The 56,797-nt window shown below is 65.2% G+C and carries 51 protein-coding genes and 2 pseudogenes (2 of these 53 running past the window's edge); 32 read left to right on the top strand and 21 right to left on the bottom strand.

Annotated elements, in window-relative coordinates; all coding sequences use genetic code 11:
- Together GEV37_RS09295 and GEV37_RS09290 are read left to right on the top strand one after the other, a co-directional pair.
- Window positions 1–2,223: the 3' portion of an FdhF/YdeP family oxidoreductase gene (locus GEV37_RS09295; protein ID WP_227389957.1), read on the top strand. The gene continues 102 nt to the left of window position 1, outside the view; 2,223 of the gene's 2,325 nt are visible here — the last part of the coding sequence; its start codon lies off the left edge, out of view; it ends in the stop codon at window positions 2,221–2,223.
- A complete protein-coding gene (locus tag GEV37_RS09290) occupies window positions 2,216–2,506 on the top strand; it encodes a MarR family transcriptional regulator (RefSeq protein ID WP_227389956.1) in 291 nt (96 codons plus the stop codon). Before GEV37_RS09295 ends, GEV37_RS09290 begins: the two co-directional genes overlap by 8 nt.
- Window positions 2,507–2,600: 94 nt before the next feature.
- Here GEV37_RS09290 and dxs read toward each other — a convergent pair whose 3' ends face one another.
- The 3 genes from dxs to GEV37_RS09275 are packed head-to-tail and all read right to left on the bottom strand — an operon-like array spanning window position 2,601 to window position 5,769.
- A complete protein-coding gene (gene dxs / locus GEV37_RS09285; protein ID WP_227389955.1) occupies window positions 2,601–4,532 on the bottom strand; it encodes a 1-deoxy-D-xylulose-5-phosphate synthase in 1,932 nt (643 codons plus the stop codon).
- Window positions 4,533–4,591: 59 nt separating this feature from the next.
- Window positions 4,592–5,482, bottom strand: coding sequence for a farnesyl diphosphate synthase (locus GEV37_RS09280; RefSeq protein ID WP_227389954.1), 891 nt, complete (start codon window positions 5,480–5,482; stop codon window positions 4,592–4,594).
- The gene (locus GEV37_RS09275; RefSeq protein WP_227389953.1) at window positions 5,476–5,769 is read right to left on the bottom strand and encodes an exodeoxyribonuclease VII small subunit; all 294 of its coding nucleotides are present in this window, start codon (window positions 5,767–5,769) and stop codon (window positions 5,476–5,478) included. The genes GEV37_RS09280 and GEV37_RS09275 overlap by 7 nt, the downstream gene beginning before the upstream one ends.
- A gap of 247 nt (window positions 5,770–6,016) precedes the next feature.
- Here GEV37_RS09275 and serA point away from each other — a divergent pair, with 247 nt between their 5' ends.
- Window positions 6,017–7,255: a phosphoglycerate dehydrogenase gene (gene serA / locus GEV37_RS09270; RefSeq protein WP_227389952.1), complete on the top strand. Its 1,239-nt coding sequence runs from the start codon at window positions 6,017–6,019 to the stop codon at window positions 7,253–7,255.
- Between the two features lie 74 nt (window positions 7,256–7,329).
- Here serA and GEV37_RS09265 read toward each other — a convergent pair.
- Window positions 7,330–8,015 (bottom strand): annotated as a pseudogene (locus GEV37_RS09265) (pirin family protein).
- Window positions 8,016–8,236: 221 nt separating this feature from the next.
- Here GEV37_RS09265 and trhO point away from each other — a divergent pair.
- From trhO to hglS, 6 genes are all read left to right on the top strand, one after another.
- On the top strand, window positions 8,237–9,184 hold the full coding sequence (gene trhO / locus GEV37_RS09260) for an oxygen-dependent tRNA uridine(34) hydroxylase TrhO (protein ID WP_227389951.1): 948 nt from the start codon (window positions 8,237–8,239) through the stop codon (window positions 9,182–9,184).
- Window positions 9,185–9,333: 149 nt separating this feature from the next.
- The gene (locus tag GEV37_RS09255; protein ID WP_227389950.1) at window positions 9,334–10,152 is read left to right on the top strand and encodes an IclR family transcriptional regulator domain-containing protein; all 819 of its coding nucleotides are present in this window, start codon (window positions 9,334–9,336) and stop codon (window positions 10,150–10,152) included.
- A 25-nt stretch (window positions 10,153–10,177) separates the two neighbouring features.
- Window positions 10,178–10,609 (top strand): YqaA family protein, encoded by a 432-nt coding sequence (locus tag GEV37_RS09250; RefSeq protein WP_227389949.1) that lies wholly within the window; start codon window positions 10,178–10,180, stop codon window positions 10,607–10,609.
- Window positions 10,610–10,780: 171 nt separating this feature from the next.
- Window positions 10,781–13,168, top strand: coding sequence for a mechanosensitive channel protein (ybiO, locus tag GEV37_RS09245; RefSeq protein ID WP_227389948.1), 2,388 nt, complete (start codon window positions 10,781–10,783; stop codon window positions 13,166–13,168).
- A gap of 145 nt (window positions 13,169–13,313) precedes the next feature.
- Complete coding sequence (locus GEV37_RS09240; protein WP_227389947.1) at window positions 13,314–14,129, top strand: flagellin N-terminal helical domain-containing protein; 816 nt, start codon at window positions 13,314–13,316, stop codon at window positions 14,127–14,129.
- A 183-nt stretch (window positions 14,130–14,312) separates the two neighbouring features.
- Entirely contained in the window at window positions 14,313–15,665 is a 1,353-nt protein-coding gene (hglS, locus tag GEV37_RS09235) for a 2-oxoadipate dioxygenase/decarboxylase HglS (RefSeq protein ID WP_227389946.1), read from the top strand.
- An 81-nt stretch (window positions 15,666–15,746) separates the two neighbouring features.
- On the opposite strand, the gene GEV37_RS09230 is transcribed toward hglS, so the two are convergent.
- Complete coding sequence (locus GEV37_RS09230; RefSeq protein ID WP_227389945.1) at window positions 15,747–16,658, bottom strand: LysR substrate-binding domain-containing protein; 912 nt, start codon at window positions 16,656–16,658, stop codon at window positions 15,747–15,749.
- Between the two features lie 139 nt (window positions 16,659–16,797).
- Entirely contained in the window at window positions 16,798–18,351 is a 1,554-nt protein-coding gene (locus tag GEV37_RS09225; protein ID WP_227389944.1) for a BCCT family transporter, read from the bottom strand.
- Between the two features lie 318 nt (window positions 18,352–18,669).
- Here GEV37_RS09225 and GEV37_RS09220 point away from each other — a divergent pair, with 318 nt between their 5' ends.
- Genes GEV37_RS09220 through GEV37_RS09210 form a run of 3 tightly spaced genes read left to right on the top strand, consistent with a single transcriptional unit; the run spans window position 18,670 to window position 21,264 of the window.
- Window positions 18,670–19,707, top strand: a complete 1,038-nt coding sequence (locus GEV37_RS09220) for an ABC transporter substrate-binding protein (protein ID WP_227389943.1) — start codon at window positions 18,670–18,672, stop codon at window positions 19,705–19,707.
- Complete coding sequence (locus GEV37_RS09215) at window positions 19,707–20,489, top strand: ABC transporter ATP-binding protein (protein WP_227389942.1); 783 nt, start codon at window positions 19,707–19,709, stop codon at window positions 20,487–20,489. The genes GEV37_RS09220 and GEV37_RS09215 overlap by 1 nt, the downstream gene beginning before the upstream one ends.
- A 10-nt stretch (window positions 20,490–20,499) precedes the next feature.
- Window positions 20,500–21,264, top strand: coding sequence for an ABC transporter permease (locus tag GEV37_RS09210; RefSeq protein ID WP_227389941.1), 765 nt, complete (start codon window positions 20,500–20,502; stop codon window positions 21,262–21,264).
- Window positions 21,265–21,273: 9 nt separating this feature from the next.
- Here GEV37_RS09210 and GEV37_RS09205 read toward each other — a convergent pair whose 3' ends face one another.
- Entirely contained in the window at window positions 21,274–21,960 is a 687-nt protein-coding gene (locus GEV37_RS09205; protein ID WP_227390133.1) for a DUF481 domain-containing protein, read from the bottom strand.
- A 196-nt stretch (window positions 21,961–22,156) separates the two neighbouring features.
- On the opposite strand from GEV37_RS09205, the gene GEV37_RS09200 reads away from it, so the two are divergent.
- From GEV37_RS09200 to urtE, 10 genes are all read left to right on the top strand, one after another.
- On the top strand, window positions 22,157–23,839 hold the full coding sequence (locus GEV37_RS09200; protein ID WP_227389940.1) for an ATP-binding protein: 1,683 nt from the start codon (window positions 22,157–22,159) through the stop codon (window positions 23,837–23,839).
- Window positions 23,840–23,857: 18 nt separating this feature from the next.
- The gene (locus GEV37_RS09195) at window positions 23,858–24,577 is read left to right on the top strand and encodes a response regulator (protein ID WP_227389939.1); all 720 of its coding nucleotides are present in this window, start codon (window positions 23,858–23,860) and stop codon (window positions 24,575–24,577) included.
- Between the two features lie 143 nt (window positions 24,578–24,720).
- Window positions 24,721–25,716 carry a Bug family tripartite tricarboxylate transporter substrate binding protein gene (locus GEV37_RS09190; RefSeq protein WP_227389938.1) on the top strand — a complete coding sequence of 332 codons (996 nt, stop codon included), beginning with the start codon at window positions 24,721–24,723 and terminating at the stop codon, window positions 25,714–25,716.
- Between the two features lie 86 nt (window positions 25,717–25,802).
- On the top strand, window positions 25,803–26,285 hold the full coding sequence (locus GEV37_RS09185) for a tripartite tricarboxylate transporter TctB family protein (protein ID WP_227389937.1): 483 nt from the start codon (window positions 25,803–25,805) through the stop codon (window positions 26,283–26,285).
- 47 nt (window positions 26,286–26,332) lie between these two features.
- Entirely contained in the window at window positions 26,333–27,817 is a 1,485-nt protein-coding gene (locus GEV37_RS09180) for a tripartite tricarboxylate transporter permease (RefSeq protein WP_227389936.1), read from the top strand.
- 389 nt (window positions 27,818–28,206) lie between these two features.
- Window positions 28,207–29,487 (top strand): urea ABC transporter substrate-binding protein, encoded by a 1,281-nt coding sequence (gene urtA / locus GEV37_RS09175; RefSeq protein WP_227390132.1) that lies wholly within the window; start codon window positions 28,207–28,209, stop codon window positions 29,485–29,487.
- A gap of 75 nt (window positions 29,488–29,562) precedes the next feature.
- Window positions 29,563–31,170: an urea ABC transporter permease subunit UrtB gene (urtB, locus tag GEV37_RS09170; protein WP_227389935.1), complete on the top strand. Its 1,608-nt coding sequence runs from the start codon at window positions 29,563–29,565 to the stop codon at window positions 31,168–31,170.
- Window positions 31,171–31,173: 3 nt separating this feature from the next.
- Complete coding sequence (gene urtC, locus GEV37_RS09165) at window positions 31,174–32,310, top strand: urea ABC transporter permease subunit UrtC (protein WP_227389934.1); 1,137 nt, start codon at window positions 31,174–31,176, stop codon at window positions 32,308–32,310.
- The gene (gene urtD, locus GEV37_RS09160; protein WP_227389933.1) at window positions 32,307–33,140 is read left to right on the top strand and encodes an urea ABC transporter ATP-binding protein UrtD; all 834 of its coding nucleotides are present in this window, start codon (window positions 32,307–32,309) and stop codon (window positions 33,138–33,140) included. The genes urtC and urtD overlap by 4 nt, the downstream gene beginning before the upstream one ends.
- The gene (gene urtE, locus GEV37_RS09155) at window positions 33,140–33,847 is read left to right on the top strand and encodes an urea ABC transporter ATP-binding subunit UrtE (protein ID WP_227389932.1); all 708 of its coding nucleotides are present in this window, start codon (window positions 33,140–33,142) and stop codon (window positions 33,845–33,847) included. The genes urtD and urtE overlap by 1 nt, the downstream gene beginning before the upstream one ends.
- A 44-nt stretch (window positions 33,848–33,891) precedes the next feature.
- Here the strand turns inward: urtE and GEV37_RS16950 are convergent, their stop codons facing one another.
- The 8 genes from GEV37_RS16950 to GEV37_RS17090 form a co-directional block, all read right to left on the bottom strand.
- The gene (locus tag GEV37_RS16950) at window positions 33,892–34,470 is read right to left on the bottom strand and encodes a sugar O-acetyltransferase (protein WP_275951402.1); all 579 of its coding nucleotides are present in this window, start codon (window positions 34,468–34,470) and stop codon (window positions 33,892–33,894) included.
- Between the two features lie 38 nt (window positions 34,471–34,508).
- Entirely contained in the window at window positions 34,509–35,414 is a 906-nt protein-coding gene (locus tag GEV37_RS09140; RefSeq protein WP_227389931.1) for a metal ABC transporter permease, read from the bottom strand.
- Entirely contained in the window at window positions 35,411–36,496 is a 1,086-nt protein-coding gene (locus GEV37_RS09135) for a metal ABC transporter permease (protein ID WP_227389930.1), read from the bottom strand. The genes GEV37_RS09140 and GEV37_RS09135 overlap by 4 nt, the downstream gene beginning before the upstream one ends.
- Window positions 36,497–36,500: 4 nt before the next feature.
- Entirely contained in the window at window positions 36,501–37,283 is a 783-nt protein-coding gene (locus tag GEV37_RS09130; RefSeq protein ID WP_227389929.1) for a metal ABC transporter ATP-binding protein, read from the bottom strand.
- An 18-nt stretch (window positions 37,284–37,301) separates the two neighbouring features.
- Window positions 37,302–38,270 (bottom strand): metal ABC transporter solute-binding protein, Zn/Mn family, encoded by a 969-nt coding sequence (locus tag GEV37_RS09125; RefSeq protein WP_227389928.1) that lies wholly within the window; start codon window positions 38,268–38,270, stop codon window positions 37,302–37,304.
- A gap of 201 nt (window positions 38,271–38,471) precedes the next feature.
- Window positions 38,472–39,839: a PepSY-associated TM helix domain-containing protein gene (locus tag GEV37_RS09120; RefSeq protein ID WP_227389927.1), complete on the bottom strand. Its 1,368-nt coding sequence runs from the start codon at window positions 39,837–39,839 to the stop codon at window positions 38,472–38,474.
- 68 nt (window positions 39,840–39,907) lie between these two features.
- Window positions 39,908–42,049, bottom strand: a complete 2,142-nt coding sequence (locus GEV37_RS09115; RefSeq protein ID WP_227389926.1) for a TonB-dependent copper receptor — start codon at window positions 42,047–42,049, stop codon at window positions 39,908–39,910.
- 76 nt (window positions 42,050–42,125) lie between these two features.
- On the bottom strand, window positions 42,126–42,473 hold the full coding sequence (locus GEV37_RS17090; protein WP_227390131.1) for a hypothetical protein: 348 nt from the start codon (window positions 42,471–42,473) through the stop codon (window positions 42,126–42,128).
- On the opposite strand from GEV37_RS17090, the gene GEV37_RS09105 reads away from it, so the two are divergent.
- The 8 genes from GEV37_RS09105 (at window position 42,399) to ureG (ending at window position 48,200) form a co-directional block, all read left to right on the top strand.
- A complete protein-coding gene (locus GEV37_RS09105; RefSeq protein WP_227390143.1) occupies window positions 42,399–42,563 on the top strand; it encodes a hypothetical protein in 165 nt (54 codons plus the stop codon). The two genes, GEV37_RS17090 and GEV37_RS09105, sit on opposite strands and share 75 nt — an antisense overlap.
- Window positions 42,564–42,898: 335 nt before the next feature.
- The gene (locus GEV37_RS09100; protein WP_227389925.1) at window positions 42,899–43,783 is read left to right on the top strand and encodes an urease accessory protein UreD; all 885 of its coding nucleotides are present in this window, start codon (window positions 42,899–42,901) and stop codon (window positions 43,781–43,783) included.
- A 30-nt stretch (window positions 43,784–43,813) separates the two neighbouring features.
- On the top strand, window positions 43,814–44,116 hold the full coding sequence (ureA, locus tag GEV37_RS09095) for an urease subunit gamma (RefSeq protein WP_227389924.1): 303 nt from the start codon (window positions 43,814–43,816) through the stop codon (window positions 44,114–44,116).
- A 19-nt stretch (window positions 44,117–44,135) separates the two neighbouring features.
- Complete coding sequence (locus GEV37_RS09090; RefSeq protein WP_227389923.1) at window positions 44,136–44,465, top strand: urease subunit beta; 330 nt, start codon at window positions 44,136–44,138, stop codon at window positions 44,463–44,465.
- Window positions 44,462–46,174: an urease subunit alpha gene (ureC, locus tag GEV37_RS09085; protein ID WP_227389922.1), complete on the top strand. Its 1,713-nt coding sequence runs from the start codon at window positions 44,462–44,464 to the stop codon at window positions 46,172–46,174. Before GEV37_RS09090 ends, ureC begins: the two co-directional genes overlap by 4 nt.
- Before the next feature lie 151 nt (window positions 46,175–46,325).
- Complete coding sequence (ureE, locus tag GEV37_RS09080) at window positions 46,326–46,871, top strand: urease accessory protein UreE (RefSeq protein ID WP_227389921.1); 546 nt, start codon at window positions 46,326–46,328, stop codon at window positions 46,869–46,871.
- Complete coding sequence (locus GEV37_RS09075; RefSeq protein WP_227389920.1) at window positions 46,861–47,544, top strand: urease accessory protein UreF; 684 nt, start codon at window positions 46,861–46,863, stop codon at window positions 47,542–47,544. The genes ureE and GEV37_RS09075 overlap by 11 nt, the downstream gene beginning before the upstream one ends.
- Window positions 47,545–47,567: 23 nt before the next feature.
- Window positions 47,568–48,200 carry an urease accessory protein UreG gene (gene ureG, locus GEV37_RS09070; RefSeq protein ID WP_227389919.1) on the top strand — a complete coding sequence of 211 codons (633 nt, stop codon included), beginning with the start codon at window positions 47,568–47,570 and terminating at the stop codon, window positions 48,198–48,200.
- A gap of 243 nt (window positions 48,201–48,443) precedes the next feature.
- Here the strand turns inward: ureG and GEV37_RS09065 are convergent, their stop codons facing one another.
- Genes GEV37_RS09065 through GEV37_RS09045 form a run of 5 tightly spaced genes read right to left on the bottom strand, consistent with a single transcriptional unit; the run spans window position 48,444 to window position 54,442 of the window.
- Window positions 48,444–48,689, bottom strand: coding sequence for a formate dehydrogenase subunit delta (locus GEV37_RS09065; RefSeq protein ID WP_227389918.1), 246 nt, complete (start codon window positions 48,687–48,689; stop codon window positions 48,444–48,446).
- On the bottom strand, window positions 48,662–49,516 hold the full coding sequence (gene fdhD / locus GEV37_RS09060; protein WP_227389917.1) for a formate dehydrogenase accessory sulfurtransferase FdhD: 855 nt from the start codon (window positions 49,514–49,516) through the stop codon (window positions 48,662–48,664). Before fdhD ends, GEV37_RS09065 begins: the two co-directional genes overlap by 28 nt.
- Window positions 49,513–52,413, bottom strand: coding sequence for a formate dehydrogenase subunit alpha (gene fdhF / locus GEV37_RS09055; protein WP_227389916.1), 2,901 nt, complete (start codon window positions 52,411–52,413; stop codon window positions 49,513–49,515). The genes fdhD and fdhF overlap by 4 nt, the downstream gene beginning before the upstream one ends.
- Entirely contained in the window at window positions 52,410–53,951 is a 1,542-nt protein-coding gene (locus GEV37_RS09050; RefSeq protein WP_227389915.1) for a formate dehydrogenase beta subunit, read from the bottom strand. The genes fdhF and GEV37_RS09050 overlap by 4 nt, the downstream gene beginning before the upstream one ends.
- Complete coding sequence (locus tag GEV37_RS09045) at window positions 53,948–54,442, bottom strand: formate dehydrogenase subunit gamma (protein WP_227389914.1); 495 nt, start codon at window positions 54,440–54,442, stop codon at window positions 53,948–53,950. The genes GEV37_RS09050 and GEV37_RS09045 overlap by 4 nt, the downstream gene beginning before the upstream one ends.
- Before the next feature lie 139 nt (window positions 54,443–54,581).
- Here GEV37_RS09045 and GEV37_RS09040 point away from each other — a divergent pair, with 139 nt between their 5' ends.
- Window positions 54,582–55,643, top strand: coding sequence for a substrate-binding domain-containing protein (locus tag GEV37_RS09040; RefSeq protein WP_227389913.1), 1,062 nt, complete (start codon window positions 54,582–54,584; stop codon window positions 55,641–55,643).
- Between the two features lie 39 nt (window positions 55,644–55,682).
- Window positions 55,683–55,778 (top strand): annotated as a pseudogene (locus tag GEV37_RS09035) (hypothetical protein); the annotation flags it as partial.
- 51 nt (window positions 55,779–55,829) lie between these two features.
- On the opposite strand, the gene GEV37_RS09030 reads toward GEV37_RS09035, so the two are convergent.
- A protein-coding gene (locus tag GEV37_RS09030; protein WP_227389912.1) for a TRAP transporter large permease crosses the window boundary here: on the bottom strand, window positions 55,830–56,797 show its 3' portion. 295 nt of this gene lie beyond the right edge of the window; the window shows 968 of its 1,263 coding nt (coding positions 296–1,263); its start codon lies beyond the right edge, outside the window; the stop codon is at window positions 55,830–55,832.

Genomic DNA, 56,797 nt, shown 5'->3' with positions numbered 1-56,797 from the left:
AAGGCAGTGAGCCAGCATCTTCTCCACAGCCGGTCGCCGGCGGCCAATGCCCGGGCGCTGTTGAAGCTCAACCAGCCCGACGGCTTCGACTGCCCCGGCTGCGCCTGGGGCGACCCGGAGCACGGCTCCTCCTTCGAGTTCTGCGAGAACGGCGTGAAAGCAGTGACCTGGGAGGCGACCGCCAAGCGGGTCAAGCGCGACTTCTTCGCCCGCCACAGCGTCACCGAGCTCAAGACCTGGGACGACTACCGCCTGGAGGACCAGGGGCGGCTGATCGAGCCGATGGTCTACAACGCAGAGACCGACCACTTCGAACCCATCGGCTGGGAGGCGGCGCTGGATCTCGTCGCCGCCGAGCTCAAGGCGCTACCCACCCCGGATGACGCGATCTTCTACACCTCCGGCAAGGCGTGCAACGAATCCGCCTACGTCTTCCAGCTTCTGGCGCGGCTCTATGGCACCAACAATCTGCCGGACTGCTCCAACATGTGCCACGAGGCGAGCGGCGTGGCGCTGGGCGAGGCGCTGGGCACCGGCAAGGGCAGCGTGCGCCTGGAGGATTTCGAGCACGCCGAGGCGATCTTCGTGTTCGGCCAGAACCCGGGCACCAACCACCCGCGCATGCTGGGTACCCTGCGCGAGGCCGCCGAGCGAGGCGCGACCATCGCCAGCTTCAATCCGCTGCGCGAGCGCGGCCTCGAGAAGTTCGCCGACCCGCAGAAGCCGCTGGAGATGCTGCATAACGGCAGCCACCGTATCAGCTCGCACTACTTCTGCCCCAAGCTCGGCGGCGACATGGCGGCGGTGCGTGGCATCGCCAAGGCGCTGTTCGAGCGCGAGGCAACTGGCGAGACGGTGCTCGACCACGCTTTCCTTAGCGAGCACACTGCGCACTTCGAGGCCTACAAGGCGCGGGTGGAGGCGACGCCCTGGGCCGCGCTCGAGGCCCAGTCCGGACTCCTGCGGCGCGAGATGGAAGAAGCCGCCGAGCTCTACGCCCGCTCGAACGCGACGATCATCTGCTGGGCAATGGGCATCACCCAGCACGTGCACTCGGTGGCCACGGTGCGCGAGATCGTCAACCTCTTGATGCTGCGCGGCAACCTCGGGCGCCCCGGCACCGGTACCTCGCCGGTGCGCGGACACTCCAACGTCCAGGGGGATCGCACCATGGGCATCTTCGAGAAGCCGTCCGATGAGCTTCTCGACGCCCTGGAGGCGCGCTACAAGACGCCCATGCCTCGCGAACATGGGGTCGACTCCGTCGCTGCGGTGGTAGCGATGCGCGACCGCCCGGGCAAGGTGTTCGTCGGTCTTGCCGGCAACTTCACCCGGGCGATCTCCGACAGCCAGGTGGCCGAGGCGGCGATGGCCAGCTGCCGGCTCACCGCCTTCATCGGTACCAAGCTCAACCGCAGCCATCTGGTGACCGGCCGCAAGGCGCTGATCCTGCCCTGCCTTGGGCGTAGCGAGATCGACAAGACCGGCGGCAAGACCCAGCTGATCACCGTCGAGGACTCGATGAGCATGGTCCACGGCTCCGCCGGTATCAATCGCCCGGCAAGCCCCGGCCTGCCCTCGGAAGTGGAGATACTGACCCGGCTCGGCGAGCGCTTGGTCGGCAGCGAGGCGGTGGAGTGGGCGGCAATGCGTGCCGACTACGACGTGATCCGTGACCACGTGGCCGAGGTGATCCCGGGCTTCGACGACTTCAACGCCCGGGTGCGCGTGCCACGCGGCTTCTGGCTGGGCAACCCCACCGCCGAGCGCCACTTTCCCACTGCAAGCGGCAAGGCCGAGTTTTCCGATGCGCCGCTGCCCGAGCGCATCATGCACCAGCAGATGGCCGAACGCGAAGGCTGGCTGACGCTTCAGACCCTGCGCTCCCACGACCAGTACAACACCACCGTCTACGGCTACAACGACCGCTACCGGGGCATCGAGAACGGCCGCCAGGTGGTGTTTCTGAACCCGACGGACATCGAGCGCCTGGGCGTCTCGGTGGGGCAGTGGGTAGATCTGGTGGGGGAATCGGAGGATGGTATCATCCGCCGGGTCGAGGGCTTCAAGGTAGTGGCCTATGACACCCCGGCCGGCTGCGCGGCGGCCTACTACCCGGAAACCAACCCGCTGGTGCCGCTCTCGCACAAGGGTGAGGGTAGCCACACGCCAGCGTATAAATCCATCGCCATTCGCCTCGAACCCAACGCCCGCATTGCCTGATACCGCGACGCTCGAACGCGCGCTGAAGAATCTTCAGCGCGCCCATCCCTCGCTCGATGCACTGCAAGCGCTGGTGCTGCTCGCCCTCGATGACCAGGGGAAAGACGGGCTCTCCAGCGCGCTTCTTTCGCGGCGGCTCGGTATCGAGCACGCGCTGATCCGCCGCGCGCTGGCCGAGCTCGAAGTCCAAGGATGGGTGCACCTCACCGCCGGCGGCGGGGCGTCGCCGGCGCTGCGCGTCACGCTTGCGCGCTCACTGCCAGGCGCCGCGCCGTACACCTGAACGAGACAGGCAATGCGATGCGTGCTCGATACGCAAACGGGCAGGCCCAGGGGCCTGCCCGTTTGCGTGCAGCGAGGCGTGACTGGCGAAGCGCCTAGCGCTGCAGCCGCGCCAAGCGCTTTTCGATTGCCGCCTGAATGCCCTCGACGTCCAGCCCGCAGTCGTGAAGGAGCTCCTCCGGGGTGCCGTGCTCGACGAAGCTGTCGGGCAGGCCGAGATTCAGCACGCTCGCCGCCACGTTCTCGGCGTGGAGCAGTTCATTGACCGCGCTGCCGGCGCCGCCGGCCACCACGTTCTCTTCTAGCGTCACCAGCAGGTCGTGCTCGGCGGCGGCGGTGAGCACCGCGTCGCGGTCCAGCGGCTTGATGGTGCGCATGTTGAGGTGGGTGGCGTCGAGCGCCTCGGCGACCTCGGCAGCGGGGACATTCATGCTGCCGAATGCCAGCAGCGCGATCCTGGGGCCGTCGCCCTCGGCGCGGCGGCGCGTCTCGGCGCGGCCGATGGTCAGGGGCTCCAAGTGCTCGGGAACGGCCACACCCGGGCCGGTGCCGCGCGGGTAGCGCACCGCCGCCGGGCCCTCGTACTGGTAGGCGGCACTCAACATGGCGCGGCACTCGGCTTCGTCCGCCGGGGCCAGGATCACCAGGTTGGGCACGCAGCGCAGAAACGAGATATCCATGCTGCCGTGGTGGGTCGGGCCATCCTCGCCGACCAGGCCCGCACGGTCGATGGCGAAGGTGACATCCAGCCCCTGCACCGCCACGTCGTGAATCAACTGGTCATAGCCGCGCTGCAGGAAGGTAGAGTAGATCGCCACCACCGGCTTGATGCCCTCGCAGGCCATGCCGGCAGCGAGCGTGACCGCGTGCTGCTCGGCGATCGCCACATCGAAGTAGCGCTCCGGGTACTCCTTCGAGAAGCGGATCAAGTCCGAGCCTTCGCGCATCGCCGGCGTGATGCCCATCAGTCGCGCATCGGCGGCGGCCATGTCGCACAGCCAGTGGCCGAACACGTTGCAGTACTTCTGCTTGGGGGCGGCGGGCGCGGCGGCGGGCTTTTTCGCCTCGGCCTGGGCAGCGCGGGGTTTTTCCAGTTTGGTGATGGCGTGGTAGCCGATCTGGTCGGCTTCTGCCGGCAGAAAGCCCTTGCCCTTGACGGTCTTGATATGCAGGAACTGCGGGCCGCTCTGGCCGCGCAGCATGCTCAGGGTGTCGGTCAGCGCGTCCAGGTCGTGGCCGTCGATGGGGCCGACGTAGTTGAAGCCGAGCTCCTCGAACAACGTGGCGGGGCTGACGAAGCCCTTCATGTGCTCTTCGGTGCGCTTGGCGAGCTTGAGCGCGCCGGGCAGATGCGAAAGCACCTTCTTGCCCTCTTCGCGCATCTTGAGATACGGCTTGCTTGCCAGCATCCGTGCGAGATACGTGGCCAGGCCCCCGACGTTCTCGGAGATCGACATCTCGTTGTCGTTGAGCACTACCAGCAGGTTGGCATCGACGTGGCCGGCGTGGGTCAATGCCTCGAAGGCCATGCCGGCGGTCAGGGCGCCGTCGCCGATGATCGCGCAGACGCGGCGGTCGTCGTTTTGCGCGCGAGCGGCCAGCGCCATGCCAAGGGCGGCCGAGATTGAGGTACTCGAGTGGCCCACGCCGAAGGTGTCGAACTCGGATTCGGCGCGGCGCGGAAAGGCGGCCAGGCCGCCGTGCTGGCGGATGCCAGTCATCGCCTCGCGCCGCCCGGTGAGGATCTTGTGCGGGTAGGCCTGGTGGCCCACGTCCCATACCAGCCGGTCCTTCGGGGTATGGTAGACGTGATGCAGCGCCACGCTGAGCTCGACTACGCCGAGCCCAGCGCCGAAGTGTCCGCCGGAAACCCCCACGCTATAGAGCAGGTAGGCGCGCAGCTCGTCGGCAAGCGTGGCGAGTTGGGCGTCGTTCATGGCCCGCAGCGCGGCGGGGTGATCAAAGGAGTCGAGCAGCGGCGTTGCCGGGCGCTCGCGGGGTATCTCGTCGAACAGCTTCATGGGCATGTTTTCACGGTCTTCTTTGCGGGCTCTTGCATCGCGGCGAGCGTATGCAGGGCCATTGTTCAGTGGTCGCGCTCGATCATGTAGCGGGCCAGATCGATCAGCGGCGCGGCGCCTTCGCCCAGCGGCGCCAGGGCGGCGATGGCCTCATCGGTCAGCTCGCGCGCCTTGGCGCGAGCGCCCTCCAGGCCCAAAAGGCTCGAATAGGTGGGCTTGGCTCTGGCGGCATCGGCGCCGGAGGTCTTGCCGAGCGTGGCGGTATCGCCGGTCACGTCCAGCACGTCGTCGTGAATCTGGAAGGCTAGACCAACCGCGCGGGCGTAGCGAGCAAGTGCCGTCAGGCGCGAATCGTCTTCCTCGACGGCGACGAGCCCGCCCATCCGTACCGCCGCCTCGATCAGCGCGCCGGTCTTGTGGGCATGCATGTGGGCGAGCGCCGCGACGTCGGGAAGCCCGCCCACGGCAGCCAGATCCAACGCCTGGCCCGCCACCATGCCCTGGCGCCCGGAGGCGACGGCCAGCGTCGTGACCAGTGCCGCCAGGCGCGGATGGCTGGCCTTCGCCAGCACCTCGAAGGCCAGCGCCTGCAGGGCGTCGCCGGCGAGAATCGCGGTGGCCTCGTCATACGCCTTGTGGACGGTCGGCTGGCCGCGGCGCAGATCGTCGTCGTCCATGGCGGGCAGGTCGTCGTGGATCAGGGAGTAGGCGTGGATCAGCTCGATGGCCGCCGCCGGGGCGTCGAGGTCATCGTCCGATGCGCCCAGCGCCCGGCCCGAAAGGTAGACCAGCAGCGGCCGCAGGCGCTTGCCGCCGACCAGCAGCCCGTGGTGCATCGCCTGCTCCAGGCGCGCGTCGACGGCGGGGGCAGAAAACAGCGCCTCGAGAGACGCATCGACCCGGGCGTTGCTGGCCTGGCGGTGTTCGCTCAGGCGGGTGAGGGTCTGGCTTACCATGGCGGCGTCTGCTCCTGGTCGTCGTCGGGGGCGTCGCCCGAGGCGCTTGGCGGTTGATCGAACGGCGCCACGCGCAGCTGGCCGTCCGCATCTTCGGTCAGAGCGCGCACCTTGAGCTCTGCGCGGTCCAGGCGTGCCTGGGCGTCGCGGGTGAGTTTCACGCCCTGCTCGAAGGCGCCGAGCGCTTCCTCCAGCGAAAGCTCGCCGGATTCGAGCCGTTCCACCAGGGTTTCAAGCGCTGAAACCGTGGTGGCGAAATCCTGTTCGGGGGGAGTGCTGTCGCTCATTGACCCTAGCCTGCCTGTTGGCGCCCGTTCGAGGCGGCGTACCTGCCCGCCCACCGTAAACGCACAGTATACACCGAGGCCGGGGGGTGGCGTCTGCCCTCCGCCGCGCCGTGCGGTCAACGTGCGACACGTTCATTTTGAAAACGCACCGTTTTCATCCAGGCCCAGGCGCCCACTGTGCTACCATGGCGGCCTTTCGTGAACCGATAAACGGCGCCCGTCGCCGAGCATAGGGGTTGATTCAGCCATGGCCAAAACGTCCCTGGAAAAGAGCAAGATCAAGATCCTGCTTCTCGAGGGCGTCCACCAGAGCGCGGTGGACAATTTTCGCAACGCCGGATACGAAAACATCGAGCACCTGCCGACGTCCCTGGACGAAGAGGCGCTGATCGAGAAGATCCGCGATGTTCACTTCATCGGCATCCGCTCGCGCACCCAGCTCAACGAGCGGGTGTTCGCGGCGGCGGAAAAGCTCGTGGCCGTGGGCTGTTTCTGCATCGGCACCAACCAGGTGGACCTGAACGCCGCGCTCAAGCGGGGCGTGGTGGTGTTCAACGCTCCTTACTCCAACACCCGTTCGGTGGCGGAGCTGGTACTGGCCGAGGCCATCATGCTGCTGCGCGGCATTCCCGAGAAGAACGCTCGCGCCCACCAGGGCGGCTGGCTGAAATCCGCGGCGAACTCCCACGAGGCGCGCGGCAAGACCCTCGGTATCGTCGGCTACGGCAGCATCGGTGCACAGCTCTCGGTGCTCGCCGAGTCGCTCGGCTTCAACGTCATCTATTTCGATATCATCACCAAGCTCGGCATGGGCAACGCAAGCCAGGTCGGCAGCCTCGAGGAGCTTCTCGGTCGCTCCGACGTGGTCAGCCTGCACGTGCCGGATCTGCCCTCCACGCGCTGGATGATCGGCCAGAAGGAGATCGCGGCGATGAAGCCCGGCGCGGTGCTCATCAACGCCTCGCGCGGCAGCGTCGTCGAGATCGAGCCGCTGGCCGACGCGATCAAGTCCGGCTATCTCAATGGCGCGGCGGTGGACGTCTTCCCGGTGGAGCCCAAGGGCAACAACGAGGAGTTCGAGAGCCCGCTGCGCGGTCTCGAGAACGTGATCCTCACCCCGCACATCGGCGGCTCCACCCTCGAGGCCCAGGAGAACATCGGCATCGAGGTAGCGGAGAAACTCACCACCTACTCCGACAACGGCACCACCATCACCTCGGTCAACTTCCCCGAAGTGGCGCTGCCTGCCCACCCGGACAAGCATCGCTTGCTGCATATCCACGACAACGTGCCCGGCGTGATGTCCCAGATCAACCGCGTGCTGTCGGAAAACGGCATCAACATCTCCGGCCAGTACCTGCAGACCAACGAAAGCGTCGGCTACGTGGTGATCGACGTCGACAAGGCCTACGGCCCGCAGGCGCTCGAGGCGCTCAGGGAAGTCGAGCACACCCTGAAGATTCGCGTGCTCTACTCGGCACACTAAGCGCACCGACCCTGCGCGAACACGCAAGCGGCCTCCCTCGGGAGGCCGCTTTTTCATGCCTGGAGCCGGACGCTTCAGGCCAGATCGAACAGCAGCACATGAGCGCCTTCGGCCTGGCCGATCTCGCGCGGCTCGTCGGGGCCGAGGGCGGCGGCGTCTCCGGTCTCCAGGCGCTCGCCGTTGAGCTCGAGCGTCCCCTCCACCACGTGAAGCCAGACGTGACGCCGGGCGGGCAGCGCAGGCACCTCGCCGTCGAACAGGCCGCTGTAGAGATCGACGTCCTGATGGATGCCGACGGACCCCTCGCGCGCGTCGCGGGAGACGACCAGCCGCCACTGGCCCTGGCGCGACGCCGGCGTGAACGCCTTCTGCGCGTAGCTCGGCGCAAGCCCGAGCGCGTCCGGCTCGATCCAGATCTGAAGAAAATGCAGCCGTTGCTGCTCGAGGCGTTGTATTCGCTGTGGCGCACGCCGGTGCCGGCGCTCATGCGCTGGACATCGCCCGGGCGCATGATCTCAACGTTGCCGAGACTATCTTTGTGGGCCATTTCGCCTTTCAGCACGTAGGAGACGATCTCCATGTCGCGGTGGGCATGGGTGCCAAAGCCGTGGCCCGGGGCGACGCGGTCCTCGTTGATCACTCGCAGCGCGCGAAAGCCCATGTGGGCCGGGTCCATGTAGTGGGCAAACGAAAAGGTGTGGTGAGAGCTCAGCCAGCCGTGGTCGGCATGGCCGCGTTCCTGCGAGCGACGAATTTTCATGAATACTCTCCAGATGAAACATGTCGTTCACTATACGACCGGCCGTGGCCGCGCCGAAGTGAAGCTTTTGGCGCCCTGCGGTCGATAAAATCGACGATTGAGCCCATCGCGCCATGATCTGCGTCAAGTCGACATCGTTCACGCCGGGCGGGCGCTTTGGTAGAATGGGCGCGTTTTCAACCGGGTCCGCCCTTTGCGAGGGCGACTACCAGGAGTATGTCATGACTGTCTCTTCCCCGACGGCCCCCATCGTGGTGGCTGCGCTGTACAAGTTCGTCACCCTGAACGATTTCGAGGCACTGCGCGAGCCGCTCAGACAGACCATGGTCGACCACGGCGTGAAAGGCACGCTGCTGCTGGCCCGCGAGGGCATCAACGGTACCGTGGCCGGTTCCCGCGAAGGCATCGATGCCTTGCTGAGCTGGCTGAGTGCCGATGCGCGCCTGACGAATATCGATCACAAGGAGTCGTACTGCGACGAGATGCCCTTCTACCGCACCAAGGTGAAGCTCAAGCGCGAGATCGTCACCATGGGGATCGAGGGCGTCGACCCCAACGCGTCCGTGGGCACCTACGTCGAGCCCGAACAGTGGAACGACGTGATCAGTGATCCGGAAGTGCTGGTCATCGACACCCGCAACGACTACGAGGTGGAGATCGGCACCTTCGAAGGCGCCATCGACCCGAAGACCGCCACCTTCCGCGAGTTTCCCGACTACGTGCGCAAGCACTACGACCCGGCCAAGCACAAGAAGGTGGCCATGTTCTGCACCGGCGGCATACGCTGCGAAAAGGCCTCGAGCTTCATGCTGAACGAGGGCTTCGAGGAGGTGTATCACCTCAAGGGCGGCGTGCTGAACTATCTCGAGAAGGTGCCGGAAGAGAAATCGCTGTGGCGCGGCGAGTGCTTCGTGTTCGACAACCGCGTCACCGTGCGCCACGACCTGAGCGAAGGCGCTTTCGAGCAGTGCCACGCCTGCCGCCGGCCGATTTCCGAAGAAGACATGCGAAGCGCAGCCTATGAGCCCGGCATCAGCTGCCCGCACTGCATCGACTCGCTGCCGGAGAAGACCCGCGCTGCGGCCCGCGAGCGCCAGCGCCAGATCGAGCTTGCCCGCGCGCGCGGCGAGCCCCACCCGCTGGGCTACGATCAGCGTCAACGCGTCTGATTCGACCGCGTCACCCTCGATAGCGCCTGCATGGTGCTATCGTCGTTTTTACCCGCTTGCGTGGGATTTATTTCCGCAAACGCGACATTCGGCGGCGCCTCGCGTTATCCTGCCGGTTTTGCGTCGAAAGCGAGTGAGGAGAAGGTACGGTGAGCGAGGCCAAGCGCAGGTCAGTAGGACGCCCGGCGGGAACCGCGAAGGCAAGCGGTGGGCACAGCCAGTCGCTGGTGCGCGGCTTGACGCTGCTTGAGCATCTGGCGGCGAGCCCGCTGGGGCTGGCGCTTTCCGAGCTCGCCGAGATGGCCGAGCTTGCGCCTTCCACCACTCACCGCCTGCTGCAGGCGCTGCAGGGCCAGGGCTTCGTCACCCAGGAGAGCGAGCAGGGCCTATGGCGCATCGACGTCAAGACGTTTCGTATCGGCAACAGCTTTCTCGAGGCGCGCGACGTGGTCGCCACCAGCCGGCCGTTTCTGCGTCGGCTCACCTTGGATACCGGTGAAACCGCCAACCTTGGCATTCGCGATGGCGCAACGGCGGTGTTTCTTGCCCAGCATGAATCGACCCAGATGATGCGCATGATCACCAAGCTCGGCTCGCGGGCGCCGCTGCACGCCTCGGGCGTGGGCAAGGCGCTGCTCGCCGGCATGAGCGACGACGAGCGCGCCGAGCTCTTGAAAGGCGATACGCTGTCGCGGGTCACGCCCAACACCTTCTTCGATCCAGAGGCGATCGAGGCGGAAGTGCGCGTCATTCGTCGCCAGGGGTTTGCCTGCGATCGTGAGGAGCACGCCATCGGCCTGCACTGCGTGGCGGCGTGCATCTTCGACGAGCGGCGCATGCCGATCGCGGCGATCTCGGTTTCCGGCCCCATGGCGCGCATTCCCGAAGAGCGCCTGCTCAGCCTGGGAGCGCTCGTTCGAGAGGCGGCCAACAACATCACCGCCAAGCTCGGTGGTCGGCTGCCCTGAGCCGTCGATCCGCTAGCCTCGACTCGTGTTCAGCCTGTTCTGGATTGCGCTGCTCAGCGCAACGCTCTTGCCCGGCGGCTCCGAAGTGTGGCTCGCCCGCCAGTGGTGCCAGGGCCACACGGTACTCGCCCTCTGGTGCGTGGCCACGCTCGGCAACACCTTGGGCAGTCTCGTCAACGTGGCGCTCGGGCGCTACGCGCGCCGCTTTCGCCACCGGCGCTGGTTTCCCGCCTCACCTGCCCAGCTCGATCGCGCCGGGCGCTTCTACGCGCGCTTCGGCGCCTACAGCCTGTTGCTCAGCTGGGTACCGATCATCGGCGATCCGCTCACCGTGGTGGCTGGGCTCTTGCGGCTCTCCTGGTGGCGCGCCATCGGTTTGATCGTGCTGGCAAAGGGTGCGCGCTATGCCCTGGTACTGGCCTTCGCCGCCCAATGGCTTGCGCCTTACTGCGTTTGATCCGGCGCTGCACGGTAACGATCAAAGGGGCGCCGTGTTACCCTGCGCCCTTGCGAAACCGGTCGTTGCGCGCTGCCGGTTATGCAGGATTCGCGACTCAACGCTATGATTTGTATAACGCGGTTTTGCCGTTAGTTCGACTACCCCCACCACCTAAAGGGAGATTCAGGTGTGACGCCATCACGTTCACTACCCTGGCTCGGCGTTTGGCTGCTTGCGCTGTTCGCCATGATCAGCCCGGCGCTGGCTCAAACCACGATCAGCGCCGACAGCGGCGAAACCACCGAGACCGCCGACGCTCCGCCTTCCTACGAAGCGCTGGCCGAGATTCTCGAAAACGACCAGACCCGCCAGGAGCTCATCGAGCGGCTGCGCAGCGAGGCCTCCACGCTTCCTGCGGGGCTTGAAAGCCAGCTGTCGCCGGAGGCGGCCGCCGAGGGCGGCAACCTGGCCCCGGAAGACGTATCGACGCCGCGCCAACTGGCGGAACTGACCAGTCGCGTGGTGGGGGACGTGGGTACGCAGCTCGAGCAGGCGGTGGGAATCGTAGGTGCGTTGTTCAGCGGCCAGGGCGGGGGCAACTTCGATACCGCTGCCTTCATGAGTGCGGCGATCAACCTCGGCATCGTGATCCTGGCCACCTTCGCCGTTTTCTTCGTGCTGCGCCGCCTGGCGAAGAGCCTGTTCATGAAACTCAGCACGTGGTCGCGAGCCGGTGAGCAGGTGACGTCCATCTTCCGGCTGGTGATCTGCGTGTTCTTGGCCGCAGTCGTGGACGTGGTGCTGATCGGCGCTGCCTACGTGGTGGGCAATCTGATCGCCACCTTCGCCGTGGGGGAAACTGGCGAGCTCTCGACTCGGGCATCGCTGTTCCTCAACGCCTTCTTGATCATCGAGCTGCTCAAGGCGGCCATGCGCATGCTCTTCTCATCGAGCTACGAGGGGCTTCGCCTGCTGCCGATCTCGAGCCACGAGGCCAATTACTGGAACCGCTGGATCGCCCGGCTGATCGGTATGGTCGGCTACGGGCTGATGGTGGTGGTACCGCTGGTCAACTTCTACGTGTCGCCCACCCTGGGCCAGGCCGTGGGCACGTTCATCATGGTGCTGGCGTTCGTCTACGCCGTGGGCGTGGTGCTGAAGAACCGCGTGCGCCTGCGGGACAACCTCTACGGCATGGGCAGTCGCACCACCATGACGGCGAGTCGCCTCTCGCTGCATCTGTTTGCCCGCACCTGGCACCTGTTCGCGCTGCTCTACTTCTTGATCGTGTTCGTACTGGTGCTGATTCGTCCAGGCGAGGCGCTGCCTTTCGTGCTGTTCGCCACCCTCAAGACCCTGGCGGCAGTGGTGATCGGCATCTTGCTGTCCACCTTCCTGACCCAGACCATCGGCCGGCGCATTCATCTGTCCGACGATCTGCGTCGCAAGCTTCCGATGCTCGAGCACCGGCTCAACAGCTACGTGCCCAACGCTCTGCGCGTTCTACGTACCATCATCCTGGTAGCGGTCATCATGGTGGTGCTGGACGCCTGGGGCGCGTTCAACCTGGCTACCTGGTACGCCTCCGAGCGCGGGGGGCTGATCGTGGGTCGCCTGATCAGCATCGCGGTGATTCTCATCGTGTCTTTGGGCATCTGGCTTGCCCTGGCGAGTCTGATCGAGCACAAGCTCAACCCTGAAACTGGCGGCGGCGAACCCTCCCCCCGGGCCAAGACCCTGTTGAGCCTGTTCCGCAACGCCCTGGCGATCGCCATGGTGACGATCACCGGCATGATCCTGCTGTCCGAGATCGGCATCAACATCGGCCCATTGATCGCCGGTGCCGGTGTGCTGGGTCTGGCGATCGGTTTCGGTGCCCAGAAGCTCGTCCAGGACGTGATCACCGGCGTGTTCATCCAGATCGAGAACGCCATGAACACCGGCGACGTGGTCACCGTGGGCGGCATCACCGGCACCGCCGAGCGCCTGAGCATTCGTTCGGTGGCGATTCGTGATCTCTCCGGCACCTACCACATCGTGCCGTTCTCGAGCGTGGATACCGTCTCGAACTACATGCGCGAGTACGGCAATCACGTGGGCGAGTACGGTATCGCCTACCGCGAGAGCATCGACGATGCCATCGACCAGCTGAAGCTCGCCTTCGAGGACCTCAAGGCCAGCGAAGAGCACGGCTTCAAGCTCCTGGCGGACATGACCGTGGCCGGCGTCACGGCGCTTGCCGACAGCTCGGTCAATATTCGCGTGGTGATCAAGACCACCCCGGGCGATCAGTGGGGCGTGGGCCGGGCCTTCAACCGCTTGGTCAAGATGCGCTTCGATCAGGCTGGTATCGAGATTCCGTTCCCGCACTCCACGATCTATTTCGGCCAGGACAAGTCCGGCTCCGCGCCGCCCGCAAACCTGCGCGTCATGCAGCAGGACTTCACCATCGACGGCAGCCCCGCAGGCCAGCCGAAGAAGGGGGATAGCGAGGTGGACGACCGCTTCGATCCGCGTCGCAAGCTGAGCGGGCCGGAAGTGGAAGGCCACAACCTGCCCGATGACGAGGACGTTTGACCCTCGATCGTCATCCAGCGGGGCCGCCTTCGGGCGGCCCCGCTGCGTTCGGGCGAGGAAAAGCTAATGTTGCGGCCTGGCCTGCCGATAAGCCTTTCATAAGCACTTTCCATCGACCCGATTTCAAGAGACGCGCACGACGGGCATGTTCACCCTGGCGACCAATATCTCCTCGCTTGTGGCGCAGAAGCACCTGCGCGCCAGCCAGCAGGCCATCCAGACCTCCATGCAGCGGCTTTCCTCGGGGCTGCGGATCAACAGCGCCAAGGACGACCCGGCAGGACAGGCGATCGCCAACCGCATGGGCGCGCAGATTCGCGGCATGCACCAGGCCATTCGTAACACCAACGACGGGATCTCGATGGTGCAGACCGCCGAAGGCACCCTCGACCAGATCAACGACAACCTGCAGCGCATCCGCGAGCTCACCGTGCAGGCGGGCAACGGCACCTACAACGCCCAGGACCTGCGCTCGATCCAGGACGAGATCGACCAGCGCCTGGAGGAGATCGACCGTCTCGCCGGGCAGAGCAATTTCAACGGCGTGGGGTTGATGGAGGAGAAAACCCTCAGCATCCAGGTCGGCGCCAACAGCGGCGACACCATCGGCGTGCGCCTTGCCGCCATGAACGTTGACGCGCTGGGGCTGACCGGCTTCAACGTGCTCGACGGTGAGGCGACCGTAAAACCCACCGATCTGCTCGACGGGGCCATCGGCACTCTCGACCGCCAGCGAAGCTATCTTGGCGCGGTGCAGAACCGCTTCGAGAGCGTGATCAGCGGGCTGGAAAACGGTATCGTCAATCTTTCCGCCGCCCAGTCGCGCATCCAGGACACCGACTACGCCCGGGAAGTCTCCAACCTGATTCGCGCTCAGATCCTCCAGCAGGCGGGCATGGCGATCCTCGCCCAGGCCAACCAGCAGCCGAATCTCATCCTGCGGCTTCTCGACGGCCTTTAGCGCGCCGCCCTCGATTCATTCCAGGCCAGCCTTTTCACGCGTCGTCCGGCGGTCCAAAGGGCTTGACCGTGTGCTTGCATTCCTTATCGGAATGCGTTGAGCGTTTTTTTTCGTTTGTGCTGCCCGCATCCGATTGGTTTGATAGCGTCATTCACCCGAACAACGAAGCACCGTGAGGATGCCATGACGACCTATCTTTCGACCGACGACGTACGCGACCGCTTCTCCAAGGCCATGTCGGCCATGTATCAGGAGGAGGTGCCGCAGTACACCACGCTTCTGGACCTGGTGGCCGAGGTCAACCGGGAGACGCTGGCCGCGCAGCCCGAGCTTGCCCGGCGCCTGGAGGCCCAGAGCGAGCTTTCGCGGCTGAGCGTCGAGCGCCACGGCGCGATTCGCGTCGGTACCGCCGAGGAGCTCGCCATGCTGCGCCGGCTGTTCGCGGTCATGGGCATGTACCCGGTGGGCTACTACGATCTCTCGGAAGCGGGCGTGCCGGTGCACTCCACGGCGTTTCGACCCATCGACGATGACGCGCTGGCCAGAAATCCCTTCCGTGTCTTTACCTCACTCTTGCGTCTCGAGCTGATCGAGGATGCGGCGCTGCGCGACCGCGCCGCCGAGATCCTCGCCCGACGCGACATCTTCACCCAAGGTGCGCGGGAGCTGATCGAGTGCCACGAGTCCCAGGGTGGGCTCGACGCCGAACAGGCAAACGCTTTCGTCAAGGAGGCGCTGGAGACCTTCCGCTGGCACCGCGAGGCCACCGTCGATCATGCCACCTACCAGGCGCTGCACGACGAACACCGATTGATCGCCGACGTGGTCTGCTTTCGCGGTCCGCACATCAACCACCTGACCCCGCGCACTCTGGACATCGACGAGGTACAGCGGCGCATGCCGGCGGTGGGAATCAACCCGAAAGCCGTGATCGAAGGACCGCCGCGCCGCGAATGCCCCATCCTGCTGCGCCAGACCAGCTTCAAGGCGCTGGAGGAGACCATCCGCTTCGCCGGCGAGCACGAAGGCACTCACACCGCACGCTTCGGCGAGATCGAGCAGCGCGGCGTGGCGCTGACGCCCAAGGGCCGGGCGCTCTACGACCGGCTGCTGACGAAGGCGCGCCAGCAAAGCGACGGCAAGGAGAACGATGCCCACCAGCAGGTGATGGCAAAGGTCTTCAGCGACTTTCCGGACGACGACGCGGGCCTTCGCCGCGAAGCGCTGGCCTTCTTCCACTACCACCTGACCGAACAGGGGCGTGGCTACCGAGGCGAGGAGCGTGATCTGGAGAGGCTGATCGAGCAGGGCGTGGTCGAGGCGCACCCGATCACTTACGAGGATTTCCTGCCCGTCAGCGCCGCCGGTATCTTCCAGTCGAACCTCGGCGGCGAGGCGAGCGGCGCCTACGCCGGCAACGCCAACCGCGAGACCTTCGAGGCCGCGCTCGGCGCCCCGGTCACCGATGAGCTCGCACTCTATGCCGAGCGTGAGCAGGCCTCCCGGCGCCAGGTGCTGGAAAGCCTCGACAACTGATCGACCCGGTCCCGCCCGACTCGGGGCGGGACTCCCCCGCGTGACTCTCCCTTCTCCCCGCTTCTTGTGGCGTTGCACGGCTTACTCGGCGAGCTCGCTCCGGGTGATCTCGGCGCAGACGACGATGTGGTCGACGAAGCGGCGCACGTTGGCAAGCTCCCCCAGATGCTCCGGGTAGACCAGGTAGTAGGCGCTGGCGCTTTGAAAGCGATAGGGCCAGGCGATCGCCAACTGTCCGGCGGCGAGCTCCTCGTCCACGGTGAAGCGCGGCACCAGCGCCACGCCGCCGCCGGCCATGGCCGTGCGTACCAGCATGGGGAACGTCTCGAAGCGGGTGCCGTGATAGCTGCGGTCGGTGGCGATGCCCTGGTCGGCAAACCAGTGATGCCAGGCATCCGGGCGGGTCGACAGATGCAAGAGCGCAAGCTCGGCAAGCTGTGAAGCGCTCTGCACCGGATGATGGGCCAACAGCGACGGCGCGGCGACGGCCACCATGCGCTCGTCGAACAGCTTGTGGCAGGCCAGGTCCGGCCAGCTGCCGTGACCGTAGAAGAACGCGATGTCGATGTCCTGCTGCTCGAGGTCGAAATCCTCCACCCGGTCGTGGAACTCGAGGCTGATGCCCGGGTGTGCGGCCAGGAAGGCGGGCAGCTTGCTGGCCAGCCAACGGCTGCCGAAGCTCGGCAGGGTAGCCACCTTGAGCACCTCGCTGTTGCCGCTGTAGGTCATGATCGCCTGGGTCGACATGTCGAGCTGGGTGAGCACCTTGCGCACGTCGCTCAGGAAGATCGCGCCTTCCGGCGTCAACAGCAGGCTGCGCCGCACTCGGCGAAACAGCTTGTGCTGCAGCGAGGACTCGAGCTGGGCGACCTGCTTGCTGACCGCGCTCTGGGTCAGGTTCAGCTCATCCGCGGCGCGGGTGAAGCTCATGTGGCGCGCAGCCGCTTCGAAGCACTGCATTGCGGTGGTAGACGGAAGATTGCGAGAAAACACGCGTGGGGCTCCTGATGACCGATCCACCCTCCCGGCGGCGGGACCGGGAGGATAGCTCAAAGCCGCCGTGCCTGCGATCTCGACACCCCCCCGGGCCAGTGCCCTGACCATCGAGGGGGGCGGCGCGTGCGCGCCGCGCTCAGTCGATGATTCCCTGCTCGCGGGCCATCGCGTAGGCCGCCTGCGGGCCGTTCCACAGCGACGGCAGCAGAAACAGCGAGACCGGTACGGCGGTGATCACGATGAACTGCTGGAGCGCGGCGATCTGGCCTTCGCGCATGGCCAGCAGCACCGCCGCCATGACGGCCATGATGATGCCCCAGAAGGCGCGCATGAACGCGCTCGGCTTGTCGTGGCCAGCGCCGACCATGGCGATGGAGTAGCTCATGGAGTCCCCGGTGGTGGCCACGAAGATGGTGGTCAGCAACAGGATCGCCAGGGCCATCCAGTTGCCGCCGGGCAGCGCCTGGGCGACCGACAGGGTGGCGATGTCGAACTGGAAGTTGGTCAGCGCCTCGGTCAGTTCGACGGCGCCGGTCAGCTGGTAGTAGATCCCCGAGCCGCCGAGCAGGGTGAACCATACCGTGGTGGCGATGGGCGCCATGACGGCGACGGCCAGGATCATCTCGCGGATGGTGCGCCCGCGCGAGATGCGCGCCACGAAGATCGCCATCAAGGGGGCGAAGGCGATGAACCAGGCGTAGAAGAACACGATCCACCACTGCATCCACTCTGCCGGGGCGGTCTCGGCGGTCAGGGTGACCATCTTGAAGAAATCGCCCAGGTAGGTACCCATGCCACTGAAGTAGCTGTTGAACAGAAACAGCGTCGGGCCGAACAGAAAGATGATGCCGCCGATGGCCAGCGCCAGTATCACGTTGACGCGGCTCAGAAACTGCATGCCTTTCTGGACACCGCTCACCGACGAGAGCACGTACACTGCGCCCAGCACGACCAGTACGGCGAGCTTGGTGAAGAAGTTGTTGGGCAGGCCGAACAGGTCGTGCAGGCCGAAGCTCACCTGGGTGGCCAGAAAGTCCACCGGGCCGACGGTGCCCGCCACCACGGCGATCACGCAGCAGGCGTCGATCAACCCGCCGAGCGGGCCGCGCAAGAGCCGCTCACCGAAGACCGGGTAGAGCAGCGTGCGCGGCTGCAGCGGCTGGCCCTTCACGTAGTGGGCGTGGGCCATCACCACGGCGGTGAGCGAGCCCAGTATCGCCCAGCCGACGAACCCCCAGTGGGTGAACGACTGCGCCAGCGCTCCGGGCACCGCGGCGGGAACGCCAGGGTCGGTATCGAAGGCCGGCGGTACGTTGACGAAGTGGTAGATCGGCTCGCCAGCGGCGAAGAACACCCCGCCGCCAGCCAGCAGCGTGCACAGGATGATCGAGATCCACTTGAACGTGCTCAATTCTGGTGCATCGAGATTGCCGATCTTGGCCTTGCCGGCAGGCGTCAGGGCGAGCCCGATGGCGATGAAGAAGGTCACCAGCATCAAGAACTGGAAGTAGGTACCGAAGTTCAGCGCACTCCAGGCGAAGCCCTGGCTGATGGCGTTGGCGAGGAAGTCCAGATCGAAGATCGAAAGCGCGAGGAAGAGGAGAATAAAGCCGATGCTTAGGATGAGTACGATGGGATCGCCTAGCGCATGACGCGGTCGGCTTTCGGCATCTAAGGCCGGTTGTTTCATCAAGAAGAACACCTTTGGTGGGACGAGAGGAAGCAGCGTGATTGCGTATAGCGTAGGCAATAAGTAGATAAAAAAAAGCGCCATTGGGGAAATGGCGCGAGGACAGGAAACAGCCGTCAGTATAGCGGCGCCATAGACCAAAGTCTAATACGTTTTACATTGGTGCGAAAAGATTGCCTTCTGCACCAAAAGCGAGCATACGCAACGCGACAAGAAGCAAGGCGCGTAGCGCAAGTCGCTGATAAAGAATGACATACTGGTTTCTGGCCGCGTTGATGCAGTAGGTGGGCAACGCTTATTGTATACAAGGTGCTCCTCATGTCCCTGTTCTCTGCTTCCTGGCGCGTGGCGCTTCTCACCTCGCTTGGTCTGGCATTCGCTTCCGCGCAGGCCCTGGGCGACACGCCAATCCGCTTTCAGCTCGACTGGCGCTTCGAGGGCCCCGCCGCGCCGTTCTTGATGGCCAAGGAGAAGGGCTACTTCGCCGACGAGGGGCTGGATGTCCAGATCGACTCCGGCAGCGGCTCCGCCGGGGCGATCAACCGGGTTGCTTCCGGCGCCTACGAGATGGGCTTTGGTGACCTGAACGCGGTGGTGGAGTTTCTGGCCGAGAACCCGGACGGCCCCGGCGTCAGCGGCGTCTACGTGCTTTACGACGGGACGCCGGCGGCGGTGCTCGCCCGCAAGGATCGCGGCATCGAGACCCCGGCGGATCTCGTCGGCAAGCGCATCGCCGCGCCCGCCTTCGATACCGGCTACCGCGCCTGGGCAGCCTTCGCCGCCGCCAACGGCCTCGAGGCCGATGCGGTGGCGTGGCAGAACGTCGACCCGACCCTGCGCGAGACGCTGCTGGCGCGCGGCGACGTGGATGCCATCACCGGCTTCTCCTTCACCAGTCTGCTCAACCTCGAGGAGCGTGGCCTGGGCGAGGAGGCGTTGACCATCATGGCGTTCCCGGATTTCGGCGTACCGCTCTACGGCAACGCCATCATCGCAAGCGACGCCTTCGCCGAGGCGCACCCGGAAGCCGTGGAGGGCTTCTTGCGTGCCTTCGACCGCGCCCTGGCGGATACCTTCGCCGACCCGGAGGCGGCGGTGGCCTTCGTGGCCCAGCGTGACGGCTTGATCGACACGGAGATGGAGACGCGCCGCCTGAAACTCGCCCTCGAAAGCGTGGTGAACACGCCCTACACCCGCGAGCACGGTGTCGGCGGGGTGGACGAGGCGCGCCTCGAGCAGGCGATTGCCCTGGTGGCGGACGTCTTCGAGCTGCCCACGGTGCCGTCGGCCGAGCAGGTGTTCACCGCGCGGTTTCTGCCGCCGGTGGAGGAGCGCCTGTTGCCGGTGACGCCGTGATGGCCTCGGCCTTTGTCGATTTCGAGGCGGTCGCGCTCTCCTACGATGGCCAGGACAACGCCATCGAAGGTATCGACCTGTCGATCGCGGAAGGGGAGTTCGTGGCCTTCGTGGGGCCGTCGGGCTGCGGCAAGTCCACCTTCATGAAGCTCTGCACCGGGCTTCACGCGCCCACCACGGGTCGGGTGCGGGTGGATGGTGAGCCGGTGAATGGCCCGTTGAAGATCACCGGCATGGCGTTTCAGAACGCCAACCTGCTGCCCTGGCGCACCGTGCTCGACAACGTCCTCTTGCCGCTGGAGATCGTCGAGCCCTACCGGCGCCAGTTTCGCCGCCGCCGCGAGGAGTTCGCGGGCTGGGCGCGAGCGCTCTTGAACACCGTCGGGCTTGCCGACTACGCGGACAAGTACCCCTGGCAGCTCTCCGGCGGCATGCAGCAGCGCGCCTCGATCTGTCGGGCGCTGATTCACCGCCCAAGGCTTCTGATGCTCGACGAGCCCTTCGGAGCGCTTGATGCCTTCACCCGGGAGGAGCTCTGGTGCGTGCTGCGCGATCTGTGGCAGGCGCAGCGCTTCACCGTGGTGCTGGTGACCCACGACCTGCGCGAGGCGGCGTTTCTCGCCGATACCGTCTACGTGATGAGCGCCCGCCCCGGGCGGGTGATCGAGAAGCGCGAGATCGCGCTGCCGCGCCCGCGCTCGATCGAGTCCACCTACGAAAAAACCTTCATCGATCTGGTGCATGCGTTACGCAGCCGGATCGGCGACGTGCGCGAAAGCTAAAAGGTTTGCCATGAAACCACCGAGTAAAACCCTCGAGCGCCTCGCGCCCTGGATCGCTGTGGCGGCGCTGGTGATGATCTGGGAGGCGACGGTGCGGCTGTTCGACGTGCCAAGCTTCATCTTTCCCAGCGCTCTGGAGACGCTCCAGGCGCTCATCACCTACGCCGGGCCCATCGGGCGTCACTCCTGGCAGACCTTCTGGACCACGCTGATCGGCTTTGGCCTCGGGGTGGCGGTGGGGCTGGTGCTGGGCTTGATCATCGGCTCGTCGCGCTTTCTCTACAACGCCTGCTACCCGCTGCTGGTCGGCTTCAACGCCATTCCCAAGGTCGCCTTCGTGCCGATCCTGGTGGTGTGGTTCGGCATCGGTTCGGTGCCGGCGATACTGACGGCGTTTCTGATCTGCTTTTTCCCCATCGTGGTCAACGTGGCCACGGGACTTGCCACTCTCGAGCCGGAAATGGAGGATGTGCTGCGCGTGCTCGGCGCGCGGCGCCTGGACGTGCTGTTGAAGGTGGGCCTGCCGCGCTCGCTGCCCTACTTCTTCGCCTCGCTCAAGATCGCGATCACGCTGGCCTTCGTGGGCACCGTGGTGTCGGAAACCGTGGCATCGAACCAGGGCATCGGCTACCTGATGATGAGCGCGGGCTCGCAGATGCGCATGGGGCTGGTGTTCGCCGGACTGATCGTGATCAGCGCCATGGCCATGGTGATGTACGAGTGCTTCTCGTGGCTCGAGAAGCGCATGACCGGCTGGGCGCATCGCGGGCGGTAGGCGGGCAGGCTACCAGCGGTAGAGCAGCGAAGCGCTGGTGGTGGTATCGGTGCGCTCGCTGGCGTCGTCCGGCGGCTGGGAGTTCTGCTTGATCTCGTGGGACAAGCGTAGCGAGATGCGCGAGCTGATCCGGGCGGTCAGCGCCGTCAGCGAGCGGGAGGTGGTGTTATCGCTGGTGTACTCGAGCGACATCTCCTGTTCGAAGTCGGCGACGTCCGAGATGCTGTAGCGATAGGCCAGCGCGCTGTAGGCCACGGCCAGCTGCTCGTTGTCGTCGTCGCGCAGCCGGTCGTTGCGATAGCCCGGCCCCGCCTCCAGCGACAGCGCCTGGAGGTCGCTGTCGATCAACTGGCGGCCATAGCCGCCGATCACCGAGAGCTGCTGGTCGTAGCCGGCGAAACGATCCTTCTCCCAGCGCGCGAAACCGAACAGGTAATGAGGGCCGCTGAAGTCGAAGCGCTCACGACCGGCAATCAGATACTGCTCGGCGCTGGTCTCGCTATCCTTGGTGACGTTTCGGACCTCGCCGCGCAGCGAGTGGGTGATGTCCCCGGTCAGCCAGGTGAGCCGTGTCTTGCCGATCAGCGTCTGGCTGTTGGTGTTGCCGGACAGGGACGTGAAGCCGAGCTCGGCATCACCGGTGAAACGCGGCGAGCCGTCGTCCGGCGGCGGCGGCGCGTAGAACGGATTCGCCATCGCCGCGCCGGCCAGCAACGGCCCGCCGATCAATACACTGGCTCGCAAAAAAGTCAGCACGTTACTCCTTTCTACTGGCAACGAGAGGGAAAAGGCGAGTCGTCCGCCGTCTTCGACGGCGCGTTCAAGGCTCGATAGGTTACCGTGGCTTGGGCCCGCGTGCCATAATGACGCCACCGCGCACGTCGAGTTCCTTATGACCCCTTCCCGGTTCCCATCGCTTTCCGACCTGCCGCTTGGTCAGCGCCCGCGCGCCAAGCGCCGCTGGTACAAGCGCAGCTTTCGTCTGCAGGTCATGCTGCTGGTGGGCTTTCTGCTGGCCACGATGCTGCTCGCCCAGGGGGCCTACCTCAATCACCGCAAGGCCGACATCGTCAGCGAGCAGATGGGCGAGCGGGCGCTGGCCGTGGCCAAGAGCGTGGCGGGCATGCCGAGCATCGTCGCCGCCTTCGAAACCGACGACCCCGCGCGCATCATCCAGCCGCTGGCGGAGCGGGTGCGCCAGGAGACCGGCGCCCGCTACGTGGTGGTCGGCAACGCCCAGTCGATTCGCTACTCCCACCCGGTGGCCGAGCGTCTGGGCGAGCGCATGGTCGGCGGCGACAACGAGCAGGCGCTGATCCACGGCCAATCCTACGTCTCCCGGGCCACCGGGACGCTCGGCACCGCCATGCGCGGCAAGACGCCGATCTGGGACGAGGAGGGCAACGTCATCGGCCTGGTATCGGTGGGCTTTCTGGCCGACCGGGTGGCCTCGGATGCGGCGCGCTACACGCTTTTGGGCTGGTCGCTGGTAGGCTTGATGATCGTGCTCGGCTTTGCCGGGGCGTACTGGCTCTCCCAGCACCTCAAACGGGTGATCCTGGGCCTCGAGCCCTACGAGATCGCGCGGCTGGCCATGGAGAAGGAGGCGATCCTCCAGTCCATCCACGAGGGGATTCTTGCGGTCAACCGCGAAGGCCAGATCACCCTGGTCAACCAGCAGGCGCGCCGTTTCATGGGCGTGCCCGACGACCACGTGCTGCTCGGCCAGCCGATCCGCGAGGTGGTGCCCAACTCGCGGCTTCTGGAGGTATTGAAGCGCGGCGAGCAGGAGTTCGACCAGCAGATGTGGCTCGGCGATCACCCGGTGGTGGTCAACCGCGTGCCGATCGTCGACGAGGGCGAGATCGAAGGGGCGGTGGCCACCTTCAGAAGCCGCCGGGAGATCATCGACCTGTCCGAGGCGCTCACCCAGGCGAGCCGCGACGTCGACATGCTGCGCGCCCAGGCCCACGAGTTCTCCAACAAGCTCTACACCATCTCCGGGCTCTTGCAGCTTGGGCGCGTCGAAGAGGCGCTCAAGCTGATCCACCAGGAGAGCGAGCGGGCGCAACAGCAGATGAGCTTTCTGATGAGCCGCGTGGCGGACACCGTGCTCAGCGGAACGCTTCTGGGCAAGCTGACCCGGGCACGGGAGCTCGGCGTCACGCTCGAGATCGACGAGCACAGCTTGCTATCGAAACCGCTGACCCCGAGCGGCCAGGAGGTGATGATGAGCGTGGTGGGCAATCTGCTGGACAACGCCTGCTTCGCCGCGCGCAGCGGCCCCAATGCCCAGAGCGCCAAGGTGCGGCTGTTTTTCACCGACCTGGGCGAGCAGGTGCTGGTCGAGGTCGAGGACAACGGCGCCGGGGTGGCGCCGGAGCACGCCGAAGCGATCTTCACCGAAGGCTTCTCGACCAAGCGCGGCAAGCACCAGGGTCTGGGGCTGGCGCTGGTCAGCCGGCTTTGCCAGCAGCACGGCGGGGCCGTGACGCTCGAGGAGAGCGAACTCGGCGGGGCGTGCTTCACCGCCGTGCTGGACGCGCTTTCCAGCAAGCCCGCGCCGGCTCTATAACAATCACAAGGAGTCTTCATGAGCGCGACGCACTACGGCATTCTGATCGTCGAGGACGACTTTCGCATCGCCGATATCCACAAGGCGTTCATCGAGCGCAGCGATGGCTTTCGCGTGGTGGGCGTGGCCCACAACGCCGCCGAGGCCCGGGCATTGATGGCCGCGCACCACACAAGCGTCGATCTGGTGCTGCTCGACGCCTTTCTGCCCGATGTCGAAGGGCTGGAGCTTCTATGGGCGCTGCGTCAGCGCTATACCCGAGTGGACATCGTCATGGTCACCGCCGCCAAGGAGGTCGAGACCATCTCCGAGGCACTGCGCGGCGGCGTGTTCGACTACCTGATCAAGCCCATCGAGGCCGAGCGAATGAATCGCATGCTCACCCGCTTTCGCCACGAGCGCGAAGCGATGGCCAACCGCGACGAGATGAGCCAGGAGGAGCTCGACCAGATGCTGGCAAGACTCTCTCCCGGCGCCGCCCCGGCCACAAGCGGTGCCGGCACGGCCGGCCTGCCCAAGGGCATCGACCGGCTCACCTTGAACCGGGTGGAGCAGGCGCTGCGCGCCGAGCACGCCTCGCAGACTGCCATGCAGGTGGCCCGTGCCATGGGCGCGAGCCGCTCGACGGCGCGGCGTTATCTCGAGTTCCTGGTCGCCGAGCAGCGCGTGGTCGCCGAGCTCGGCTACGGCGACGTGGGCCGCCCGGAGCGGCGCTACCGGCTGATCGAGCCTGACTGAGCGCGCCATGAACAAAATGAACACAATGCCCATAAAGAATTTTTTGCCGTTTATAACCACAAGCTTGTTTGCCGTGGCCCCGGTCTTCTAACGTGCGCGGCGTAAGACGATATAACAACACGCATAAATACGTGGAGACGCCAATGAAGACTTCCCTGAAACGCCTCACTCTGCTGGCCCTGCCCGCTGCATTGCTCGTGGGCGCTACTGCCAGTGCCCAGGCGCAAGAGTGGGCACCCACCAAGTCGATCGAATTTGTTGCGCCGGCCAACCCCGGCGGCGGCTGGGACACCTTGGTTCGCACCGTATCCCGCGTACTGCAGGAAGAAGGCCTGGCGGAGCGCAATTTCGCCGCGATCAACGTGCCCGGCGGCGGCGGCGCGGTCGCCTGGGCGCAGATCGCCCGGGATAACGGCAACCCCCACAAGCTCTTCGCCACCAGCCCGCCGATCATCCTGGTACCGCTGTCCGGCGCCTCGCGCTATGATCACACCGATTTCACGCCGATCGCGCGTCTGATCACCGACTACTCGATCATTCTGGTGTCCGCGGACTCCGAGTACGAGACCCTGAACGACCTGTTCGACGCGCTCAAGGAAAACCCCAACCTTAGCGTTGGCGGCGGAAGCGCTCCGGGTTCCATGGATCACATCTCCATGGCCGGCGCGGCGGCGGCGGCGGGTCTCGAGGCCGCCAGCGTCAACTACGTACCCTTCTCCGGCGGCGGCGATGCCATGACCAACCTGATGGGCGGCCATATCGAAGCGGTCATCACCGGTGCCGGTGAGTCCGTCGGCCAACTGGGCGAAGGCAGCCAGCTGCGCGCGCTCGGGGTGTCCGCGCCAGAGCGTCTGGGCGGGGGGCTGGAAGACGTGCCCACCTACCAGGAGCAGGGGATCGACTACACCTTCGATATCTGGCGTGGCGTAATGGGCACGCCGGACATGCCTGCCGAGGCGGTGGCCTACTACGAAGACCTCTTCGCCGAAATGCTCGAGACCGATGGCTGGCAGCGCGCTCGCGACCAGTTGGGCTGGATCGACGCCTACCAGGACAGCGAAGCGTTCGGCGACTTCCTCGACGCTCAGCAAGAACAGTTCAGCAGCGTGCTGGGCGACCTGGGCCTTCTGCGCCAGTAACAAAGCACTAGAACGACACGCCCGGCGTCGCTGTCGCCGGGCGTTTGTGCATGCTTGCCTCACGGCATGTCTATCGGAGAACCTCCATGACTCGACTCAATACCAATCAGTGGCTGGCGCTGGTGCTTGCCCTGGTGGCGGCGGCCTATATCGCCATGGCCTGGCAGATCGCCACATTCCCGCTGCCGCGCCCGGTGGATTCGGACCTCTTTCCCAAGGTGCTGGGCTTTGCGCTGCTGATTCTGTCCGCTTTTCTGTTCTTCGAGCCGCCAGCACCACTGGCCGGGGCCGACACCATCGACCCGGACGCGCCGCGCGGGCCACTACTATCCACTCCCTGGGCGCGGGTGATCGTTACCGTCGTGGCCGTGGCCGCCTATGCACTCTTGCTGGTGCCGTTGGGATTCGTGCTCGCCTCCATGCTCTTGTGCGTGGGTCTGACGGTGTATTACGGATATCGTCGCCACTCCGTCACCCTGGCGGTGACCCTCGGTGTGGTGCTGGGGCTCTATCTGATGATGACCCGCGTGATGGACGTCTACCTGCCCACCGGCGTGCTGCCGTTCTAGGCCCTGCCTGAACGCCGCCTTCGATCCTGTTTTAGAGAGACACGCCCATGGATGCTCTGAACAATCTCATGTATGGCTTCAGCATTGCGCTCGAGCCAATCAACATCGCCTACGTCTTCGCCGGCGTGTTCGCCGGTACCATCATCGGCATGTTGCCGGGCCTTGGCCCGATCAGCGCCTTGGCGCTGATGATTCCCATCACCTTCTCGATGGAGCCTTCCTCGGGACTGATCCTGATGGCCGGCGTCTACTACGGCGCTATCTTCGGCGGCTCCACCTCGTCGATCCTTCTGAACGCACCGGGGGTGGCGGGCACTGTTGCCACCTCCTTCGACGGTTACCCGATGGCGAAGAAGGGCCAGGCCGGCAAGGCCCTGGCCATCGCCGCCTATGCCTCCTTCATCGGCGGCACCGTGTCCGTGGTCTTCTTGATGCTGGTAGCACCGCTTCTGTCCAAGGTGGCGGTGAGCTTCGGGCCGGCGGAGTACTTCGCCCTGATGGTGCTAGGCCTGACCGCGGTGGTGTCGTTATCGGACAAGTCGCTGGTCAAGGGGCTGATCGCCGCCGTGATCGGGGTAATGATCTCGATCGTCGGCATCGATATGCAGACCGGCACCGAGCGCTTCACCTTCGGCTCGATCAACCTGCTCGACGGCATCGATTTCCTGGTGGTGGCGCTGGGTATCTTTGCCCTCGCCGAAGTGTTCTACATGCTGCTGCGCGGCGGTGACAGCAAGGAGGGGCCGCGCAACGCCATCGGCTCGCTCAAGCTGACCCGCTCTGAAGTGGGTGAGATCGCAGGCCCCGTGAGCAGAGGCTCGGTGCTCGGTTTCTTCACCGGCGTACTGCCCGGTGCTGGCGCCACGATCGGCTCGTTTCTGGGCTACAGCATGGAGAAGAAGATCGCGAAGGACGGCGATACCTTCGGCCAGGGCAACATCAAGGGCGTGGCCGCTCCGGAAGCCGCCAACAACGCTGCCTGCACCGGCTCGTTCGTGCCGCTTCTGACCCTCGGCGTACCGGGTTCCGGTACCACTGCGGTGCTGCTCGGGGCGCTGCTGGTCATGGGCGTCAACCCCGGGCCGATGATGCTCGAACAGCGCCCGGACGTGTTCTGGGGCGTGGTGGCGAGCATGTACATCGGCAACATCTTTCTGCTGGTGCTGAACCTGCCGCTGATCCCTTTTATTGCCAAGATCCTCGACATGCCCAAGGCACTGCTGCTGTCGCTGATCCTGATCTTCTGCATGATCGGCGTCTACGGCATGAGCTTCAGCGTGTTCGACCTGTTGCTGCTGCTCGGCTTCGGCGTCCTGGGTCTCGGCATGCGCCTGTTCGGCTTCCCGGCAGCCCCCCTGATCCTGGCCTTGATTCTCGGCAACATCATGGAAGAGTCCATGCGCCGGGCGCTGCAGATCTCCGGCGGCGACTGGATGACCTTCATCGACAAGCCCATTTCCTTGTCGCTGCTCGTCATCGCCGCGCTGTCGCTGACGCTGCCGCTGATCAAGAAGCGTCGCCGCAAGGCCTGATCGCGCAGCGACGTCTTTTTACCAAGCGCCCTGCGGGGCGCTTTTTTAGTTTCAGGCGTTGGCGAACGCTTTTGGTGCGCCCTTTCATTTTGGTGCGTTGACAGCGTGCACGTTGGGCGGCGTTTTGGTCCAGCATAGTGCAGCCAAACATCGAAACGACAATGTGAGTGTTTCCAACCGATTGATTAGAAAGGAGTGAGTCGGCAAGGCTTCAGCTTGGCGCATCCCTTGCAAGAGCTCTGGGCGATGCTTTCGCGCGCCGGTAATCGACCGGTTCGCCGCTCAAACAACGAGCCCTTCGAAAAGGGTGCAAGGAGATCCAAGTGGCCATTCCAACGCACAACCCGCTTTCTCGCCGTTTCGTCACCTCCCTTCTCGCCGCCGCCGTGATGGGCGTGGGTACCCAGGCCGTCGCCCAGGAGAGCGATGATCCGATCAAGGTCGGTATCCTGCACTCGCTCTCCGGCACCATGGCGATCAGCGAGTCGACGCTCAAGGACACCGTCGAGATGCTTATCGCGCAGCAGAACGAGGCCGGGGGCTTGCTCGGGCGTCAGCTCGAAGCCGTGGTAGTCGACCCGGCCTCCAACTGGCCGCTGTTCGCCGAGCGCGCCCGCGAGCTGCTCGCCCAGGAGGAAGTGGACGTGGTGTTCGGCAACTGGACCTCCGTGTCGCGCAAGGCGGTGCTGCCAGTGTTCGAGGAACTCAACGGCCTGCTCTTCTACCCGGTGCAGTACGAAGGCGAGGAGTCTTCCGAGAACGTCTTCTACACCGGGGCGGCACCCAACCAGCAGGCGATTCCCGCCGTCGACTACCTGATCAATGAAGTCGGCATCGAGCGCTTCGCGCTGGTCGGCACCGACTACGTCTATCCGCGCACCACCAACCGTATCCTCGAGGCCTATCTACAGGAAGAGCACGGCATCGATGAGGCGGACATCATGGTCAACTACACGCCTTTCGGCCATTCGGACTGGCAGAACATCGTCTCCGAGATTCGCCGCTTCGGCGAAGAGGGCAAGCCCACCGCGGTCGTCTCGACCGTCAACGGCGACGCCAACGTGCCGTTCTACCGCGAGCTCGCCAACCAGGGCATCGACGCTGCGGACATTCCGGTCATCGCCTTCTCCGTGGGCGAGCAGGAGCTTTCCGGCATCGACACCGGCCCGCTGGTCGGCCACCTGGCGGCCTGGAACTACTTCATGAGCGTGGACACCGACGAGAACTATGACTTCATCGATGCCTGGCTAGACTGGACCGGCGACGAGGAGGCAGTGACCAATGACCCGATGGAGGCCCATTACATCGGCTTCAACATGTGGGCGGAAGCGGTGCGCAAGGCGGGCACCACGGACGTCGACGCGGTGAAGGATGCGATCATCGGCGTGACCGTGCCGAACCTTTCCGGCGGCTATGCGGCCATGATGCCCAACCACCACATCACCAAGCCAGTGCTGATCGGCGAAGTGCAGGACAACGGCCAGTTCGACATCGTCTGGCAGACGCCCTCCACCGTGGCCGGTGACGCCTGGTCCGACTTCCTGCCGGGGTCTCGCGACCTGATCGCGGACTGGCGCAAGCCCATGGAGTGCGGCAACTTCAACGTCGTCAACGGTTCGTGCGGTGGCAGCACCGCGGTAGAAGAAGCCGAAGCGGCACTCGCCGAGTAACGCCCCAACCCCTTGCCGCCGCCCGGCGGCAAGGGAGCACGCTGTCTCTTCACCTCTTTTCGAAGGAACAACCCCATGAGGCGCTTCCTTTCCAAGGCATTCGTGTGCGCGCTCCTGCTGGGCCTGCTGCCCGCAGCACTAGCCCAGACCGACGCTCCGCCGACCGATGATGCGGGCTATCGATTGCTCGAAACCCTGGACGTCGACTCCTACCGCGCCAAGGGCGAAGCGATCACTGCCATCCTGCAGAGCGACGACGAGCGCGCCCGCGAGTGGCTGCAGGCGCTGCTCGACGGCCGCCTGCAGCGCACGGACGACGGGCGCTTCGTGGTCGTGCTGAACAATACCGGGCGCGACTGGCCCGTCGAGGATGCGCTCAGCGGCGAGCCGCTGGGCGAACTATCGCGCCGCGAGCTCGACCGTATCGGCATCAACAATGCGCTGCGCAACCAGCTGAGAAGTGCCATCGCCGTGGTTGATCTCTACTCCCCCAACGTCGAGCGCCGGCGCAGCTCCGCCGACCGCCTCCTGGGTGAGGTGGACGACGAGCTTTTCGAGACCCTGACGCCGGTGATCGAGGAGGCTGAGGACGACTACGTGCGCCGGCGCCTGGCGCAAGCAGTGGCCATCCATCAGGCAGAAAACGGTGAGATGGAAGGCGTCGAGGCGCTGGCCGGAAGCCTCCACCCGCGCGCCCGGGTGGCACTCAACCGCGCCACCCATGCCGACGACCCGGCGGTGGCGGACGCCGCTCGCGCGGCGCTTGCAAGCGTCGAGCAGAACCTGAAGATCAACCGCGGCGTCGAGACGCTCTACTTCGGCCTGAGTCTTGGCTCCGTACTGGTGCTGGCGGCGATCGGGCTGGCCATCACCTTCGGCGTGATGGGCGTGATCAACATGGCCCACGGCGAGCTGATGATGCTCGGCGCCTACACCACCTGGATGATGCAGCAGCTGTTGCCCGGCCAGCCCGGCCTTGCGCTGCTGCTCTCGATCCCGGCGGGCTTTGTGGTGGCGGCCCTGGCCGGTATCGCCATCGAGCGCAGCGTGATTCAGTTTCTCAAGGGGCGCCCGCTGGAGACGCTGCTGGCCACCTTCGGCATCAGCCTGATCCTGCAGCAGCTGGTGCGCACGGTGATCTCGCCGCTCAACCGCACGGTGGTGACACCGGAGTGGATGAGCGGGTCACTCATCATCAACGACGCGCTGTCGCTGACGCTCAACCGTCTCTACGTGATGGGCTTTGCGCTTTTCGTGTTCGCGGCGCTGATGCTGGTCATGCGCCGCACGCGCCTGGGGCTGGAGGTGCGCGCGGTGACGCAGAACCGCGCCATGGCGCGCTCGATGGGCATTCGCGCCACCCGCGTGGATATTCTCACTTTCGCGCTGGGCTCGGGAGTCGCCGGGCTTGCCGGCGTGGCGCTCTCCCAGCTCACCAACGTCGGTCCGAACCTGGGCCAGAACTACATCATCGATTCGTTCATGGTGGTGGTGTTCGGCGGCGTGGGCAATCTGTGGGGCACACTCGTGGCGGGGCTGTCGCTGGGTGTGATCAACCAGGTGCTCGAGCCCTGGGCGGGGGCGGTGCTGGCCAAGATCATCGTGCTGGTGTTCATCATCCTGTTCATTCAAAAGCGCCCGCGGGGACTCTTCCCGCAGAAGGGCCGCGCGGCGGAGGGCTAACCGATGACATCATCGCATTCGACTCGTTTCTGGCTGCTGCGCCCCTTCGGCGAGCGCACCACTCAGCTCTTTCTCGGCGTGCTGCTGGCCGCGTTGGCGCTGGTCACCGTGCTGCACGTGGCGCTGCCTCAGGGCCATGCGCTGCACGTGAACGCTTACACCGTGAACCTGTTCGGCAAGTACTTGAGCTATGCGCTGCTCGCCGTGGCGGTGGATCTGGTATGGGGGTATCTGGGCATTCTGAGCCTCGGGCACGGGGCCTTTTTCGCCCTCGGCGGCTACGCCATGGGCATGTACCTGATGCGTCAGATCGGCGATCGCGGTACCTACGGCCACCCGGTGCTGCCGGACTTCATGGTGTTTCTCAACTGGGAAAGCCTGCCCTGGTACTGGCAAGGTTTCGACATGGCCTGGTTTGCGTTTGCCATGGTACTGCTGGCGCCGGGGCTTCTAGCGCTGGTGTTCGGCTTTCTGGCGTTTCGCTCGCGGGTGACCGGGGTGTATCTCTCGATCATCACCCAGGCGCTGACGTTTGCCCTGATGCTGGCGTTCTTTCGTAACGAGATGGGCTTTGGCGGCAACAACGGCCTCACCGACTTCCGCGAGATTCTCGGCTTCAACCTGCGCAGCAGTGACACGCGCCTTGGGCTCTTTCTGGCGTCCGGCGTGGCGTTGGCGCTGGGCTACCTGCTGTGCCGGGCGATCGTGACCAGCAAGCTTGGCCGGGTGTGCGTGGCCACCCGCGATGCCGAGGCACGTACGCGCTTTCTCGGCTACCGGGTCGAGCGCTTCCAGCTCTTCGTTTTCGTGGTCTCGGCGATGCTGGCCGGGGTTGCCGGGGCGCTCTACGTGCCGCAAGTGGGTATCATCAACCCGAGCGAGTTCTCGCCGCTGTTTTCCATCGAGATCGTGCTGTGGGTGGCACTCGGTGGGCGGGCGACGCTCTATGGCGCGGTGATCGGCGCGATTCTGGTCAACTACGCCAAGACCGTGTTCACCGGCGTGATGCCGGACGCTTGGCTCTTCGCCCTCGGCGGGCTGTTCGTGCTGGTCACGGTACTTTTGCCCAAAGGCGTGGCGGGGCTCTTCGCTCACCTGCGCCGGCGCCATGTCACTCAACCACAGGAGGCGAGCGCATGAGCTTCTTGCAAGAGATCAAGAGCCGCGACCGGGTGTTCGACTTTCTCGCCCCTCAGAGCTCTCGGGTGGATGTGCGCCACGGCCCGATCCTCTACCTGGAAGACGTGAGCGTCAGCTTCGACGGCTTCAAGGCGATCAACAAGCTTAACCTGACCATCGACGACGGTGAGCTTCGTTGCATCATCGGCCCCAACGGCGCGGGCAAGACCACCATGATGGACATCATCACCGGCAAGACCCGTCCCAATGAGGGCAGCGTCTGGTTCGGCAGCCGTCACAACCTCTTGCACATGAACGAGCCGGAGATCGCAAGCCTCGGCATCGGGCGCAAGTTCCAGAAACCCACGGTGTTCGAAGCGCTCAGCGTGTTCGAGAACCTGGAGCTTGCCATGGCGGCGGACAAGCGCATTCTGGCCACCCTCACCGCGCGCATGACCGGCGAGATCCAGGATCATATCGATGAGGTGCTGGTGCTCATCGGTCTGACGGCGCTGCGGCATCGACCCGCGGGCATTCTCTCCCACGGCCAGAAACAGTGGCTCGAGATCGGCATGCTGCTCATGCAGCGTCCGCGCCTGTTGTTGGTGGACGAGCCCGTGGCCGGCATGACCGAACAGGAAATGGAGCGCACCGCCGAGCTTCTGACGAGCCTTGCCGGCCAGCAGTCGGTGGTGGTGGTGGAGCATGACATGGGCTTCGTGCGCTCCATCGCGCGCAAGGTGACGGTGCTCCACCAGGGAAGCGTATTGGCGGAGGGCAGTATGGATCAGGTATCGAACGACCCGAAGGTGATCGAGGTGTACCTGGGCGCGGACGAGGAGGTGGCCTGATGCTCGCAATTGACAAGCTCAACCAGTTCTACGGCGAAAGCCACACCCTGTGGGATCTGGATCTTGAGGTGCCAAAGGGCCAGTGCACCTGCGTGATGGGCAGAAACGGCGTGGGCAAGACCACGCTGATGAAGGCGATCATGGGGGAGGTAGCGGTGAAAAGCGGCGCGCTCCGATTCCAGGCGGAAAATGGCGAGGTCGAGCTGACCAAAAAGGCGATCGAGGCGCGCTCGCGCTTAGGGATAGGTTTCGTGCCACAGGGTCGCCAGATCTTTCCACTGCTCACGGTGGAGGAGAACCTGCGCACGGGCCTGGCCGCCCGCAGCGACGGCCTGAAGCGAATTCCCGAGCGCATTTATGAGCTCTTCCCGGTGCTCAAGGAGATGAAGTACCGCCGGGGCGGGGATCTCTCCGGTGGCCAGCAGCAGCAGCTCGCCATCGGGCGTGCCTTGGTAATCGAGCCCAAACTCTTGATTCTCGACGAGCCCGGCGAAGGCATCCAGCCCAATATCGTGGCGCAAATCGGCCAGGTCATCCGCCAGCTGATCGAAGAGGACGGCCTGACGGTACTGCTGGTCGAGCAGAAACTGCCCTTTGCTAGAAAATACGCCGACCGCTTCGTGATCATGGACCGCGGCCGTCCGGTGGCGAAAGGTGAAATCAGCGAGCTATCTCAGGAGCTGATCAAGACTCACCTGACGGTGTGAGTTATCCACACCGGGTTCGACACCGGCAGACTCGCTCAGCGGGTTCAGGGCAAACGACGAATCACCCGCGCCGGGTTGCCGACGGCCACCACGTTGGCGGGAATGTCCCGGGTCACCACGGCGCCGGCGCCGATCACGCTGTTCTCGCCGATGGTGACACCGGCCAGCACGATCACCCCACCCCCCAGCCACACGTTGTCGTGAATGACGATGGGAGCGCCGGCTTCGAGCTTCTGGCGGCGCGCCTCGGCATCGAGCGGGTGGGTCGGGGTCAGAAGCTGCACGTTGGGGCCGATCTGGACGTCGCGACCGACCGTGATGGGGGCCACGTCCAGCGCCATCAGCCCGAAGTTGGCGAAGGAGCCTTCACCGAAACTGATGTGGTAGCCGTAGTCGACATACAGCGGCGGGCGGATGTGGGCGGTGTCGCCGAATCGCTTGAACAAGCCTTTCAAGACGGCGTGAGCGGCGTTCACGTCGTGTTCGTAGTGCCGGGCGAACTCGGCCATGGCCCGTTTGGCGAGCTCGGACTCCCGGGCGAGCTCCGGGTCATCGGCGGTGTAGAGGTCGCCGGCGAGCATTCTCTGCTTTTGCGAACGGCGGTCGGACGGATTCTGGCTCATGACACTCTCCCTGCGCGTCGGCGGGTTTCTCCAGGTGTTTATATCTTGGCGGCCGGCGCCAAACGGCGGCGACGCAGCCGCCGCGCAATCACGCCGTAGCGCGGCCCGCCCAGAAAGGCGAGGATCAGGAAAACCCCGGTCATCACCGCCATCATGCCGCCGATCGAGACGTTGAAGTGTACGGCGAGATAGTAGCCCAGAACGCTCGAGGCGATCGAGATCAGCGCGCCGATGACGAACATCATCCACAGCCGGTCAGTGAGCAGGTACGCCGCCGATGCCGGCACGATGGCGAAGGCGATGAACAGCACCGCGCCGACAGCGTCGAACGCCGCCACGGCGGTGGAGCTGGTGAGCATCAAAAGCCCATAGAAGAGCAGGGTGGGCATGAAGCCGAAGGCCTTGGCCAGCGCCGGGTCGAAGGTGGCGAGCTTGAGCTCCTTGTAGAACAGCCCGATGAACGCGTAGTTGATCAGCGTCATTGCGCTCATCGTCACCAGCGCCTGGGGAATCGGCAGGCCGAAGAGCTCCACGGTGTCGAGCCAGACGAAGCCGATCTCGCCCAGCAGCACCGTGTGGGTGTCGATATGCACGTCGTGGGCGTAGATATTGAGCAATAGCACCCCCACCGAGAACAGCGCCGGGAAGACCAGCCCGATGGCGGCGTCCTGCTTCACTCGCTTGGTGCCGGCGAGCGCTTCGGTGAGAAAGACCGTCAGAAGCCCGGTCAAGGCGGCGCCGATGAGCTGCACCGGCCCGCTCTGCTGGCCGGTCAGGATCCACACGATGACAATGCCGAAGACGATCGAATGGCTGATCGCATCCGACAGCATGCTGTTGCCGCGCAGCACCAGAAAGGTGCCCACCGCCGAAGAGGCGATGCCGACCATGGCACCGACCAGGATGATCGGCAGCGCCGTGGCGTTCAAGAGCTCCTCGATCATGGCGTGGCCTCCTCGAAAGCGGCAACGACCTGACGGGCGCGGGCGCGCCCGGCGTCGGTGAGCGTCACGCCGGCGGTGTCTTCAGTGCGGGCGAGATAGCCCTTGCGCGCCAGCCGCGACAGCGTGCGCCGGGCGCCCAGCGTGGTTCGGGGCGGTGTCTCGGGGTGCCTGTAGAGCGCATAGAGAAGCTGCCGCGACTGCAGGTCGGCTTTCTGGCGGTAGTGTTTAACGATGCCCCACAAAAGCCCGCGCCCCGGCGCCAGTGCCAGCGACACCAGCACGATGGCGGTAGCGGTCAGCACGATCAATGGGCCAGTGGCGAGCCCGCGCGAGAGCGTGCTGATGCTCGCGCCGGTCACGCCGCTGGCGATACCCACCGCCGCGGCGATCACCAGCATGCCGCCCAAGTGGCGGCTCCACTGGCGTGCCGCCGCCGCCGGGGCGACGATCATCGCCGCCATCAGCACCACCCCGACCATCTGCAAACCGACCACGACCGCCAGCGTGACCATGGCGGTCAGTGCAGCCTCGATGGCGGCAGCGGGCATGCCGAGCGTGCGGGCGTACTCGGCGTCGAAGGTCACCAGCTTGGCCTGTTTCCAGAACGCGGCGAGCAGCGTGAGGGTGGCCAGCGTGATCGCCCCCATCACCCATAGATCCGAACGCAGCGTGGCAGCCGCCTGACCGAACAGGAAGGCCTCGAGCCCGCCCTGGGCGGCGTTGCGGGTGCCCTGAATATAGGTGAGCAGCACGATGCCGACGGCGAAGAAAAGACTCAGACATATGCCCAGCCCGGCGTCGGTTTTCAGCCGGCTTTTACGCGTGAGCAGCAGCATCAAAAGCGCGGCCAGCGTACCGGTGACCAGCGAACCGATGATGATGCCACCCAGATCGCGACTGCCGGTGATGATGAAACTCAGGCAGATGCCGGGAAGTGCCGCGTGGGAAATGGCGTCGCCCAGAAGGCTCTGGCGGCGCAGCACCGCAAAGCAGCCCAGCGGCCCGCTGATCAGGCCCAGGAGTGCTGCGCCGATCACCACGTTCTGGAAGGTGTAGTCCGATAGAAGCTCGTGCCAGGCCATGGCGTCACGTCACCTTCGAGGCGGGAAACATCAGCGAGTCGTGATCGCCGAGCAGGGCGATCTGGCCGCCGTAGGCCTTGCGCAGGTGGTCGATCTTGAAGACGTCCTGAGCGTTGCCTGCAGCGATCACGCGCACGTTGAGAAGCAGCAGCCAGTCGAAGTAAGTGCTCACCGTCTGCAGGTCGTGGTGGACCACGATCACGGTCTTGCCCTGATCGCGCAGGCGGCGCAGGATCTCGATGATCGCCCGCTCCGTGGTGGCATCCACCCCGGCCATGGGCTCGTCGAGAAAGTAGACGTCCGCCTGCTGGACCAGGGCGCGTGCCAGAAACACCCGCTGCTGCTGGCCGCCGGAGAGCTGGCTGATCTGGCGCTCGGCGAAGTCGGTCATGCCGACCATCGCAAGCGCCTCCATGGCCTCGCGGCGTTCGCGTCGGCCCGGGCGGCGGAACCAGCCCAGGCGCCCATAGAGGCCCATCATCACCACGTCGAGCGCCGTGGTGGGAAAGTCCCAGTCCACGCTCGAGCGCTGAGGCACGTAGCCCACCCGCTTGCGCTGGGAGGCGTAGGACTTGCCGTGCACCCGCACTTCGCCGGAGAGCGACGGCACCAGCTCCAAAAGGCTCTTGATCAGCGTGCTCTTGCCCGCCCCGTTGGGGCCGACGATGCCCGCCATGACGCCGGCGGGAATATCGAGCTCGATATCCCACAGCACGGGCTGATTGTGATAACTCACGGTCAGGTTGTGGATGCTGAGCGCCGGCTCGGCGTTACCGGGTGGTGCCATCAAGAGTGCCTTTTATCGTCAGGTATCGAGCTGCCATTCGCTTGCCCAGTCGTTGAGCGCTTCCGGCAGGGGCGCCAGGGTGCCGCCCAGCGCCTCGACGATGTGCTCGGTATTGCGGTAGAGCATGCCCATGTAGGTGCCATCGACGGTGTCCTCGTCTCCCATGGCATCCGAATAAAGCTCGCCGCCGACCACCACTTCGTGGCCTTGCTGGGCCGCCGCGTCGATTACCGCCTGAATGGTGCGCGGGTTGATGGTGCTTTCGACGAACACCGCCGGTACGTTGCGCTCCACCACACTATTGGCCATGTTGCGGATATCGGCAATGCCGGTTTCGGTGGCGGTGCTGATGCCCTGGATGCCTTCGACGTCGATATCGTAGGCGCGGCCGAAGTAGCTGAAGGCGTCGTGGGCGGTGACCAGCACGCGCTGCTCGTCGGGAATGCTGGCGATGCTCTGCTTGATCCACTCGTGCAGCGCGAGAAGTTCGGTTGCGTAGCGCTCGGCGTTGGCCTCGATGGTCGCGGTACATGCCGGGCGCGCCTCGATCAGGGTATCGCGCAAGGTCGGGACGGTTTGCGCCCAGAGCGAAACGTCCATCCACAGGTGCGGGTCGACCCCATAGGTGCCCTGAGAGGCGATCAACGCCTCCTCCTCGATCGACGCGGGGGCGACGGCGAGCGTCGGCGTGCGCTTGGCGAAGTTCTCCAGCACCGAGCCGAGCTGGCCCTCGAGCGCGTAGCCCGAGTAGAGAATCTGCTCGGCGCTGCGCAGCATGGCCACGTCGCTGGCGCTGGCCTGGTAAAGGTGCGGGTCGACCCCGGGTCCCATCATCGCTTCCACCGCGACGCACTCGCCGCCCACGTTTCGGGCCACGTCGGCGATCATGCCGATGGTGGCCACCACATTCAACGGTGGTTCCTCCGCCAGCGCCATAGAGCTCAATGGAAGCAGACTTAACGCGGCGACGGCGCGTTTGATGGACATGAGACCCCCTTTGAATGGTGAGCGGCGTTGACGCGGGCCCGCTGTTCGTTACGATGATTATGCATTCGGAAAGAAGTATAGCCTTTGCTAAGTTTCCTGCTGGCGGACTTGTCTGTCAAGCGGTAAAAAGGGAGAAGAAGTGCCCCGGCTCAGACGAACGAGCCGGGGAAAAAGGGCTGTGGCAAAGAGCCGGAGAAAGGGTCAAGCGCCGCGTGCGGCGAGGCGGCGCTGCTGCAGAGGGCGGACCAGACACCAATCGACGATCAGCATGACGAAAATTGCCGCGCCGGTCAGTGGAAAGAGAACCCCGCCGACGACGAGAATCGCCAGCATGCCGCGAAAGGCGCGCTGGTCTCGCGGCAGCGGCGGCACGCCGAGGCCGCCTGTCGGGCGACGCTTCCACCACATGACGCCGGCGCTGGCGCACATCAGGACGATCGCCACGCACACCGCCAGAAAGAGCAGCTGATTCGCCAGGCCGAACTGCTGGCCCATGTGCACGTTGATGCCGAACTCCAGCCAGCGCCCCAGCGGCCCGTAATCCGCGTAGCGCATGTCCACGAGCGGCTCGCCGGAGTAGCGGTCCAGGTGCACCACCCGCTGCTGACTCAAATCGTCCGGGTAGACCGAGCCCGAGTAGACGCCGGTGGGGCTGCCGGGCAGGCTCACCGCGAAGCCCCGGTGCAGCCCCAACTGCTCGAAGCGGGCTACCGCCTCGTCCAGGCCGATGCCCGGCGCGCTCGCCAGCGCCGTGGACTCGGGAATTCGCGCCTGCTCCATGGACCAGCTCGTCGGTGTTGCCTCGCTCAGGCGAACGTCGGACATTGGCACCTCGACCCGCACGCCAGCGGGGTAACCGAAGTTGTTGCCGTTGGCCCACTGGTTCACCTGGCCGCCCCACACCCCGGACCAGGGCATGCCGGTGATCGCCAGAAACGCAATGAAGCCGCCGACGAACAGTCCTGTAACCGCGTGCAAGTCGCGCCAGAAGACGCGCTTTTTCGGCGCGCCGCGCACGCTCACCACGCCGCCTTTGGCTTTCTGGCGCGGCCACCAGAGATAAATGCCGGTCAGCACCAGCAGTATCGAGAAGCCGCCGACGATCTCGATCAGCTTGCGCGGGGTGGCACCAAAGAGCTTGAAACTGTGCAAGTAGCGCACCGTCCACATGATCGTGCCCCGGTCGTCCATCGCACCGAGTACCTCGGCGGTGTAAGGATTCACATACACTGCCAGGCGCTCCCCTTCGCGGGTATTGACGGTGATTTCCGCCGAGCTTCGGGGTGTTGCCGGGTCGGTGTACTTCACGGCGGTGCCCGGATGCGCCGCGAGCGCGGCACTGGCCAGTGTCGAGGGGGGTTGGAGGGTTTCCTGCACCGCGACGCGTTTCACATCGGCGTGGACGAGGGCATCGATCTCGTCCTTGAACAGATACAACGCCCCGGTGATCGAGAGCGTGATCAGAAAGGGCAGGACCAGAAGCCCCGCGTAGAAGTGCCAGCGCCAGACGGCGCGGTAGAGATCGGACGCACGTGACTTTTGTCCTGACTCCAATGTCATGTTGGACATGGTGTTTCTCCGGGCCGCCCACGTGGGGCGGCCTTTGTTTGACTACGTGGAAAAGAGTCGAATATCGATCAGAAACGCAGGTCCGCACGCGCCCAGACCATGCGGCCGGGCTCGTTGATACCGGTGTCCAGATCGGCGGGGTAGCCGAAGGCGGCATTGCCTGCAAGGTTCAGGTGCTCGGTGTAGGTGGTATCGAAGACGTTATCCACACCCAGGCTCAAAGTGAGGTAGTTCGTTGCCCGGTAGGCACCGTTGAGCGAGAACACCCCAAACCCGGCGGTGGATTCCAGATCCTGACCGACCACGTTGCCCTTGTCGCGAGCGATGCGGTTCTGAGCCGCCACGCCACGCCAGAGCCCGCCGATGGAGTAGGCATCCTGCTCGAAGGTCAGGCCCAGATTGGCTTCCAGCGGGGGGATCTGCGGCAGCGCTTCGTGATCATCGCGGTTGCGTCCCCAGGCGTAGGCAAGCGAGGCGTTGCCGGTCCAGTGGTCGCTGAACTGGTAGCGTGCGCCCACTTCGGCCCCGGCGATCTGAGCATCGACGTTGCCGATCTGGGCGTTGCCCATGGGGGCGGCGTAATCGAACAAGATGAAGTCGTTGACCACGCCGGCGTAGCCCGAGACCCAGGCGTTCAGACGCTCGGTCGTGTACTGGGCACCGATATCGAGCTGGGTCGTCTTTTCAGGCTGTACGCCGTCGAAGGCGTTCAGGCTGCCCTCCGGCCCGGCATTATAGACGCTCATTTCCCAGTAATCGGGGAAGCGCTCGACGTAGCCGACACCGGCGTACCACGTGGCAGGCGTGCTCGCAAGATCCTGCTCGTAGCGCAAGAAGGCGCTGGGCAGCGTATCGCGACGGGTCTGGCCAGCGGTGGCGGTGGCCAGGCTTTCATCGCTTGCGCGGTAGCGGTCGAGGCGGGCGCCGCCGATCACACGCTCACGCTCGCCGATAAAGCGGGTGACTTCACTAAAAGCGCCGAACTGGGTCAGCGCGTAGTCCGGCTGCCAATGGCTGCCTTCCTCGTTGCGATGAATCTGGCGTTCGGCATCCACGCCGGCGATCCAGGTCGTGTTTTCCCACTCCCAGGTGGAGGCGAGGCGCGCGCTGCGGGTACGGCGATCAACCCGCATGGCCATGCCTTCGTTCATGTCCATGCCGCCACCCATATCCATGCTGTCGCCCATGTCCATGCTGTCGCCCATGTCCATGCCACCCCCGTGCCCCATGTCCATATGGCCAGGCTCGCGCAGGGTAAAGTCGTCCATGATGTGGTCGGCGTAAGCGTAGTTGGCTTGCATCTCCAGCTGCTTCCAGTGCTCACTCAGGTTCTCGCGACGAAAGCGCAGGCCGACGGTTTCGCGCAGAAACTTGCTGCCGTCCATGCTGCGGCCGGCATAGCGCGCCTCGCCGTCGCCCCGCCCGGCGGTCACCTCGAGCCAAGTATCTTCATCCGGTGTCCAGCCCAGGGCGACGTCACCGTTCCACTTGTCCCACTGCGAGGGCACCACGTTGCCGTTGCCATCCTTGTAGTCGTTGGCTTCCGACTGGTTACCGGTCAAGCGAAGGTACCCCTGCTGATTGCCTAGGGCGGCATCGATACGTCGATCAAAGCGGCCGTAGGTGCCGGTCATGACGCTGGCATCGATGCGCGTGCCTGGTTCCTTGAACGCTTCCGGGCCGCGGTCGAAGCGTACCGTGGCGGCCGAGGCTCCCGGGCCCCAGATAACCGACTGCGGCCCCTTGGTCACGGTGAGGCTGTCGTAATTTTCCGGCGAGATGTAGGACGTGGGCGCATCCATTCGGGCCGGGCAGGCGCCCAGCATCTGACTGCCGTTGGTCAGGACACGAAGTCGTGAGCCGAACATGCCGCGAAAGACCGGGTCACCGTTGGTGCCCCCGTTACGAATGGCGGAAAACCCCGGAATGGTTTGCAGGTAGTCGGCGCCGTCGCTGGCGGGCGCCGGCTGGCGAGGAATGCGCGGGTCCGTCTCGACGGTCAGAGGCGAGCTGGGGACAACGCCGGTCACGACCAAAGTCTCCAGCGTATGGCGGTGAGGCATGGACGAGAAGTCGGACTGTGCGGCTGCCGTATGCGCCAGCAGCGTCGAGGCCAGCGCCACGCTCAGAGTAAGAGGGCGTCGCCCCAGTTGTTCGAGTGACGCGCAGGCAGGCGCGATGGCGCCATGCCCCTTGTTGAAAATTGGCATAATGATCCCTTTCTTTTATGTACACACCACTTGGCCGAGCGGGACGAGACCCGTCAGTCAGCGGTGGGGGAATTTCTTACACATCTGGAAAGGGAGGAGGGGCGCGGGGTCGTGCGTTAGGGTAGTGATCGCAGGGAGGAAGCGCCTGCGGCGAATGCCGACTCGGTGGTGCATGCGCGATGAACGCCTGCCGGGCGATGCCGGGCACCACCGCGTGGGCGGTGGGAAACTGCTGCCAGAGCGAGCAGTAACCGCACTCGTGAAACCAGGTGAAGATCGGCTCTAGCGTCTGGGGGGAGGCGTGGCTCGAATGAGAGTGCGCTGATTGATGAGCGTGAGGGTGGGCTGAGTGAGCATCATGCGAATGAGCTGCATGAGGGTGACCGGCGTGATGATCGTGATGTCCCGCCTGGGATTGCGAAATCAGCGGGCCAATCAGCAGCAACAGCATCGCCGTCAGCGCGGCAAGAAGCGCCAGGCGATAACAATGGCTATGCGTAAAGCGCTGAAGTGACACGAGGAGCACTCATTATCAAACGTTGGCCGTCGCGGGACCCATCATGGGTAGCGGATTCGGATCGATCAGAAACCCGCTGACTGGAGGCGCCATGGTAGCGTAAAAGCCTGCTGCACATGCGTTTCCAGGTGTGGTGTTTTGTCCTATAAAGCCAGGCGAGTGAATGCGCCACGTTGGTGCCTTTGAGTGACAAGTGAATTATTTTGGTGCAACTGGTGCGGCTTGCTTATATGAGATAGGGGAAGCACAGCACGGCTTCTCTGATGTTCACCATTTTGGCGCATAAATTGCATTTTCCTGCTCATGAATACTTCAAGCAAAACGACTCTTTCATGATGACACGTCACTGCGACGCCTCGCCTACGGATTCCGGCCACCGCTTTGATAGTCAGCGCCGCTGGGCGGCGCGGCTGTCGCTGCGCTTCGCTCGGCGCGACCAGACCACGCGCATGGTGCAGGCCCGCCACCAGGGCCCGCTTCGCGTGCAGCGCCCGTTCTACCCGGAGGGCCGCTTTGATGCCTGCCATACCTACCTGCTGCACCCGCCCGGGGGCCTGGTCAGCGGCGATGCGCTGGAGATCTCCGCCCACGTGGAGAAGGGCGCCCACGCGCTCCTGACCACGCCCGCCGCCAACAAGCTCTACAAGGCGGATAGCCAGGACGTGGCCTGGAGCCAGCGCACCGCGCTCACCGTGGAGGACGGCGCAGTACTCGAGTGGCTGCCCCAGGAGACCATCGCCTTCGATGGCTCGAAAGGCGAGCAGCGCACCCATATCGCGCTTCACGGCAGCGCAAAGTGCCTTGGCTGGGAGATGATGGCGCTGGGCCGCCCGGCCAGTCGGCTTCCGTTCGTCACGGGGCGCATCGAACAGCACTTTCGCCTGACCCTGGATGACAAGCCCCTGTGGCTCGAGCGCCAGCCGCTCGACCCGCTGCACCCGCGCTTTGCCGGCCGTTGGGGCCAGGGCGGGGCCACGGTGCAGGCCACGCTCTGGGCGGTCGGGCTCGAAGAGGTCGACGCCGCCATCGAGGCGCTGCGCGAGACGCTTATCGCCTGCCCGCACTGGGCGGTCACTGCGCGCCACGGCGTGCTGCTGCTGCGCTATCTGGGCGGCTCGCGAAGAGATGCCTGGGCGCTGTGCGAGCAGGCCTGGCGGCTTCTGCGTCCGCGCCTGATCGGCCGCGAGGCGCACACGCCGCGCATCTGGCTCACCTGACCCATCATCGACTTTCAAGAGGACGACCCCATGGAACTGACCCCGAGAGACAAGGACAAGCTATTGCTGTTCTCCGCCGCGCAGCTCGCCGAGCGCCGAAAGGCGCGCGGGCTGAAGCTCAACTATCCGGAAGCGGTGGCGCTGATCAGCTTCGAGATCATGGAGGGCGCCCGCGACGGCAAGAGCGTGGCCGAGCTCATGAGCTTCGGTCGCGAGATTCTCGGCCGTGACGACGTGATGGAGGGCGTGGCCGAGATGGTCGACGAGGTGCAGGTCGAGGCGACCTTTCCCGATGGCACGAAGCTCGTGACCGTTCATACGCCCATCAACTAGCCATTGACAGGAGAGCGCCATGATTCCCGGCGAGTACCAGTTGAAAGACGGCGAGATCGAGCTCTGCGCCGGTCGCGAGCGGATCACCGTCGAGGTCGCCAACACCGGTGACCGGCCCATCCAGCTTGGCTCCCACTACCACTTCGCCGAGGCCAACCCGGCGCTGGTGTTCGACCGCGACAGGACCCGCGGCTTTCGCCTCGACGTGGCGGCCGGCACGGCGATTCGCTTCGAGCCGGGCCAGACCCGCGAGGTCACGCTGATCCCGTTCGTCGGCAAGCGCGAAATCTACGGTTTTCGCGGCGACGTGATGGGGCCGCTTGACGACACCAGGGGAGACGCGCAATGACCACCAACAGGATCAGCCGCCAGGCCTACGCCGACATGTACGGCCCTACTGTAGGCGACCGGGTGCGCCTGGGCGACACCGAGCTCTGGATCGAGGTCGAGCGTGACGCCACCCACTACGGCGACGAGGTGAAGTTCGGCGGCGGCAAGGTGATCCGCGACGGCCAGGGCCAGAGCCAGCGCGTGGATGATGCCGTGATGGATACCGTCATCACCAACGCGCTGATTATCGACTGGTGGGGCATCGTCAAGGCGGATGTCGGCTTGAAGGCGGGGCGAATCGCGGCGATCGGCAAGGCGGGAAACCCGGACACCCAGCCGGACGTCGACATCGTGGTGGGTCCGGGCACCGAGATCATCGCAGGAGAGGGCAAGATTCTTACCGCCGGCGGCATCGACGCCCATATCCACTTCATCTGCCCGCAGCAGGTGGAAGAGGCGCTGATGAGCGGCGTGACCACCATGCTCGGCGGCGGCACCGGCCCCGCCACCGGCTCCAATGCCACCACCTGCACGCCGGGGCCCTGGCACCTGGGCAAGATGCTCCAGGCGGTGGACGAGCTTCCCATGAACATCGGCTTGCTCGGCAAAGGTAATGCCAGCCTGCCGCAAGGGCTCGAGGCGCAGATCGAGGCCGGGGCCATGGGCCTCAAGCTCCACGAGGACTGGGGCACCACGCCCGCCTCCATCGACACCTGCCTGAGCGTGGCGGAGAAGTACGATGTCCAGATCGCGATCCACACCGACACCCTCAACGAGTCCGGCTTCGTCGAGGATACGTTGGCGGCGTTCAAGGAGCGCGGCATCCACACCTACCATACCGAAGGGGCGGGCGGCGGCCACGCGCCGGATATCATTACCGCCTGTTCGCTCGAGTACGTGCTGCCGTCCTCCACCAACCCGACGCGCCCCTACACGGTCAACACCATCGACGAGCACCTGGACATGCTGATGGTGTGCCACCACCTGGACCCCAACATCCCGGAAGACGTGGCCTTCGCCGACTCGCGCATCCGCCGTGAGACCATCGCCGCCGAGGACATCCTGCACGATCTCGGCGTGATCTCGATGATCGCCTCGGACTCTCAGGCCATGGGTCGGGTGGGCGAAGTGGTCTGCCGCACCTGGCAGACCGCGCACAAGATGAAGCTCCAGCGCGGCCTCTTGCCGGAAGATCAGGCCCTGGGGGCGGACAATTTTCGCGCCAGGCGCTACATCGCCAAGTACACCATCAACCCGGCGATTACCCATGGCATTGCGCACGAGGTGGGTTCCGTCGAGGTAGGCAAGCTGGCCGATCTGGTGCTGTGGAAACCGGCGTTCTTCGGCGTGAAGCCGTCCTTGATCCTCAAGGGCGGCATGATCGCCGCCGCGCCCATGGGCGACCCCAACGCCTCGATTCCCACGCCCCAGCCGGTGCACTACCGCCCGATGTTCGGCGCCTTTGGCCGCGCGGCGAGCTTGACGCGGCTGAGCTTCGTCAGCCAAGCAGCGATTGACGCCGGGCTCAAGGAGCGTCTGGGGCTTCAAAGCACGCTTTCGGCGTGCAAGAACGTGCGCGGGGTTCGCAAGAAGGACATGAAGCTCAACGACGCCTGCCCCGAACTCACCGTGGACCCGCAGACCTATGAAGTGCGCTGCGACGGCGAGCTTCTGACCTGCGAGCCTGCCACGGAGCTGCCGCTGGCGCAGCGGTATCACTTGTTCTGACGGGTTCTCGCTGCAGGGGGGCGCCGGGGGTAGGCCTACGAGAGGGCGCTGTGAATACGTCCCTGTACGCTACTTTTGCCATCCATGGCAAAAGACCCTCTCTACGACCTACCCCCGGCACAGCCTTCACGGATCGCATAAGGAAGAGAACATGTTGAAACTGATAGAACGCCTCGGCCCCATCGACGAAAGCGCCGCCAACGATACTCTGACGCTGCCCTTCGAGCTGCGTATTCGCGGGCGTCTGAAAGCTGAAAGCGATTCCGGAAAAGCCTTGGGGCTGTTTCTCGACCGTGGCCCAGTGCTGCGCGACGGTGATGGCTTAAAGGCCGAGGATGGCACGGTAATACGGGTGTGCGCCGCCATCGAGCCGGTGGTCACCGCCCGTGTGACCCCGGGCCTGCCGCTGGCGCGGCTCGCCTACCACTTGGGCAACCGCCACGTGCAGCTGGCGCTGGGCGAGGACGAGAAGGGCGGCTGGGTGCGCTTCCCGCCGGATCACGTGCTCGAAGAGCTCGCGGGGCTTCTGGGCGCACGCCTCGAACGTCATGACGACACCTTCGACCCGGAGCCCGGCGCCTACCAGCAGCTCGGCCACGCCCATGCCCACGACCACGTCTACCACGACCGGGAAGCGCCAGAGGCGGCTCACGAGCATCACCACGATCATGACCACGACCATACCCATGGCCACTGAGGTTCAAGACGATCTGTCGCTGCTCGGGCTTTTGCAACTGGTCAGTCCGGCGCTGCCGATCGGCGCCTTTGCCTTCTCCCAGGGGCTCGAGAGCGCCTTCGAGCTTGGCTGGGTGAGTGATGAGAAGAGTCTGGCCGAGTGGCTTGCAGGCGTGCTCGACGACGGCCTGACCCGCTGTGAGCTGCCGGTGATCGCGCGCCTTTATGAGGCTTTCGAAAAGTTCGACGGCGAAAGCGTGGCCGAGTGGGACGGCTGGCTTGCCGCCAGCCGCGAAACCGCCGAGCTCGCCGCCGAGGACGCAAGGCTCGGGGCCGCCCTCGAGCGTCTTCTGGCAAGCCTTGCGCTGTTGCCCCAAGAGCATTGGCTACCGCGCCCCGCTGGTTACGTAACGCTTTTCGCTTACACCGCCTTTACACGCGGCGTGAGCCCGCGCCAGGCGATGCTCGGCTTTGGCTGGGCGTGGCTCGAAAACCAGTTGGCGGTGGCCTGCAAGGCGCTACCGCTGGGTCACACCAGCGCCCAGCGCCTCATCGAGCGGTTACGCCCAACGCTCTCCAGCGCGGTGGACGAGGCGTTCTCGCTTGATGACGGTGAGCTCGGCCCGGCGCTGCCTGGCGTTGCGCTGGCAAGCGCGCTGCACGAAACCCAATATTCCCGACTGTTCAGAAGTTGATTCGATCGATACAGGAGAACAACATGACACACTGTTTACGCGTAGGGGTCGGTGGCCCGGTCGGTTCCGGCAAGACGGCGCTGTTGAAGCAGCTCTGCCTGGCACTGCGTGACCATTACGATATCGCCGTGGTGACCAACGACATCTACACCCGCGAGGATGCGGATTTTCTGCTCAAGCACGACGCGCTGGCCTCGGATCGGATTCTGGGTGTGGAGACCGGTGGCTGCCCGCACACTGCCATTCGCGAGGACGCCTCGATGAACCTGGCGGCGATCGACGAGCTGCAGGGGCGCCACCCGGGCCTCGAACTCGTGCTGGTCGAGTCCGGCGGCGATAACCTCTCCGCCACCTTCAGCCCGGAGCTTTCCGATCTCACCCTCTACGTGATCGACGTTTCCGCCGGCGACAAGATTCCCCGCAAGGGCGGGCCGGGCATCACCAAGTCCGATCTGCTGATCATCAACAAGATCGACATCGCCGAGCAGGTACACGCCTCACTGGAGGTCATGGAGCGGGACTCGAAAAAGATGCGCGGCGAGCGACCCTTCGTGTTCACCAATCTCTACGATGGCGTGGGGCTCGAGGAGATCATCCGCTTCATTCTGGACAAGGGAATGCTGGAGGAGCGTCGCGAGACGCGTGCAGCGCAGTAAGCGCCGGCAGGTAATAAAACGGCCGCTCTGTCCAGGCGGTTGAATGGGCAGAGCAGCCAAAACGGTGGGGTACGTCCCTGTACGAGCGGGTCGTCCCTGACCGCCACCTCTGTACAGTGGACCCTCTGCTCCTCAATGACCTTAATCTGGGTTATAAATAACTATTTATTCTGCGATTTTGAAGCTTATTGCCGTCAAGTGACCGCGATCTTGAGCGTATCTGCCCGCACGAAAGGGCGATATTCAGCCGGTGCGACGCTCTTCCTGGCGCTTTGCCAGCAGCGTGGCGGCGCGATGGGCCGTGGCCGAAAGGCCCGTTTCCGGCCGGGCGAGGCTTGCCATTAGGCGCTGCTTCATCGGCCGGGCCCAGAACGTCTCGACATGGCGGCAGGTAGCCGTCGCGGCGCTCTCCTCGTCGCGGCCACCGCCCAGGTTGAGGGCGATCTGGTTGAGCATGCTGATCAGGTTGTCGTCTGGGTGGGCGGACATGACGCTTCTCCTTGGTGAAGTGCGGGCCGGTGGTAGATCACGTGCCGGTTGGGGCGGGCGAACCCGACGAGCAGCAGGTTCGCTGAGCGAGCCTGGGACACCGCCAGGGCCGTGGCCGCCGAGACGGCGACGAGCGCGCCGATGCTGGCGCTGGCGCACTTGTGCACCATTTCGTAGCTGGCGCGGCTCGAGACCAGCACGAAGCCGCGCTCGAGCGCTGTCTCGCTGCAGGCCAGCGCGCCGATCAGCTTGTCCAGCGCATTGTGGCGTCCCACGTCCTCGCGCACGCAGAGAATCTCGCCTTCCAGGCTGCACCAGGCCGCCCCATGCACCGCGCCGGTGGCAGCCTTGAGCGGCTGGTGCGCGGCGAACGCCTCGAGCGCGCGGGCGATGGCGGTATCATCGACCGTCGGCGCCTGAACCTGGGGAATCGGACGGATCGCCTGGTCGAGCGCCTCGGTACCGCACAGTCCGCAGCCGGTGCGCCCGGTGGTGCTGCGCCGGCGCTCCTTGAGAGCGGCGAGTCGCTGGGTGGCGATGGTCAGATGAACCGCCAGGCCGTTTGGCTCCTCGCGCACTTCCCAGTCGTAGCACTCGTGAACGTGGGCGATGATTCCTTCGGTCAGGCTGAACCCCAGCGCCAGATCGAGAAGTTCGCTGGGGCTTGCCATCATCACCGCATGGGAGATGCCGTTGTAGATCAGCGCCACCGGCACTTCCTCGGCCAGGGCGTCCTCACCGACATTGCCCTGCCACTCACCCGCTTGGCGGCGCACCTCGACCAGCAGGTGCGCCAGGGCGATTTCCTCGCTTTCGTACGCGCTCACGGCGTCTCCTGTCGGGCGCTTTCGAGGTGGTTCTTCTGGGTCTGGTCGAAGGCGCTGAAGCGCTGCTGCCAAGCCGAAGGCTGGCTGACTTTTTCTACCTGCACGGCGGTCACCTTGTATTCCGGGCAGTTGGTGGCCCAGTCCGAGTTGTCGGTCGTGATCACGTTGGCACCGCTGCCCGGGTGGTGGAAGGTGGTGTAGACCACGCCGGGCTGCATGCGTTCGCTAAGCCTAGCACGCAATACCGTCTGACCCGAGCGGCTGGTGATGCCGAGCCAGTCACCGTCACTCACGCCACGCACCTCAGCATCAGACGGGTGCAGCTCCAGCACGTCCTCGTCATGCCAGTGCTGGTTGTGGGTGCGCCTCGTCTGGGCGCCGACGTTGTACTGGCTCAAGATCCGCCCGGTGGTAAGCAGCAGCGGGAAGCGGCGGTTGGTGCGCTCTTCGGTGGCCACGTACTCGGTGATCGCAAAGCGGCCAAGGCCAATCGGGAAGTCGATCGCGTGCATGGTCGGCATGCCGCGAGGGTTCGCATCGTTGCAGGGCCACTGGAGGCTGCCATATTGCTCGAGCTTTTCGTAGCTGACGCCTGCAAAGCTCGGTGCAAGCGCTGCGATCTCGTCCATGATCTCGGACGGGTGGGCGTAGTTCATCGGGTAGCCCAAGGCGTTGGCGAGATCCTGAGTGACTTCCCAGTCCTGCTTGCCGGCCACCGGCGGGGTCACCTTGCGCACGCGGTTGATGCGCCGCTCGGCGTTGGTGAAGGTGCCGTCCTTTTCCAGAAAGCTCGAGCCCGGCAGCAGCACGTGGGCGAACTTGGCGGTTTCGTTGAGGAAAATATCCTGCACGATCAGGCAGTCCAGCGAGCGCAGCGCCGCCTCGACGTGCTGGGTGTTAGGGTCGGACTGGGCAATGTCTTCGCCCTGCACGTAGAGCGCCTTGAAGGTGCCTTCGATCGCGGCATCGAACATGTTGGGAATGCGCAGTCCCGGCTCGTCGTCGAGCGCTACACCCCACCTGGCTTCGAAGCGCCCGCGGGCGATGGGGTCCGCCACGTGCTGGTAGCCCGGAAGCTCGTGGGGGAAGGAGCCCATGTCACACGAGCCCTGCACGTTGTTCTGACCGCGCAAGGGGTTCACGCCCACGCCTTCGCGGCCGATGTTGCCGGTGGCCATGGCGAGGTTGGCGATGCCCATCACCATGGTCGAGCCCTGGCTGTGCTCGGTGACACCGAGACCGTAGTAGATCGCGCCGTTGGGAGCGGTGGCGTAGGTGCGTGCGGCGCGACGTACCGCCTCCGACGGTACGCCGGTAATCATCTCGGACGCCTCGGGGCTGTGGCGCGGCTCACTGATGAACGCGCGCCAGCGCTGGTAGGCATCCGTGTCGCAGCGTCTGGCGACGAAGCCGGTATCCTCTAGGCCTTCGGTGATCACCACGTGAGCCAGGGCGTTGACCAGCGCGACGTTAGTGCCCGGGCGCAGCGGCAGGTGCTGGGCCTCATTCAGGTGCGGCGTTTTCAAAAGATCGATGCGGCGTGGGTCGGCGACGATCAGCTTCGCCCCCTGGCGCAGGCGCTTGCGCATCATCGAGCCGAACACCGGGTGGGCGTCGGTGGGATTGGCGCCGATGACGATGATGGCGTCGGCCTTCATCACCGAATCAAACGTCTGGGTGCCGGCGGATTCGCCCATCGTGGTCTTCAAGCCGTAGCCGGTGGGCGAGTGACACACCCGGGCGCAGGTGTCGGTGTTGTTATTGCCGAAGGCCGCGCGGATCAGCTTCTGCACCAGATAGGTTTCCTCGTTGGTGCAGCGCGAGGAGGTGATGCCGCCGATGCTTTCACGGCCGTGCTCCGCCTGGATCGCCTTCAAGCGCTGGGCGGCGAAGCCGATCGCCTCTTCCCAGCTCGCTTCGCGCCAGGGCTGGTCGATGGAATCGCGAATCATCGGCGTGGTCAGGCGGTCCGGGTGCGAGGCGTAGCCGAAGGCGAAGCGCCCCTTCACGCAGGAGTGGCCGTGGTTGGCGTCGCCGCCCTTGTAGGGCACCATGCGCACGAGCTTGTCGCCCTTCATCTGGGCTTCGAAGGAGCAGCCTACACCGCAGTAGGCGCAGGTGGTCACCACGCTTCGATCCGGCACGCCGTGGTCGATCACGCTGTTGTCCATGAGTGTGGCGGTCGGGCAGGCCTGTACGCAGGCCCCACACGAGACGCAGTCCGAGTCCATGAACGCCTCGTCCTGACCGGCGGCCACTTTCGAGTCGAAGCCGCGCCCGTCGATGGTCAGCGCAAAGGTGCCCTGCACCTCCTCGCAGGCGCGTACGCAGCGCGAGCAGACGATGCACTTGCTCGGATCGAAGGTGAAATAGGGGTTGGAGGTGTCTTTCTGCTCGGCGAGGTGGTTTTCGCCCTCGAAGCCGTAGCGTACCTCGCGAAGCCCGACGCTGCCCGCCATGTCCTGAAGCTCGCAGTCGCCGTTGGCCGGGCAGGTCAGGCAATCCAGCGGGTGGTCAGAAATGTAGAGCTCCATCACGCCCCGGCGAAGCTTCGCCAGCCGCGCGTTTTGGGTGGTCACCTTCATGCCTTCCACCACCGGCGTGGTGCACGACGCCGGAAGGCCCCGGCGGCCTTCGATCTCGACCGCGCAGAGCCGGCAGGAGCCGAACGCCTCGAGGCTGTCGGTGGCGCAGAGCTTCGGGATGCTGATATCGGCAAGGGCGGCGGCGCGCAGCACCGAGGTGCCTTCCGGCACGCTCAAGCGTACGCCGTCGATTTCGACGCTGACCGAGGCCGCGCCCGGGCGGGCCGCGGGGGTGCCATAGTCCTTGCTGAAATCGGCCTTGCTGAAATCGACGCCGTTGGTCTGACGACGGGGGTCGAAATGTTCAATCATGCGTGTTCTCCGCTGGCCGGACGCTGGAAGTCCTCGGAAAAGTGCCTGAGCGCGCTCTGCACCGGGAAGGGGGTCATGCCGCCCATGGCGCACAGCGAACCGTCCACCATCGTCTCGCAAAGATCAGCGAGCAGCGCGAGGTTGGCCACGCGATTCTCGCCTTTGCGGATGCGGTCGATCACCTCGACGCCGCGGGTCGAGCCGATCCGGCACGGCGTGCACTTGCCGCAGGATTCCGCCTTGCAGAACTCCATCGAAAAGCGCGCCTGCTCGGCCATGTCGACGCGGTCGTCGAACATGACCACGCCCGCGCCGACCGAAGCGAAGGTTTCGTAATCGAGCGGCATGTCCCACTGGCTTTCCGGCAGATAGGCGCACAGCGGCCCGCCCACCTGCACCGCGCGCAGCGGCCGCCCGCTCAGGGTGCCACCGCCGAACTCCTCCATCAGCGTGCGCAGGGTGGTGCCGAAGGCGAGCTCCACGAGCCCGCCGCGCTTGACGTTGCCCGCCAGCTGTAGCGCCAGCGTGCCCTTGGAACGGCCCATGCCGTATTGCGCGTAGGCCTGGCCGCCTTCGGCCAGGATGAACGGCACCGCGGCGAGCGACAGTACGTTGTTGACCACGGTGGGTTGGCCAAACAGGCCCTCGATGGCGGGCAGCGGCGGTTTGAAGCGCACCAGCCCCCGCTTGCCTTCGAGGCTTTCCAGCAGCGACGTCTCTTCGCCACAGATGTAGGCGCCGGCGCCCAGGCGCACTTCCAGGTGGAAGGCGCGGCCGCTGTCGCGGATATCGTCGCCCAGGTAACCCTCTGCCTCGGCGCGCAGGATCGCCTCATCCAGTATTTCCTTCGCCAGCGGGTACTCCGAGCGCAGGTAGATGTAACCCTGAGTGGCACCCACGGCGAGCCCGGCGATGGTCATGCCCTCGATCAGCATGAACGGGTCGCACTCCATGGCGAGCCGGTCGGCGAAGGTGCCGGAGTCGCCTTCGTCGGCGTTGCAGACGATGTACTTTCGATCCGCCTGCGCGTTAAGCACGGTCTGCCACTTGATGCCGGTAGGAAACGCCGCGCCGCCGCGCCCACGAAGCCCGGAAGCCTTCACTTCATCGACGATGGCCTGGGGCGAAAGCGCAAGCGCCGCCTCGAGCCCGGCAAAGCCCCGGTGGGCGCGGTATTCGTCGAGCGACAGCGGGTCGGTCACGCCGATGCGCGCAAAGGTGAGGCGCTGCTGGCGGGCCAGATAGTCGATTTCATCCACCGGGCCGAGCGCCAGCGGATGGCCGACGCCGCCTTCGAGCAGGCCACTGTCGAGCAGCGCCGGCACATCAGAGGGCGTGACCGGGCCATAAGCGACGCGGCCCTTGGGCGTTTCGACCTCGACCAGCGGCTCGAGCCAGAAAAGCCCGCGGGAGCCGTTGCGCACGATGTCGATGCCTTCGTGGCGAGCGGCGGCCTCGCGCGCTAGGCGCTTCGCCACGGCGTCAGCGCCCAGTGACAGGGCCGTCGTGTCGCGGGGAACGAAAACGCGAATGCTCATGCGCTCACCTCCAACGGCCGGGTCTGCAGCTCGTCGAGCAGTTCATCGAAGGCTTCCTCGGTCACGCGTCCGCGCACCTGGTCGTCGACGCGAATCGACGGGCCACAGGCGCAGTTGCCCAGACAATAAACGGCTTCTAACGTGATCTCGCGATCCGGCGTGGTCTGGTAGTAATCCACGCCCAGGCGCGCCTTGGCGTGGGCTTCGAGTTGGCGCCCACCCACCGACTGACACGCCTCGGCGCGGCAGATCTGCACCACGTGGCGCCCCGGAGGAGCGGTACGAAAATGGTGGTAGAAGCTGATCACGCCGTGGATTTCGGCGCGGGTCTGCTGAAGCGATGCGGCGATCAGGGAAATCGCATCGGTCGGAATGAAGCCGAAGCGGTCCTGCAGGGCGTGAAGAATCGGCAGCAGCGCGCCGGGCTTGTGCTTGAACGCATCGATCTCGGCTTGAATCGACGCTGACGACCACTCTGGAGACGGCTTCATGATGTCTCTCCCGGTGCGGATTGTTTGTTATAAATATGCACGCTGATGCTTATTTTAAGTCGATTTGAAAAGGCGTGCACCACGGTTAATGTCACGCTAGCATCAAGCCTATAACGACAAAATATGAAAGATGCTGCCAATGAAGAAAATCACCGTGCTTCCCTCCTGGTGCTTTCGCGACGATGCGGGCAATCAGCTGGATTTACAGCTCCTTCGCCTGCTGGGCGCGGTTCATCGACGAGGCAAGTTGACCCAGGCCGCCGAGGACGTGGGTATCTCATATCGGCATGCGTGGAGCGTATTGCGCCAAGGCAACGCGTTTTTCGGCGTGGCGCTGGTCGAACTTCAGCGCGGTCGCGGCGCGCAGCTAACGCCGCTGGGTGACAAGCTTCTATGGGCGGAGCAGCGCGCCGTGGCACGGCTGGGGCCGCAGCTCGAAAGCCTCGGCTCGGAGCTCAATCTCGCCATCGCGCGCGAGCAGCAGGGGGCGGTGTCGGTGCTGCGCCTGTACGCAAGCCACGGCTTCGCCGTCGAGCTTCTGCCCAAGCACCTGACGGCGCTGCCGCTGGATCTGCAGTACTGCAGTCCTCACGAGTCGCTCGCCGCACTCGATCGCGGCAGCTGCGACGTGGCGGGCTTTCATCTGCCGCGCGGCGCGGTGGGCGAGCACATTCGTGCGAGCTACCACGAGCGCTTGAACCCCCGCGAGCATCGGGTGATTGGCTTCATCACCCGCACTCAGGGGCTGATGGTGGCCCCAAACAATCCGCTCGGCATCGAGGGCGTGGCATCGCTTGCGCTTGAGGGCGTGCGCTTCGTCAATCGCCAGGCGTCGTCCGGCACGCGTTCGCTGCTCGATGGTCTTCTGAACGAGGCGGGCGTGGCGAGCACCGCCATTCGCGGTTTTGAAGTCGAGGAGTTCACCCACTCCGCCGTGGCCGCTTACGTGGCCGCCGGCATGGCGGATGTCGGGTTCGGCGTGCAGGCCGGCGCCGAGAAGTTCGGCCTCGATTTCATTGCGCTTGCCACCGAGGACTACCTGCTTGCCTGCCGCCATCAAGCCTTGAAGGAGTCGCGGCTGCAGGCGTTTCTCGACGTTCTGGGGAGTGACGCTTTTCAGCAGGCGGTGCAGACGCTGCCCGGCTATCGGCTGAGCCGGTGTGGCGAGGTGATGACGGTGGAAGAGGTGCTGGCACCATGAGAGAGCGATTTTCGAGCACGTTGAAGAACCGGTTTCGTCAGCATCTCGCACTTTCGCAGCTGTTTTCACCAGCTCTTCGACATCACGCCGAGGCAGTTTCGCAAGGCCTACCAGCAGGAGGGTCACGCCGATTGAGGTCGCGTGAACGAAAAGGGAGCCCCTGGGGGCTCCCTCGTGGCAGGCGCTTCAGCGCCCCGACCAGCCCATGAAGATGGGCACGTAGACCACCAGCAGCAGCACGCCGATCAGCCCCAGCATATACGGCACGATCGCCCGGGTGATGCGCTCCAGCGGCAGCTGGGTGACCGACGAGGCCACGTACAGGTTGATCGCTACCGGCGGAGTGATCATGCCGATCGAAAGCCCCACCACGATGATCAGGCCGAAGTGGATCGGATCGATCCCGAGCTGCAGCACCAGCGGCAGGAGCACCGGCGTCAGGATGATCAGGGCACTGGCGGTTTCGATGAATACACCGGTGAGCAGGATCACCGCGACCACCAGGAGCATCACCACCAGCGGGTCGGTCGAGAGCGACAGCACCGATTGCGCGATGGCACCGGGCACCTGCCAGCTCGACAGCGTCCAGCTCAGCACCGCCGACATGGCGATCACCAGCATGATCACCGCTGTGGTCATCGCCGAGCGCAGCAAGAGCCGATACACCTGGGGCAGCGTCAGGTCGCGATAGACGAACAGCGACACCAATAGCGCGTAGTTCACCGCCACCACCGCCGCCTCCGAGGGCGTGAAAATGCCGGTGAAGATGCCGCCGAGAATGATGATTGGCGTCATCAGCCCCCAGCTCGCCGCCTTGAAGGTGCGCCAGATGGTGGCGGGCGACAACGGCGTGCCCTTGGGGTACTGGCGCTTGTAGGCCTGCACGAGAGCGATCGCCATCAGCCCGAGGCCCATGGCGAGCCCGGGCAGAAAGCCGTTCAGAAACAGCTTCGAGACCGACTGCTGGGCGATCACCGCGTAGATGATCATCGGCACCGACGGCGGGATGACCACGCCGATGGTGCCGCTCGCGGCGATCAGGCTCGCCGCCGAAGCGGGATCGTAGCCCTTGCGCTTGAGCTCCGGCACGAGACTCGACCCCACTGCGGCGGTGGTGGCCGCCCCCGAGCCCGAGATCGCGGCGAAGAACATCC

It is taken from the genome of Vreelandella malpeensis, from assembly GCF_020622355.1.
Classification (GTDB): Bacteria; Pseudomonadota; Gammaproteobacteria; order Pseudomonadales; family Halomonadaceae; genus Vreelandella; species Vreelandella malpeensis.
The sequence above is the reverse complement of the archived record's forward strand: the minus strand, read 5'-3'. Positions and strand labels throughout refer to the sequence as shown.

Excerpts from the sequence above, each read along its gene's own strand:
- dxs (WP_227389955.1), bottom strand. The coding sequence starts at position 4,532 with ATGCCCATGAAGCTGTTCGACGAGATACCCCGCGAGCGCCCGGCAACG.
- GEV37_RS09280 (WP_227389954.1), bottom strand. The coding sequence starts at position 5,482 with ATGGTAAGCCAGACCCTCACCCGCCTGAGCGAACACCGCCAGGCCAGC.
- GEV37_RS09275 (WP_227389953.1), bottom strand. The coding sequence starts at position 5,769 with ATGAGCGACAGCACTCCCCCCGAACAGGATTTCGCCACCACGGTTTCA.
- serA (WP_227389952.1), top strand. The coding sequence starts at position 6,017 with ATGGCCAAAACGTCCCTGGAAAAGAGCAAGATCAAGATCCTGCTTCTC.
- trhO (WP_227389951.1), top strand. The coding sequence starts at position 8,237 with ATGACTGTCTCTTCCCCGACGGCCCCCATCGTGGTGGCTGCGCTGTAC.
- GEV37_RS09240 (WP_227389947.1), top strand. The coding sequence starts at position 13,314 with ATGTTCACCCTGGCGACCAATATCTCCTCGCTTGTGGCGCAGAAGCAC.
- hglS (WP_227389946.1), top strand. The coding sequence starts at position 14,313 with ATGACGACCTATCTTTCGACCGACGACGTACGCGACCGCTTCTCCAAG.
- GEV37_RS09225 (WP_227389944.1), bottom strand. The coding sequence starts at position 18,351 with ATGAAACAACCGGCCTTAGATGCCGAAAGCCGACCGCGTCATGCGCTA.
- GEV37_RS09220 (WP_227389943.1), top strand. The coding sequence starts at position 18,670 with ATGTCCCTGTTCTCTGCTTCCTGGCGCGTGGCGCTTCTCACCTCGCTT.
- GEV37_RS09215 (WP_227389942.1), top strand. The coding sequence starts at position 19,707 with ATGGCCTCGGCCTTTGTCGATTTCGAGGCGGTCGCGCTCTCCTACGAT.
- GEV37_RS09210 (WP_227389941.1), top strand. The coding sequence starts at position 20,500 with ATGAAACCACCGAGTAAAACCCTCGAGCGCCTCGCGCCCTGGATCGCT.
- GEV37_RS09205 (WP_227390133.1), bottom strand. The coding sequence starts at position 21,960 with ATGGCGAATCCGTTCTACGCGCCGCCGCCGCCGGACGACGGCTCGCCG.
- GEV37_RS09200 (WP_227389940.1), top strand. The coding sequence starts at position 22,157 with ATGACCCCTTCCCGGTTCCCATCGCTTTCCGACCTGCCGCTTGGTCAG.
- GEV37_RS09195 (WP_227389939.1), top strand. The coding sequence starts at position 23,858 with ATGAGCGCGACGCACTACGGCATTCTGATCGTCGAGGACGACTTTCGC.
- GEV37_RS09190 (WP_227389938.1), top strand. The coding sequence starts at position 24,721 with ATGAAGACTTCCCTGAAACGCCTCACTCTGCTGGCCCTGCCCGCTGCA.
- GEV37_RS09185 (WP_227389937.1), top strand. The coding sequence starts at position 25,803 with ATGACTCGACTCAATACCAATCAGTGGCTGGCGCTGGTGCTTGCCCTG.
- GEV37_RS09180 (WP_227389936.1), top strand. The coding sequence starts at position 26,333 with ATGGATGCTCTGAACAATCTCATGTATGGCTTCAGCATTGCGCTCGAG.
- urtA (WP_227390132.1), top strand. The coding sequence starts at position 28,207 with ATGGGCGTGGGTACCCAGGCCGTCGCCCAGGAGAGCGATGATCCGATC.
- urtB (WP_227389935.1), top strand. The coding sequence starts at position 29,563 with ATGAGGCGCTTCCTTTCCAAGGCATTCGTGTGCGCGCTCCTGCTGGGC.
- urtC (WP_227389934.1), top strand. The coding sequence starts at position 31,174 with ATGACATCATCGCATTCGACTCGTTTCTGGCTGCTGCGCCCCTTCGGC.
- urtD (WP_227389933.1), top strand. The coding sequence starts at position 32,307 with ATGAGCTTCTTGCAAGAGATCAAGAGCCGCGACCGGGTGTTCGACTTT.
- urtE (WP_227389932.1), top strand. The coding sequence starts at position 33,140 with ATGCTCGCAATTGACAAGCTCAACCAGTTCTACGGCGAAAGCCACACC.
- GEV37_RS16950 (WP_275951402.1), bottom strand. The coding sequence starts at position 34,470 with ATGAGCCAGAATCCGTCCGACCGCCGTTCGCAAAAGCAGAGAATGCTC.
- GEV37_RS09140 (WP_227389931.1), bottom strand. The coding sequence starts at position 35,414 with ATGATCGAGGAGCTCTTGAACGCCACGGCGCTGCCGATCATCCTGGTC.
- GEV37_RS09135 (WP_227389930.1), bottom strand. The coding sequence starts at position 36,496 with ATGGCCTGGCACGAGCTTCTATCGGACTACACCTTCCAGAACGTGGTG.
- GEV37_RS09130 (WP_227389929.1), bottom strand. The coding sequence starts at position 37,283 with ATGGCACCACCCGGTAACGCCGAGCCGGCGCTCAGCATCCACAACCTG.
- GEV37_RS09125 (WP_227389928.1), bottom strand. The coding sequence starts at position 38,270 with ATGTCCATCAAACGCGCCGTCGCCGCGTTAAGTCTGCTTCCATTGAGC.
- GEV37_RS09120 (WP_227389927.1), bottom strand. The coding sequence starts at position 39,839 with ATGTCCAACATGACATTGGAGTCAGGACAAAAGTCACGTGCGTCCGAT.
- GEV37_RS09115 (WP_227389926.1), bottom strand. The coding sequence starts at position 42,049 with ATGCCAATTTTCAACAAGGGGCATGGCGCCATCGCGCCTGCCTGCGCG.
- GEV37_RS09100 (WP_227389925.1), top strand. The coding sequence starts at position 42,899 with ATGATGACACGTCACTGCGACGCCTCGCCTACGGATTCCGGCCACCGC.
- ureA (WP_227389924.1), top strand. The coding sequence starts at position 43,814 with ATGGAACTGACCCCGAGAGACAAGGACAAGCTATTGCTGTTCTCCGCC.
- GEV37_RS09090 (WP_227389923.1), top strand. The coding sequence starts at position 44,136 with ATGATTCCCGGCGAGTACCAGTTGAAAGACGGCGAGATCGAGCTCTGC.
- ureC (WP_227389922.1), top strand. The coding sequence starts at position 44,462 with ATGACCACCAACAGGATCAGCCGCCAGGCCTACGCCGACATGTACGGC.
- ureE (WP_227389921.1), top strand. The coding sequence starts at position 46,326 with ATGTTGAAACTGATAGAACGCCTCGGCCCCATCGACGAAAGCGCCGCC.
- GEV37_RS09075 (WP_227389920.1), top strand. The coding sequence starts at position 46,861 with ATGGCCACTGAGGTTCAAGACGATCTGTCGCTGCTCGGGCTTTTGCAA.
- ureG (WP_227389919.1), top strand. The coding sequence starts at position 47,568 with ATGACACACTGTTTACGCGTAGGGGTCGGTGGCCCGGTCGGTTCCGGC.
- GEV37_RS09065 (WP_227389918.1), bottom strand. The coding sequence starts at position 48,689 with ATGTCCGCCCACCCAGACGACAACCTGATCAGCATGCTCAACCAGATC.
- fdhF (WP_227389916.1), bottom strand. The coding sequence starts at position 52,413 with ATGATTGAACATTTCGACCCCCGTCGTCAGACCAACGGCGTCGATTTC.
- GEV37_RS09050 (WP_227389915.1), bottom strand. The coding sequence starts at position 53,951 with ATGAGCATTCGCGTTTTCGTTCCCCGCGACACGACGGCCCTGTCACTG.
- GEV37_RS09045 (WP_227389914.1), bottom strand. The coding sequence starts at position 54,442 with ATGAAGCCGTCTCCAGAGTGGTCGTCAGCGTCGATTCAAGCCGAGATC.
- GEV37_RS09040 (WP_227389913.1), top strand. The coding sequence starts at position 54,582 with ATGAAGAAAATCACCGTGCTTCCCTCCTGGTGCTTTCGCGACGATGCG.